Below are 57,671 nucleotides of genomic sequence, written 5' to 3'. Positions count from 1 at the left end.
GCCAAGAAGATGGGCTTTGACGGTTACGACTGGAAAGACTCCAACGATGTATTCGAGGAGGCTTGCAGGTTCAGCCGTGGTCACAGGTCTGACTTCAACGCAATTAAGGTTGCCGCAAGGAAGGCCGGTATGAAAGCTCATGACTTCCTGGCCAAGAGAGGTACGCAGGGTTATCAGGCGCCGCTTCTCTGGGTTGACGGCAAGATCATGGAAACACCGAGGCAGCACTGGTATGACCGTAATAAAAATAAGAAGTTCGCCATACCGGAAACCGGTCCCGAGGGTCCTACGGTTATCAAGAAGAACATTATGGCCTTTAAATCACAGACAGGTAAGCTGAACCTGATGAAAACGCCATGGAATTTCTATTGGAACCAGTACCATGACTATCTCAAGCCGAGGGACGGTGAACTCTGGGTAACTGCCGGTCGTATCAACGAGATATGGCAATCCGGATTCGATGATACGGAAAGACGTGCCTATATCCAACAGAGATGGCCCATGAACTTCATCGAGATTCACCCTGCTGATGCTAAGAAGAGGGGTATCGAGTCCGGTGATATGGTGACCGTAACCAACGACAGGGTTGCAATCCAGAAGGACTTCAACCTTGGTGTGAAAGGTGACGACATGTACTTCAACGGTCTCAAAAAGCGTGGACACCTCAAGTTTGAATCAGGTGAGTTCTCTGCCGTGGCAATCGTAACACCTGCCATTAAGAAGGGGGTAACCTTTACCAACTTCCTTGATAAAAAGCAGGCATTCAATTCGATTGCACCAAGAGTACCTGATCCTATGACAATGAACTACAACTATAAGATTGCCATGGGTAAGGTTAAGAAGATCGGTGAATCGCCTTTCAAGAAGAGCTTCTCCCAGATGAGCTTCATCCGGAGGGATATCGCCTAGAGTCTGTTTTCTTTCAGGGGCATCCTTATGTGGGGGTGCCCCTGATTTTTCTAACAAATGTGATGAAATGGTCTTAATTATGATAACTGAAATGACGGAACCTATGAACAGTATAAAAAAAGCAAACCGTGAAACAGTGATAGAAAATCTTCAGGAAGTATTGAGCAGAGATAATTCTCTTTCAAGGTGTTGTGCTGTAAGGGCTCTTGAAAAAATGAAGGCTATTGATAAAGAATCCATAAATAAGCTTATAGATGCCTTGCACGATAGTGATCCTGATGTGAGTATGGATGCGGCGCAAGCGCTCGGTAATTTGAATATGGAAGATGCCGTCGATCCTTTGATCGATACCTTAAAGAATGACCCCGATGGAGAGGTGCGTATCCAGGCCGTTATCGCGCTGGGTAAAATGAGGTCGAAAAAGGCCCTTAACGTCTTGATGGAATGTATCAAAGAGGATGGCTACCTCGATATCTATGACGGTGAAGGGGATGATATGGAATTTGCTCCTGCATGGGAAGTGCAGAGCCAGGCCCTCGATGCTCTCGGTGAATTGGGTGATGAAAATGCCGCCGATGGTGTAATAGAACTTCTTCTCAATGAGGAATATGAAGACCTCCAGGAAAAAGGATTCAGGGTGCTTGCCAAATTGAGCAGTACCAGGGCTACGAACTTCCTCCTTGAGCAACTTGAAAAGGGTGGAAGGTTAGCCAGAAGAAGGGCGGCCAAGGCCTTTATAGAACTTGACTTTATAACTAACGAAAACGGTGAAATAGATAACCGGCTTCTTGAATCATTGAGTAACGCGCTACTGGATGAAGATCCGGACGTGCGCATATATGCGGCGAGGGCACTGGGCGCCACAAAGAGTCCCCAGATCATTGTTCCTCTTACCATGCTTTTGTCTGATAACAACAGTAATGTCTGTGAGGAAGCAGCAGAAATTCTTGGAAAAATGCGTGGTAAGGCTGTTGCCGAAAAACTAATCAAGTTGATGAGTGACTCCCCAAGCCCTTATCTCATCACTAAAGTTCTGAAAATACTGGGTGAAATCGGCAGTCCTGAATATGTAGATCTAATCAGCATGTATCTTTCCGTCGATGATAGAGACCTTAATTATGCCGCTGTTTTAGCATTGGGAAAAATAGCTAAAGAGGGCCCTGAGGAAAAGATTGCCTCCATGCTCGATGACGAAAAGATGGATAATAATGTGAGAGTTCAGGCTGCAATAGCTCTAGGCAGGATGTTGAAGGGCAAGGGAATGGAGTCCCGGGAGGTGGATGAGACTGTTGGGGAAGAAGAGCTTTTAGATGCCTCAGACGAAGAGGGTGAGGCAGTGGAAAGTGTGGAAGAAGTCATTGATCCTGTAGAGGTGCTGAAGAGGACTGTTTTTGATAAGAAGGATAACGTTTCCATCGCTTCCATGACGGCACTTGCCGAGATAGACCCTGAGGGATCAGTGGAAACACTTGCAGATATCTTACTAGAAGGTTTTGTGACTGAAACAGTTGACCAATGTGAAGTGTCTCATATATCGGAAGATATGAACTCCATTGAGGAAGAGAGTGAAGAAGATAAACCCTCTGTAGAAGAATTGTTGGGCGATGGAGAGGTGGCTATCGGTAAGGAGGATGTTTCCACTCTTGCTTCCATCATGGCTTCGCAGGTTTCCCCTGAAGCTCAGGAGAATAGAGAGATAAAGCGCAAACTTGAAGAGGAAGCCAGGTCTTTTGAGATGGAACAGAGAGAGATAAGAGTGAAGCTTATTGCTGCAAGGCTCCTTGGAGAGAGGAAGTGCGAAAAGGCGCTTGAGACTTTAACTGAGGCTGTGGATATTGATAATCCTGATATCTGTAAGGAGGTTATTACTTCTCTTGGCAGGATAGGTGATGAAAAGTCACTTCCTTTAGTACTGGAAGGGCTTGAATCTGATAGCAGAGATGTAAGACTTGCTTCAATAGATGCCCTTAAGGGTTTCGGTGCTCAGAGTGTTATCGAAGAAAAGCTCCATATACTAATAGGTGACCCTGACTACTTTGTACGTGAGAGAGCCTTGAATGTGGCCGCTTCTATGGAGGGTTCGACAGCAGTGGATTTGTTATCCAGGGCTCTTGATGATGAAGAGATGGTGGTAAAGAGGGCGGCCCTCAATGTTGTAACAGAAGATGAAGAAGAAGGGGAGCTTAGCGGAAAAGTACTGAATGTCATATTTGATCATGGCGGGGAGTTGCGACGTGAGGCTGCAAGGACATTGAGACGGCTGGAAGATCCACATTGTACACAAATACTCCTGGACCGTCTTAACGATGCCGACTATGAGGAGTATCACTGGATGTGCATAGATGCACTGGCGGAATTTTATTCGGCTCTTTCCGGTACATTACACTAATGAGGAGAAAAGATGAATAGAGTAATTATCATTCTGGCATTGTTATTAGCAGCTGCTTTTACAGGTTCGGCCTTTGCCGCTGAAGATGCAAAGTGGGTAGAGAAACTTGAAATAATAAAAAAGGCTAGAGCCATCTATGAAGAAAACTGTGCAGCCTGTCATGGCTTTGACGGTAATTCAGTTCTTCCTGAAGCCCCTAACTTTGCAAAGGGTGAACGGCTCGATAAAAAGGAGGAGGAACTTTTAAAGACGATCAAGGAGGGAAAGGGAGAGCTAATGCCTCCCTGGAAGGACGTTATTAACGAGGATGAAATGAAGAGCATGATCCTCTATGCCAGGGCCGTTACAGGTGACAAGCTCTTTGAAGAAATTTGCCTGGAATGCCATAGTCAATCCATTCCTCCTTTGAATAGCAAGACTCCTTCTAACGATAAACTGAAGGATTTGACGGAACCCATCAATATCTGCAGTAAAACGAATATCGACGATGAAGAGATGGAGGTGGAAGAGATTGCCGGTGTGGTGAGGTTTGTAAGGGCGCTTAAAAGAGAGAAATAGCTATTTAATTTGTCCGTAGGGGCAGCCCCCCGTGCCTGCCCTTGTTTTAAAATAAATAAAAAAAGGCAATTTAGATCCCCGCCTTTGCCCTTTATTTAAAAAGGGTAAACACAGGGGTTTGCCCCTGCAAATTTCTTTCTATGTGAGATTTTTATGGAGGTGTTACAGATATGACTTTGTTATCTAATAAGATTGTTAAAGGGGGCGTTGCGGCCCTGTTGATGGCGCTTGTACTATCATCAACGGCATATGCCCTTGAAGAGAATGTATACCGGCAGGTGTTGGGCCTCGACTCCAGGAAGGTTGTCTGGTTTATAGCCCAGATGCACCTATTTTTCGGGGCTTTTGTTCTTGGTGTTCCGCTATTTGCGGTGATAATCGAGATCGTAGGCTGGAAGGGTGGAGATAAGAAGTTCGACAAGCTGTCATACGAGTTTACATCTCTTTTGAGTGTTGCCTATGCGACAACGGCTGCATTCGGCGGGCTTCTCGCCTTTGCCCTTTTTACACTTTATCCCACATTCATGGGGTATATGGCGGGCAACTTCAAGGACGTCATGTTCATTTATGCCCTCCTTTTCTTCGGCGAAACCTTCTGCCTCTATCTATACTATTACGGCTGGGGCTGGCTCAGTGGCGGAGAAGAGTACAGCAAACCTGTGCAGTGGTTCATGAAAGGTCTCGGTGCCGTTGTCATTTTGATCGGCATAGCTTTCTTCTTTGGAGCATTCGGTCCCCAAATGAGGACTGATACGAGAACCTTTATGGCTTTTCTCTACATTTTACCTGTTGGTATCGGTTTAATGATGGTGAAGGACAGGAAGAGTACCCACATACTGATAGGTATTTTGCTAAACGTCGTTGGTACGGCTATCATGCAGATGGCTAATTCCTGGGTCGGCTTTATGATGAGCCCCGGAGGTGTTGACCAGAAGGGAGTACTGACGGGTACGCTCTGGCAGGTATTCGAAAACACCCTTGCAACACCGGTGGCCATTCACAGAATGCTTGGGAACCTTGCTTTTGGAGGATTGGTTGCAGGTTCCTATGCGGCAGTCAAATTTCTCGGATCAAAAACTGATGAAGAGAAAGCTCATTATGACTGGATGGGCTATATTGCGAACTTCGTCGCTATAGCAGCCCTTATTCCTCTTCCCTTCGCTGGATACTATCTCGGACGTGAGGTCTATTCAACGAGTGCCGTTATGGGGAACAACATGATGGGCGGTGACTTCTCATGGACTTTTATCATCCAGGCTATGCTCGTAGGGTCGCTTTTCCTTATAAGTAACTACTATCTATGGAGCGGCATGACGAGGATACCCGGGGCGGAGAGGTATTATAAATATATAAAGTTCATTCTCGGTGCTATTATCATCTCCTTTGCCGTGTGGCTGACGCCTCACAATCTGCCCCTTACCGGTCAAGAGGTATCCCAGATGGGTGGTAGCCAGTATCACCCCACCTTGAAATATTTAGGACTGATGCCGGCAAAGAATGCGGTTGTTAACCTGATCATCCTGGCTACTTTTTTCAGCTTTCTCCTATACAGAAGAGGGAATAAAGGTGATACTCTGCCAATCAGCCGGCAAGGAAAAGCGCCTAAAATTGTGATCCCTATGGCAGGCCTGTTGGCCATATTGATTGTTGGTCAGTATGCCGTCTCCATGATCACCCTCGATCCAGGTAGCCTCGATCTACCGGCGGACCGGACCGAGTATTTTAAAACAACGGGCTACCTTCTTCTAGCTAACTGTGCAGTAGCTGTTGTTGCTGTTCTCCTTGCCTTAAAGGATAAAGGGGTTTTAGGTCAATATCTCTATCTCGGTTTTACGGCTTTAAGCGTCACAGGTTTCCTGGGTGTTTATGGCTTTGTTGTGATGGAAAAAGCATCGCCCTTCCTCAGGAATATTGCTGTTAGCCAGTTTCTACAGCTAATCAGCGCTTTGATCCTTGTCAGTGCCATTGATGCCTTCCTTTTCAGAAATGCCAAGGAGATCGGACCGCTGAAGTGGGGAAAGATGACAGTAAGAAGTCAGTACGCGCTCCTTCTTTTGACCATAGTTATTACCATGAATATGGGGCTTATGGGTTTCATCCGTTCAGGACTCAGGACTGACTGGCATATCTTTGGCGTAATGAGGGATACATCGGAGTGGGCCTATACGCCCAGTAACTACACTATGACGCAGATGGTAGGACTTTCCGTTCTGGTCTTCCTCGTTGGAGTGGCCTTTATGTTCTGGCTTGGCGGTATTGCTTCGCAGAAAAAGAAGGATTGATTAATAAAGTTATTTGAAAATCCCCTTAATCCCCCTTTTTCTAAGGGGGAAAGAGCAATGTTCCCCTCTTAGAAAAAGAGGGGTTAGGGGAGATTACAAGTCATTTTCAGAACTATTCTTTGGAGGTTATCAATGAAAGCTGTTCTTAATGTTTTTATATTTCTGCTGTTGGTTCTGGCCACCTTTCTTTATGTAGGAAAGGCCATAACCGACCTTACGGGTGGTGAAAAAAAGGGTGGAGGCGGTGCAGTAGAGGTCACTCCCGAAGGGGGTGAAGCCATCTTCTGGGGTAAAGGTCGTTGCTTTACCTGCCACAGCCTTGGGGACAGGGGAAGCGCCGTCAGGTGTCCCAATTTGGGTCAGTTCGGAGAAAAGTTTGCATTGCCCATCGGTGCGAGAGCGGTTGAGAGGGCCAAAGAGCGCAGTGAGCAGACGGGAAAAAATTATTCACCTACCGATTATCTTGTAGAGAGTCTGGCCGATCCGGGAGCTTTCGTGGTAGATGGCTATAAAAATGAGATGGCAATCGTCTTTGCTCCGCCAATATCGCTAAGCCTCGACGAGATCAAGGCCGTTGTTGTTTATCTTCAGAGTCAGGGTGGAGATCTCGACATGGATGCTCTCAATAATCCAAGTGAGGTAACAAAAAAATATTACGACAAAATCGCAGCAGCTTCAGCAGCCGGAGGCGGTGACCCCGGTAACGGGAAGATTGTTTTTGAGGACAACTGCAGTGAGTGTCATATGATAGGTGACGAGGGAGGAGAAATAGGCCCCCAACTTTCCGCAATAGGCAAGAAGGGTCTTAAGTATATTTCCGAATCTATCGTTCAGCCCGGTACTGTTATTGTTGAAGGTTTTGAGACCCACGTCGTTGTTAATAAAGAAGGGCGACAGTTCAAAGGGATTAAAACCCGTGATGAAGCGACGGAAATCGACATCACCAAGGCAGATGGAGACGTTGTCACTATCAGCAAGAGTGATATTAAAGAATCAAAGATAGATGAGAGTACAAGCGTAATGCCTGATGACCTTTCCGAATCTCTTACGGTAAAGGATTATCAGGATGTGCTTTCCTACCTGATTATGCAAAAAGCTCAAAAATAAAGAATTGATACGATAAGGGAGATATAAATGGGTAAATCAAAGTTAAATTTCTTCTGGACAATCGTTTTGACCCTGCTAGTCATATACGGTCTTATAAAGTGGCTCATCCCCTTCATCTCAAGGCAGGCAACGGGGATGCCTTTCCCCCTTCCTGTGCCGGGAACGTTGGTGCTCTTCTATATGGTACTCACGCTTGTTGCTCTTTTTCTCTACGTCACATTTTCCGATGAGGGAATGAATGAGTTCCTGAGGCCAATCCTTAGGCTGCTAAAAGGTGAATTTGGCAGTTTACAGCGCAGTGTGGTCTTAGCCGTCGTTCCTCTTGTTGTGGGATGGCAGGTTTACGATTTTACGGTTCCAAAAGTGAACCCTCCTGTGGCCCTCAGGATACAGCACCCCTCATCGAACTTTCCTAAAAAGTTTGAGTCCATGAAAAATCCCATGGAGAATCCGACAGATGCGGAAATTGATGCCTTTGTAGAACAGGCAAAGGCCGGTGAGGTAGATTTTATTCCCCAGGTAAGTGCCGATATTGAAAGTTGGCTTGAAATGAGGCCTGATCCCGATGGCCATCCTTTGTCTTTCATCCCTACTGGGCCATGGAAGAAATTTATAAAGGAAGTGGAATCAGGTAAGGTGGACAGGGAGACAGCCAGAGGTGCATTGCATGAAAAGAATCTCTTTGAGGGACGCGCTCTTTATGCAATGAACTGTCGACCCTGTCATGGTGACTCTGTTGCCGGTGACGGGCCTATGGCTGACGGCTTCAAGCTGAGGCCTATCAACTTTACTGATAACGGTACAATTGAGGTTATTGTCGAGGGATATACCTTCTGGAGGGTTGCAAACGGCGGCCCGGGTCTGCCCACAGAGGCGACTCCCTGGGACTCAGCAATGCCTGAGTGGAAAGTCAACCTCACTGACGATGAGAGATGGAAGATCATTATGGGTGAGTATGATCTGGCTGAGAAGACAGCCCGCATCCCCGAATCTCACGGTGAGGGCGAGGAACACTAGGATTGAAGATTGACGATTGATGGTTGAAAAATCATTCAACAATCGTCAATAAACAATTGAAAATTTTAAGAGAGGGTTGACATGCAGAGAAGAGCAATCATTCTGGCAATAACGATATTGATGACTATGTTTGGGACTAGTGCCCTGGCCGGCATAAAACCGACTAAGGCGAAGCCGCCTGTGACGCCTGAGAACGTTGAAAAAGGGAGAGAGATATACTACAAAAGGTGCAGCTTCTGCCACGGGCTTTTAGGGGACGGTAATGGCCCGGCTGCCGATTATATGGATCCCAGACCGAGAGATTTTACCCTTGGTGTATTCAAGTTCAGGACGACGGGAAGTGGTGAGTTGCCTACCGATGAAGATCTTTTCAGGACTGTCAGCCGTGGTCTGCAGGGAACTCCCATGCAGGCCTTTGATAATGACATTATTAAGAACGGTCTTACAGAAGAGGAACGGTGGCAGGTTATCTATTACATCAAAACCTTTGCCATGGAATTTGAAGATCCCGAGCTTGATCCAAGTAAAAAAGTAATAAGTCTTCCCGCGAATAAAGCACCCTACAATGCAGATACCATTGCAAAAGGCAAGGAACTCTTTATGAGGGCAAAATGCTTTGAATGTCATGGGAAAGGCGGTAAGGGTGATGGTCAGAAGGATATAAAAGAAGATGACTGGGGCTTTCCCATTCGTATCAGGAATATTACCCAGCCATGGAAAATTAAAGCAGGGTCAGAAGTTGAAGATATTTATATGCGCTTTTCAACGGGTATTATGGGTACTCCCATGCCTTCCTTTGCAAAATCTTTTAATGATGAGGAAAGGTGGTACCTGGCTAACTACATCAAGTCGCTCCAGTATACCCCTACAGAGCACTCGGTAATGAAGGCAAAGAAGATCGATGGAGAACTTCCTCAGGATCCCGAGGCACCGCAGTGGCAAAATGCCGAGCCTATGGATGTAAGGCTGGCAGGACAGGTTATTGCTGCGCCAAGATGGCAGAATCCAAGTATCGAACTTGCCAGTGTAAGGGCTCTCTATAACGATAAAGAGATAGCCATCCTTGTCGAGTGGGATGATCCTTTCCAGGATCTTACACACGATGAATCGCAGGAGTTTAATGCCAGGGAAATAAGTAAAATAGGGGCATATAATTCATATGTAGCGGCAAATGATATGATCCCGCGACACTTTGATAACTTCAGAGATTCCATCGCCTTACAGTTCCCCGTCAAAATGGCTGAAGGGACGAAGAAGCCTCACTTCTTCAGAGGTGATGCAGGAAACCCGGTGAACCTCTGGCTATGGAAGGCCGACAAGGATGCAGCCGGCGAACCGGCTGTAGAGGATTCTATTGCAAGGGGTTACAAACAGCCCATAAAGTCACAGCCGGCCGACCAGCAGCAGGTGACGTCAAAGGCGATTTGGAAGGGAGCTACATACAAAGTGGTTATGAAGCGCCCCCTTAAAACAGAGGACAAGAATGACGTCCAGTTCGAAGAGGGCAAATTTATCCCTCTCGCTTTAAATGCATGGGATGGATCAAATGGTGAGCATGGACTTATTATGAGTCTCTCCTCCTGGCACTATCTCTTTATGGAGGCCCCCACGCCGATGAACGTTTATATCTATGCACTGCTCGGTGTCGTTTTGACGGGCCTCGGTGAGTTCTGGCTAGTAAGAAGAGTCAGAAGGGAAGAGGAGTAATGGATGATTGATGATAGTTTCCTTTCAATCATTTTATATACATTTTTTATACATATTTCCTTCGGCCTCATTGGTGGAAGGTACGAGAGATACTCAAAACCCTGGGCAAGGTGCCTCTATATTCCCATTGTTATTACTATCATATTGAGGCGTGTTGTCGGACTGGGATATTGGAGTGTTCCTTATTTTATTGTAGTAGCCCTGGCGGGCCAGGTTTTAGGAAGGCGTATCTGTAAGGAAACCATGAACCATACAGGCAATCAATGATCACTACAAAATGAGGTGTGATGAGATGAAGCTTAATAAAGTTGCAGATTACGCCATCCGGTCTGTTGTTAACCTGGCAATGAAGAATAACAAGGAGCTTGTTACCATAAAGGAGATTGCGCAGGAGGAGGAAATTCCCCGTTATTTCCTGGCAAAGGTTATACCTCCTCTGGTTAATGCCGGAATTGTAAAGGGGTACAGGGGAAGGGACGGAGGGGTTTCTCTTTCAAAAGATGCCCGGCTTATTACCTTGAAGGATGTTATTGAGGCGGTGAATGGTCCCATTATTATGACACGTTGTACAGAAAGAGGCGATACCTGTCATAAGGGGGGCTATTGTGCTGTCCATCTGTCTCTGGAAGAAACACAACGAACGTTAATCTCCAAGCTGGAGAGCTACACTATAGGTGATCTGGCTCAAAAATATATTACAGGGGAAGAGGATCGTGGGGCCTTGTTATTGAGTGGAAAAGGTGAGGCCCTGAATGCAAAGGCGGCTTAAAAATATGCTGAAAAATTGCTCTGTTCTTGTTTCTATTGGCTCTATCTGGCCGGAAAATCATAAATAGTTTTCATCGGTCAAGGGTGCTTTTTCGCAATCTCTGCGTCAATCTTCGGTTTTGCTTGTGCGATGTACAGTAGTACAACTCGGCGAAACCCTTGATTTCCTTGACCTTGCAAAAAAATCCCTCCTTTCCGAATTGAAAACAAAGTTTCATTTATTATAGTTTCTGGATGGAAACTAAATAATTATTTTTTTATTTGTTTTGGGAATAAAAGGACTTTCTCTTGTCTCTTATTCTATATATATCTTATTAGAGAAAGGGGGGAGTGGGGTAAATAAGTAACTTTTTTGGAAGACGAAAATAATAATAAAAAAATAAAGGAGTCAATTGATGTTTAGAAAAGGAGCTATTGCGGTAACAGTATTATTGTTGACGGCTACGCTGGCCGTTGCTGGTGGTTGGGACAAAAAGAAAGGTTTAGACAAAATTACGCTTAAAGGTACTTTACTTTGCGTAGGCTGCAGCCTGAAAAAGCTTGACGGCGCAAATGCGCAATGCAGCCTCTATTCACAGCACGGTATCGGCTTTAAAACAGCTGACGGAACCATCTGGAATATTGTCGAAAATGCAAAAGGACACGAAGTGATCAGGACCCATAAACTGATCGGGAAAAAGGGGAAGGAAGCTACCATCACCGGCTACATTTATCCCGTGGCAAATATGATCGAAATTGATGATATCAAGGTCGAGGGTATTACATGGGCCCAGATTCAGAAAGCGGCCTACGAGGAAGACATGCTTATGGCCAAGAGACTTGCGAGCAGGAAGCTTGGTGAAGCACCTTCTATGGCACACGATCATTGATATAGAATTGTGACTGAACTTATAAACGGTATGGAGGCCTATCTGCAGGCCTCCATACTTATGTCTTTTATCGCAGCTTTTTTAGGTGGCCTTTTGACAAGCTTTACACCTTGTGTATATCCCATGATTCCTATTACGGCAGGATATGTAGGCTCAAGGAACCTGGGAGGTTCAAAGGTGAGGGGCTTTATTCTTTCCCTCTCTTATGTGCTCGGTGTGGCGCTCACATACTCCTTTCTCGGTGTCTTTGCTGCTGCAACGGGGCGTTTTTTCGGGCAGGTAAGTACCAATCCCTATGCTTACCTCATTGTGGCCAATATTATAATACTGCTGGGATTGAGCATGCTTGACGTTTTTACCATACCTTCATTTGTTCCCAAGTCCGCTTCATCGGAACGTGGAGGAATTGGAGGTGCTATAATTATAGGGATGGCTTCAGGTTTCGTGGCAGCGCCCTGTACGGCCCCCGTACTCGGGGTTATGCTGGCCTACGTTGCCTCCACAGGTAATATCCTCCTTGGATGGAGCCTGCTCTTTGTTTTTTCATTAGGCATGGGCGTGCTGCTGGTCCTGGTAGGGACCTTTTCAGGTCTTGTTGCTGCGCTTCCAAGGTCGGGAGAGTGGATGGTAAAAGTCAAAAAGGGGATAGGTTTTCTTATGATCGGCCTGGGAGAGTACTTCCTTATTAAAATGGGAGAGTTGCTGCTATGAAGAATGAATTTAAATTGAACTTAAATATCCGCTTTGAACTGATAGCTTTAATTACTATCGTCTTTCTCTTTCTTTTTTCCGTCAGGGTTTTTGCTGTCACAGTAGAAGATATGGCCCCGTCATTTGAAATAAAAACGATGAAGGGGAATCTCTTTAAGGTGGATGATAAAAAAGGAAAAGCACCCCTTTTCCTGATATTTTGGGCCACATGGTGTCCCGTATGTAAGGAGGAGATACCTAAACTTAAAGAGTTCTATTCCACCTTTAATCCAAAAGGAATGGAATTTCTGGCCATCAACGTGGGTATCAATGATTCCGAAAAAAAGATGAAGCGATACAGTAAAAAATACGGTATGGATTATCCTCTTGCTTTTGATGAGGGGAGCAAAATTACAAAGTCTTTCAACGTTATGGGGACACCGACCATCATTATCGTTGATCGGAGTGGAAAAGTACGTTACAGGGATGCCGCTCTCCCCAAAGATTTGGGTGCTCACTTCCAGAGCCTCATGGAGTAGGATTTGTTTTCATCAAAGAATAGAAAAAAGAGGCGTTTTCAGGAGGTGGCCTATCCTCATGCAGAGTTCATTTATAATATGGCGCTCTATTATACGGGAAACGGCAGCGATGCCGAGGATATTACACAGGAAACCTTTTACAGAGCATTTAAGAATTTTGATCAGCTAAAAGATGAAAAAAAGTGCAAGTACTGGCTCCTTTCCATTATGAGAAACCTCTTTTTCAGGGAAAGTGCAAGGAATACCAGGAAAGGGGAGTTTATTACCGAGCATGAGGAAAAATATGTGGAAATGCTGGCAAGGACAGGCGATGAATCCCGTAATCCGGAGGCGTTGATCTCAGAAAAAAATGAGAGATACAGGATGAGCGAGCGTGTTTCCAAAATACCGGAAAAGTATAGAACACCGCTTCTTCTCTTCTATGTGGAAGGGATGGCTTACCAGGAGATTTCCAATGCACTGGAAATACCGATAGGTACGGTCATGTCGCGTATATCAAGGGGGAAGAACCATCTCAAAAAGGAACTGCTAAGTGCATCATCCGGTTTTGATTATGGTAACAACATACTGAAAGTTGATTTTAACCGTCCTGACAGGAGGTTAAGACAATGATGAAATGTGATGATTTTAAAAAATATTTATCCGGCAAAGGAGCAGTGGAAGGGCCGCCTCAGGAAGTGGAAGACCATCTCTCGCAGTGTGAATACTGCTCAGCCATGATGAATGCGGACAGGAAGCTTGAGGAGATCATAGCGGATGGTCTTAAAAAATCGCCCCTTCCGGAAGGATTATTAAATCGTATTGATCAGGATATTAGTGCCCTGGAAGCAAAAGAGAAAGATGAAAAACCATTCTTTCCATGGAAAATTGCTATGCCTGCCCTGGCTATGGCTGTGCTACTTCTGGTGATGCTAAATCCTTTTATCGGTGATATTGGGAGTCCCGAAAAGCTGGTCCATTTTGCCATGGAAAACCACTATAAGAACTACGCTATGACTTTTGAGGCAGGACAGGTAAGTGATATCCCCGGCTGGTTTGTAGGAAAGCTAGCTTTTGAAGTTTCAGTACCCGGGCTCTTTGATGAAGGGCTGCAACTGCTTGGCGGAAGGAAGTGCAGCCTGGGGCGCGAGGACGTTGCATATCTCTTTTATGAAGAGGAGGGAAAGAGGGCATCACTTTTTATCCTCGATCCCCATAGTATTACTTTTGACATGAAGAAAAACACGGCATATAAAATGCCCGTTTATGGTGATGACGTTACATTCTGGAGTGATGATTCTCTCCTGTATGTACTGGTAAAAAGCGGCCATTAATTTTCAAATCATTACAGAGAGGAGGTCTATGATAATGTTGAAAAGACGGTGCATGACACTGGTAGTATCGATATTTCTCTTTATGCCTGCCATGATCCAGGCGGAAGATAATGTTCCCAGGGTGACCGTTGAAGCACTTAAGGCCAGGATAGACAAAGGTGGTTCCACTGTCATCCTCGATGTAAGAACGACGGGCTCGTGGATGGCGTCAAATGACAAGATCAAAGGAGCCCTAAGGATACCGATAGGTGCTTTAGAGTCGAGATGGGGCGAGCTTTCAAAAGAAAGTGAGATAGTTGCTTATTGCACCTGAGCTAATGAGTATACCAGCGCCCGTGCGGCGGTGATACTAAAAGAAAAGGGATTCAAGGATGTTAAGGTCCTTAAGGGAGGATTCGATGCCTGGGTTCAGGCAGGCTTCCCTGTAGAACCTAAACATCGATAAAAGTATAAAGGGTACCTCTAAAAATTCATGACCGGCATCTAAAGGTTCAAAAAAGCCACCTTCTGCGTTAAAAATTTGACCTATAGACTCACTATAGACTGCAATTTTTGCCTTGAATCTGACTTTTTTGATTCCTTTATATTCTCGCCCGGAATATTTAGAGATTCCCTAAATAAATAATCAGGAGGTTGAATGTGGTGACTTGGAAGAGAACAGTATCAGTAGTGTCGGTATTTGCTTTCATTCTGGCGGCAAACGGGATGAGCTGGGCCGATGCGGCGGCAGGAAAGAAGGTTTTTAAGGCAAAGAAATGCGGTGGAAGTTGTCATTATACGAAAGGCCCTGCCCGTGAGAAGACAATAGCCGATCAGAAAAAGAAAAAAGGGCCTGAACTCTGGTATGCGGGAAGCAAATTTCAGAAGGAGTGGATGGCCAAATGGCTTCAGGATCCCAAGCCCATCAGACCATTAGCCTTTAATTCCCTGACAAAGAAGAATCCAGGAAATCATCCTAAACTCTCAGGGGGGGATGCGGCAAATGTGACAGATTACCTTATGACACTCACTTCTAAGGATGTCAAAGCAGGGGTTATCAAGCCTAAGAAAAATCCAAAGGGTAAGCTTATATTTATGAAAAAAATGCCCTGTTCAGGTTGTCATCAATATCCCTTCAAGAAAAAAATATCCGGTGGTATGACCGGTCCGTCACTTGTCGGAGCCGGCAAACGACTCAATCCTGACTGGATCTATGCCTATATGGTAAATCCAAAGGTTTTCAAGCCTGTCAAGATTATGCCTGTATTTAAGGGTCTTCTGAAGGATAAAGACATGAAAAATGTATCGGCCTTTGTTGCCAGCTTCAAATAAGATAGTTGAATAAGGAGAGATTGATATGATGAGAATTACTGTATGTTTATTAGCGGTTTTTTCTTTCCTTCTGGCAGCAACGCCTCAGGCTGATGCAGCTGGTGGAAAGGAGCTTTATAGTTTTTACTGCGCCCAGTGTCATGGTGTGGGAGGTAAGGGTGACGGGCCCAATGTTACAAAGGATATGCCTGTTACACCGAGGAACTTTACTAATGCAGCGGAGATGAATAAACTCTCCAATGCTGATCTTAAGAATGTTATTATTGATGGCGGTCCTGCACTTAGCAAGTCACCCATGATGCCTCCCTGGTCGAAGACCCTGACTGATAAAGAGGTAGATGCCTTGATCAAGCATTTGCGGGTGCTTTGTAAGTGCAAAGGAAAGTAATTGTTTCAGAGTTAAGCGCTTTTGAGAGGCGGCAGGGTGTTCCTGCCGCCTTTTTTAATAAGAATTGAAAGGAATAACAAGATGGACAAGAAAATAGCGAAAGATGGTGATATGGTAAAGGTCCTCTACAAAGGGACCTTCGAAGACGGCTCTCTTTTTGACGCTTCAGATGAATCGAAGCCTTTTGAGTTTACCATCGGCAAAGAAATGGTACTCCCTGCTTTCGAAAAGGCTGTTGTTGGTCTCGAAGTGGGAAAGGAGAAAAACATAAGCATACCGCCGGAGGAGGCCTATGGAGAACCCAATGCGGAGATGTTCACTCTTATCGGCCGGGACCAACTGCCGGAAGGTTTAGAGCCTAAGATCGGAATGACACTCAGGGCCAATGCCGATGAAAATACCGTTATCAATGTGAGGATTACCGAAATAAAGGATGACACTATAACCGTTGATGCCAATCATCCGCTGGCAGGGAAAGAGCTTAACTTTGAGATTAAGCTGGTGGAGATAGTCTCTCAGGGGGCTTGATCTGATGATCTCAGCCTTGTGATTATTATCTTTTTAAGCAATACTGACTCAAAGTCAGCAATATACGGTTAGGAAATTGCACTGACCTGTCACTTCGAGTGCGCACGGACAAAGTGAAAAGTGCCCTTGGTATTAAGTGAGGATGCAGGTGAGGGGGGAGCTTAATCATTATATGGCAGAAATTTTTTCCATTAGAGAAAAAAATCCCTCCACTGATACTTAACTTCTTATGTTAAGGTATAATTAATAGATGACGGACTCTGATCGCATAGTTGTAGAACGTTTTAAAAATGGTGATGCTTCTGCATTTGATGAACTGCTGAGCCGATATGAGGACAGGATATATGGCTTTCTCTATCGTATGTGCCGATGTCCGGAAGGGGCCGCTGATGTAACCCAGGAAACCTTTCTCAATGCCTTCAGGTATCTTGCCGAATTCCGGGGAGATGCGAGCTTCAAGAACTGGCTTTACAAGGTTGCTGCCAATTCCTGTTATAAATATAAGAGAAAGGGAGTAAATGAACCGAATTTCGAGCTTTCCCTGGAGCAGTTTTTGCCGCAGGAAGGGGGCACCGCTCTGGAGATACCTGATGAAGCGCTAGTGCCCGAAGGTCAGGCGCTTAATGCCGAACTGGCAGGCCAAATAGAGGAAGCAATAGGCAAGCTTCCCAAGAAATACCGTCTCGTCATCGTCCTTCGTGATGCAGAAGGCCTGAGCGGAGAGGAGACGGCCCGCGTACTTGATATCTCCACGGCTGCTGTAAAGTCACGTCTTCACAGGGCGAGGCTCTTTGTTAGAGATGAGTTGAAGGACTATTTTGGAAGCGAAAAGGCAAAGAGGTAAAATATGGTAAAGTGTAAGGATCTCTTCGGTAAAATGTCGGAATATCTTGACGGTGAGATGGACCTGGCCATGATTGAAGAGGCGGAGCGCCATATCGGCCACTGTACGGAGTGCAAAGAGACACTGGATACCTTTCGAAAGAGTGTCGCTCTCATCAAGAGAACAAAAACAAAAAAATTACCACATGATGACAGGAAGCGACTTAAGGAACTCATACAGAGGGAGATGGAGAAAATGTAGCTTTCTTGTCCTGTCCTCCCTTCCTTTTTTCCTCTTAATTGAAGTTTGTGTACCCCTTTTTTAATTAATCTTTGAAATCCCCGTCCTTTGTGCGGGGTTAGAGTTAAAAGGGTATGCCATAATAATTTTACTTTTCTTTTGCGGACAAAGAAAAGTAACAAAAGAAAGGCCGCCCTAAAACTTGGTCCCGCCAAGGCGGGACTCCCCTCCTTTCACCGTTGCCTTCGGCGGGCACAAAAACTCGCTTCGCTCAGACAGTTTGTGCCCTTCATCCTCAGTCAACGGCTACACTCGGCTGCCTTTTAACGGGAAGGAAAAGCAAGCCCTTTTAGGGCTCAAGCAAGGCCACGTCCTCCGGGCGTGTATTCTTTACACATATTTTTTACAGATTTATTTTTGAATCCTTTTTAGCAAATCCGGTTCTTCATATTTAGAAGGACAAAACTAAAGGAGGAAGGAAAGATGAAAATCAATGAAAATAGTACTGAGAGAGTCATCCGTGTAGTTGCCGGGCTTGTTCTGCTATCCCTTGTCGTTGTTGGTCCAAAGACGCTCTGGGGACTGGTGGGACTAGTTCCGCTCTTGACGGGTCTTGTAGGGAATTGCCCACTTTATACGATTTTTGGGATTTCTACATGCAAGAAATGTGAAGTCTAATTAGTTTTCATCCGGAAAGGGTGCTTTTCGCAATCTCTGCGTCAATTTTCAGATTTGCTTGTGCGACGTACAGTAGTACGACTCGGCGAAACCCTTGATTTCCTTGACCTTGCAAAAAATCCCTCCTTTCCAAATTGAAAATAAAGTTAGAACTACTACAGGCTGTTGCCCAAATCGGATAAGTGCTTCGACAGGCTCAGCACGACAGGATTGTTGTTATATTTGTTTTAAAAAACGGTCACCCTGAGCTTGTCGAAGGGCTTCTTTTGATTTGGGCAACAGCCCGTACCATAGTTGACCCATGTATACTAACTTCTCACTTTGAAGTAGTACTGGTAGAGGCAGTTTTTTTTGATGAAAATTAAGGGAAAAAGGAGAGATTATGAAGGTATCAAGGATTAGTGTGTTCGTTTCGGTTCTCTTATTAATGGCCGGCAGTTTTGCATTTGCAGAGGAGGAAGCGAAGGGGGTTGATTCTAAAGAGGCCTACAAGATGGTTATGGATAGTCCCAGGGACACTTTTATTGTCGATGTGAGGACTAAAGCTGAATATGAGTTTGTCGGTCACCCTGATTTGCCAAATGGTGTGCCCAATATTCCCCTTCGTTTCTACCCCAAGTGGAACGAAAATTCTGAATTTGTCGAAATGGTTGAAAAGAGATATTCCAAAGATAAGACACTCATTATGATCTGCCGAAGTGGGGGCAGGGCGGAACAGGCGGCCACAAAGCTTATGGAAGCCGGTTTCAAAAAGGTCTATTATATGTCGGACAGCTTTGAGGGATCGAAGGATAAAAAAGGCCATCGTACAGTCAACGGCTGGAAGGTAAATGGGCTTCCCTACACTCATACTGTAGAGCCGGAGTTGGAGTTCAAGGGGTGCACCAGCAATTAGAGCTTAATCGTGTGAAACCAACAATATATGTTTTTGCGAGGAATGAAATGACGAAGCAATCTCTAGTGCAAGATTGCACACCAGGGGGATTTCCTCGCTAACGCTCAGGGCACCGAGCTTCGCTCGCAATGACAATCTATGATAATCAGTGTCAAATACAGTAGGTTTAAATAAAAAAAGACCTATTTAAAGTTTTTTTATTTTTTGGGAATAATTTTGGCGGCAGTTGCATCTTATATATTCAAATACATCTACTTTGAGAAAATAGGAAAAAGGAGTACAAAGAATGACCAGAGTTATAGCATCTATTGCCGTTGCAGCTATTGTATCAACCAGTGCAGGTACTGCTCTTGCAAAAAAGGTAGACGGTGAGCACATTTTTAAAAGAAAATGCATGTCTTGTCACAACAAGACTGAGAAAAAGAAGGTAGGTCCTGGCCTGAAAGGTGTTTACGGCCGAAGCGGAATTTATGTGGACAAGCTTGATGAAGAAGGTCTCTTCACCTGGATCAAAAATCCGAAAGCCGTAACGGCCAGGGCAAAAATGCCTAACAGGTTTCTAAACGACGATCAGGTTAAGGCGGTAGTTGAGTATCTGAAAACACTTTAAAATTTTTCACCCCCCCCTCCTACAGGGCCTGGCCGATTTGGCCGGGCCCCTATTTTTTTATTGACCAAGGTTTCTGTGCTTATTTTCAAAAGACTTTTAAGAAAGGCGCATTCCCAATGCAGGAAAAAAGTGGTGAATCCTCAAGATAAGCTTCCACCTGGAAAGCTTCTTTTTCGCACTAGATTTACCCTAAGTCCGACAGACTCATAGCCACCGAAGTCCAGCTGTATAATTTCCGTTAAGCTGCCTCAACCATACAATCTCCGCCGCTTTGCTGGAAATATTCAAGGTATCAATATATACGAAAAACCTATTACCGATTGAGAGTTTTTCACCATCGTAAATAATGCCCAGCCCGCCTTTAGAGTGATCTAATGTTTCGACAAAAATAGCCTCACTCCCCTCTGAATTGAGAGAGGCGACTCTCAAGATACATTTCTTTTTTTCCTTTATTCGAACATGCTGCCTTTTAGGGTTATACTCTCCTTCACTTGTAGCCATTGCAGAACCTATAAATCATACATTAGATAAACTGCATCATCTCTTCATCTTATTATCTTTTCTACGCGCTAAATAAAGTATTCTTTTAATATGAAATTTCAACAAATTATTCAAATATAGATTCAAAGTGATGTAAATTTTAAATCGACTTCCCATAGGCTCCTAGAGAGTGTATTTTTGATGACTTCAGGAAGAAATGTTGAAATAGCTAATAAAGAGACTATAGGAAAGCCTCCTTTATTGATCTTCCTCCTTAATACTTTTTGGCTTCCTTTTTTCTTTTGAAGTTGAACTCTTATAAGTTTTAGGTGCGCCTTTGGGCCAGGGTGAGAAAGGGTAAGGTTTTTCTTCGCTGTTAAACATGAAAAACAACATTGTCTGGTAAATGAATGTACTCAGACTCCCGCTGAAATTAAGAAGACGTTCATTTACTTTACCTGTAAACAGGGTCAGTACAAACTGGAAAACCGCAATAAATAGGACGACTATTTCAGCTATACTGTAGATCAATGCAAAGAGGAGCATATAAAGTCCCCTCATCCATGTGCTTTGACTTTTAATATTTTCCTTCAGCTTTTCATCCACTTTTTCCCCCTCTGAGGTTGGGAAGATTTTCAATGCTCTATTATGATAGTAGCATGGATTGAAGTATATGCAAGGGAAAGGCCCTTTGCTATTAAGGTAAGTTTATGGATCAGCACACATATTCCTGTTAGATTGCCTTCTTTAACCGATATCCCGGACTTAAATCCCGACCTAAAAAATATATGACTGTTAACTATTGTCCACCGCTGAATTGGTAGACCATAAGGGCAAGCTTTTTAATCTGAATTTCGCTCAGCTTTCTATTGAAGGCGGGCATTTTTGCCTTTCTTGTTGGAGGTCCTCCGTAATTGACTCCATGTACGATGGTATGTTTGATACCTGCTTCGCTGCCGTCAAAGCGCCAGATGGCATCGGTCAGGTCTGGTGCGCCTTTGCTCTGTTTTCCTTTACCGTCCCTGCCATGACATGTGTAGCACCTGGCCTCACGATTTTCCGACTTCCCCATGTAGACGGCCTTGCCCGCTTCGTGTACTTGTCCTGTAGAGAGGCCTGCTACGTATTTGACAACATCGTTGATTTCCTGCTCCGTCAGCATTTCACTGTGACCCGGCATATCACCTATTCTACCGTTAGTAATACTCTTCGTTATTGCTTCCAGTGAACCGCCGTAAAGCCAATCGTCATCGGCGAGGACAGGGTAGTTTTTCCCTCCTTGTCCGCCCGCTCCGTGGCAGGGGGCGCAAAAGTCTCCAAAGACGACCCTGGATGAAATTTGAGCAAAGTTGAGGAGTTCTGCATCTTTTAATACTTCTTCCGCCGTCATTGCCGCTATCTTATCATTATAAGGTTTTCTGATGGCCTCCACCTCAGCCACCTTTGATTTAAATTCTTTAATCTGCGTCCATCCAAGGATGCCTTTGGTTGAGTCGTTAATTAAGGGTATGCTTGGATAAAGGATGCAGTATACAAGTATGCTGATCCAGCTAAGGTGAATCCCCAATATCCACCATCTGGGTGGGGGGTTATCAAGCTCTCTTATGTCATCATCCCATACATGCCCCGTATCTTTTGCTTTGTAGGGGTCGTGTTTATCAGTCATCTGCACCATCCTTGTCTGAGGAATCTTCCTTCATTATGATATTTCTGCGGGCTTCCAGTTTTTCGCGGTTATTTGGTTTAAGTACATAGATGTAAGCAACTATCATGAAGATAAATATAACTGCCGTTACAGCAAGCCCGATCCAATCGTTTAGAGTCATAGCCTCCCACTTTGATTCAAAAATTTTATTCATGGAAATTCCCGCCTTCCATGAATTCGACTATCATGCCCGGTTGCCGGAGATAGGAGATGTGGCTGGAAAACGTTTAACTCAATAGGAGAAGGGCGCTAGTGACGTCTTTATATGGGGATATTAATAATAAGCTTACTGCTGCTTTTAGGATAAGGGTTGTGTTGATCAGTGCAGGAAAGAGCGCTTAGAGCTATAATAAGGCTGCTTTATATATTATACCTGTCATGAAGTTCTCGCCTTGTGGGACATGCACAAATAGGTCTTTCATACAAGGCAGTTCTATAATTGCAATTTTCGGTAGATGAACATTTGATATAGCAAATTACTTTAACATGGAAATGATCAACTTGGCAGATATCTTTTCCTAAACCTGACAGGCATGAAAAATCTTTCTTACACTTTGTCGTTTTTTGTCGTGTTTCTTCACTTATTTCAAATTTCATGGGTTACATGTTACTTCAACTTGATAGAATTATCAATTATTTTCTCAACAAGAAATCAGGCATAAGAATCCCTGGCGGGTGCATTCCTCTCTGCTTGCGGTGGGATTATTGATGTATTACATTGAAGGCGTACTTCTTAGCCCGCTATTGTCGTTTTCGTACCGGAATATTGATTGTAAGTGTACTGCTGTCGCTGAAGGTAAATGTCAGGGGAACAATGTCACCTTTGTAGAGGCTTTCTTTGAGCCCTGCCAGCATGATATGGAGGCTGCCGACTTTGAAGTTTAGTGACTCACCGCTATTTATTGCTACTTTGTCGAGTTTTTCCATCATCATGAGACCATTTTTGTGGATATGGTCATGAAATGAGGCTGAAGCCGATGCAGGGCTTGAAACTGCGATGAGAGATACATCCCTGTTGCCTTTGTTTAGCAACTCCATGTATGCAGCGCTGTTTTTTGAAACAGGCGGAAGCTCCAGGATGTATGGATTGGATACCTTGATTAGGGAGGCCTCTTCAGGCGCAGGGATTGCCATTTTGGATGTGCAGGCTGCAAGGGAAAGAAGGACCGTTATAATTATTATGCGTATCATAGAGATTACAATTTCCCTTTTTCGAGCAGACTCCGGATAGCTGCCGTCACTTCCGATGGTGGTGAGTTTTCATTGAATATATATTCCAGTTTGCCTTCCGGGCTTATGAGGTAGATGTTGGCTGAGTGAAGAAAGTGATAGTCTCCGGGCGATCCGCCTTTCTCAATTTTATAGTAAAGCGCACCATATTGCTCCGCTACCTTTTCAACTTCTTCTACTGAACCGCTGAGGCCTGCTATATTTGGGTGAAAGTATGCCGAATATTCCTTGAGTTTTTCAAGAGAGTCCCGCTGCGGATCGAAGCTGATAAAAAAGCCCCTTACCTTTTTAACGTCATCTTCGCTGAGCCCTGCAAAGGCCCTGGACATTACCGTCAGGAAGCCGGGACAAATCTCAGGGCACTCTGTGTAGCCGAAGAGGAGGGCGACTACCTTGCCTTTATATCTGTTTAAGGATATTGCTCCGTCGGCAGAGTTTAGTGTGAAATTGCCACCGGGGGGCATTTCAGGTGAAACATTTTCCTCTGCATGAGATTCACTCGCTCTTAAATGGGAAAAAGGTAAAAGCGTTAAACTGAAGCTTAGTGCCAAGATAATGAGACTTATATTTAAAAAGCACGTTTTTTTTTCAGGCATCCTCGATCATGTCCCTTTCATGTTGTTTATCACTTTGAATGAGTCCTAGAGGTAGAAGTAGAGGATTGCCACAATGACGATAACATTTACTACCAGGCCGGACATGATAACAATATTGGGCAGGTGTTCTTTTTTAATCATTCATATTCTCCTTTTAAATCTTTTATACCTTCATTTCGTGAGCAAAAAAAGTACCAACTTGTCTCTTTATGTGCCTGTCTTGCTGTAGACCTTAAAGATACTATATTCTTGCCGGATTTTAAAATACTTTACCACTCTAACTACACTTTTTACTGGTAAGAATGTTACCACTTTACTGTTCGCTTTTTATCCGAAAAAAAGATGCCCTATTAGCAAAACTCGCCTTGATTGTCGACTTTTAGCGGGTTTAGACGAATGGCATGGCAGTTGCAAATTTGTCCACACCTGAAAGGGTCGGAAGCATAAACAGGTCAAAAGCCGCAGAGTACGTGGGGATCACAGAGATGGCAGCAAAGGAATGGTAATTCCCCTGATAATGTGATCGTTTCATCAATTGAATTTAAATCTCAGCATCCTCTGCGTCCTCTGCGGTAAAAACATAATGATACGAGGTTCTTTATGAGTTCAGAAAAAGCAGGATTGGCAGGGCCGGCTCTGTTTATTGTCGTGCTTATTGCCATTACAGCATTTTTTATCTGGTTTTTATGATTATATATTGAGGAGGCATTATGAAGTCATTTATGGGCCCATTTATCGTTTCTCTGGCCGTATCAGCAGTTATTTACTTTGCCCTTGATTTTGGTTTGATGAAAGCGCAGGGGCTCTCTCTCTTTTTTCATCACTAAATAATACACTAAGGAGTTAAAATGAGCTTGCTTTCTTTTATTAAGAAGTGGAGAGCGTTACTGTTATTTCTTCTCATTGCATCTGCCCTGGTGCAGATAGTCGATTTAGGCGCTTTTGACAGATCACTTTCCGGTATTGCAGAGGCTCTTGCAAGTTCGCAGGAAGAGGCGGCTCCTCCTGCCGAACCCGCTGCCGGTGAAGAAGCGGTTGCTGCGAAAGTTTATCCCCCGGCGCCGGTACTGACAGCGGATGATTATCCGCAAATTCCCGGAATTAACGGCAGGGTCTTTGTCTGGCTTGCCGCCCAGCTTCACTTATGGTTTGCCGCCTTTGTTCTTGCCGTTCCCATCTTTGTCTTCATCATTGAATCTATCGGCATGGCGACAAAGGACAAAAAATTTGATGATATGGCCTATGAGTTCATTAAGGTTAGTCTCACGGCTTATTCCATAACAGCTATCCTGGGCGGGCTTACTGCTTTCGGACTTCTCGTTTTTTATCCTGATTTCTTTAAATATCTTTCATCCATATTTAGCAAGACCATGCTGGCCTATGCTTTCCTCTTCTTTGCCGAATCCGCCTGCCTTTACATCTATTATTATGGCTGGCAGTGGCTGCAGGGAGGTTTTAGAAAATGGGTTCATCTCACCATAGGGCTTATGCTTAATGCCGTCGGTACCACTTTGATGCTCCTGGCCAATGCCTGGGTCACCTTTATGATGAGTCCGGCAGGTGTCGATATTAAGGGGGCATTCCTCGGTTCCGAATGGGATGTGATTCATAATTTTTTATGGAATCCCATCAACCTGCACAGGGTGATTGCCAACGTTGCCTATGGCGGTTCCATTGTCGGCGCCTATGCGGCCTATAAATTCCTCTGTGCAACAAAGGCCGAGGAAAGAGCACATTATGACTGGATGGGCTATAATGCCAACTTCATCGCCATATCGGCACTGCTTCCATTGCCCTTTGCAGGCTATTATCTGACAGCCGAGATTTATGCCTATAGCCAACAGATGGGAATTACTCTCATGGGAGGTGTTTTTGCCTGGCTCTTTATTATTCAGGCCGTCCTCATTGGGGCTCTTTTTCTCTCTGCAAACTATTATCTCTGGTGCTGTATGGGGAGAAGTGAAGGCGCTGTCAGATATACCAGGTATATCAAGTATATTGCCATTGCAGTCATCGGTGCATTTTTGGTCTGGTTTACACCTCATACACTTATCCTGACAAATGCAGAACTTAAATCGCTGGGTGGTCCCTACAATAAATACCTCGGGCCTCTCGGTATTATGCCTGCCAAGAATACAGCTGTAAATATTATGATCTCCTTTACCTTCTTAAGCTTCATGCTTTACCGGCGGTGCAATAAAGTGGCTGTTGTAAGCTGGGAAAAGGCGGGTAATGCCGCTCAGTCGGCCATCTTTACAGCGGGTATCATCAATATTCTCATCCTTGGTGTTTATTACGGTTACTTTACCAATACCGTTTACAAAGTGGCAGCCTCCATTCCACAGGTCTGTACGACGCTGGTGATCATTGTCTTATGCACTGTTATCGACACCTTTATGTATAAGGGGGCAAAGGAAGTGGCGCCTCTTAACTGGGGAAAGGTGCCGGACCGGTCGCAGTATGCCCTTTTTCTTTTGGCCGTTTCCTTTACCTGGCTTATGGGCCTTATGGGATACATTCGCTCCGGAATCAGGCAGCATTGGCATGTGAAGGACATTATGAGAGATGCCTCTCCCGATGCATTTACGCCGACCCTCGGTTATGCGGCTAACGTGGTTTCGACGGGGGCGCTCATCTTTATGGCCCTCGTTATATTTATCTTCTGGCTTGCCCAGATAAGCACGAAGAAAACGGCCACGACCTGAGCCGTTCAAGTAAGGAGTATTTAGATGAAGACTTTTTTAAAGGTAGTGATCTTCAGTGTCTTGGCTATAGAAGCTTTTTCGCTCTATGCCAACTATGGAATTCCCAACGTCAAGCCTGCTCCGCCGCCGGTGGAGGAAAAACTCGATCTGGGTGCCATGACGATGGACACCTTCATTGCACTTGGTGAAAAGATATATAAAGGAAAGGGAACCTGTACGCTTTGTCATAATGAACTGGGGCGGGCGCCAATGATAAATAAGGTTGCCGCCATTGCTGAAGAGCGGATGAAGGATGCCCGCTACAAAGGGGAGGCAAAGAGTTCGGAAGCCTATGTTATGGAATCTCTCATTAAACCCTCCGCCTTTGTGGTAGCCGGATTCGGTAAGGCCGGGACGAATGATACGGTTAGTCCCATGCCCGATGTTTCATCAGGGAGCATCGGACTTTCAGATGCTGAGGTAAAAGCCGTTATTGCCTACTTACAGGATTCGGCCGGTGTCGATGTAACGGTAGAGATCCCCACTGATGCACCTGCAGAGGAAGAAGGGGAGGAAGAGACTGTACGTGTTGCCTTAAAAACACCGGAAGAGATTGTTGAAAAATTTGGCTGCGGCATGTGCCATAAAATTGCAGGTCACCTTGGGGACATCGCTCCGGACCTGACTAAAATAGGTGCCAGTGTTGATAGTAATTATCTGAGAAGGGCCATACTTGATCCCAATGCCGACATAGCAAAGGGCTTTGAGCCTGATATGATGCCGCCGGACCTCGGTGAGCAGATGGCTGCAAGTGAGTTGGAGATTCTCGTTAAGTATATGGCAAGTCAGAAATAAGGAGAGCTTAAGAAATGAAAATACCCAAGTTATTACAGGCCGTCTTAGTTGTTGTAGGAATATACGCCGCATTCAAGATTATATTTGGTGTCATTCTTGGCCAGCTCATACCATCAAGCCTGCTTACCATGTATATGTTCTTCGTTATCGTAGGCGTTCTAATGGTCTATACGGCGACGGAAGAGAGTACCAGGGAGCTTGCCGCACCGATCAAGGCGCTCGTTGAGGACCCTTCACAAAAGATGGTTCGAAATATTGTCTTTGCTCTTATTCCTTTATTGATAGGAGGCTATACCTTTCAAAAAATGCTTCCAAGTTTTGAAGCCCCCGTCGAACTAAGAACGATTCATCCTGCGCCACCATCGACTTTAAAAGCCTTTGGAAAGCGTTTTGATCTGTCGACCCTTGAAAATCCCTACAGGAAGTTTGAAAAAGAAGATCCCGAAAAGTTTAAAGAGTTTGTCAAGGAAGGTGGAGATGTTTATATCCAGAACTGTCAGTATTGTCATGGAGATAAGCTAGATGGCAGGGGACCTTATGCGGAGAGACTCAATCCACTTCCCATCAACTTTCAGGATGTAGGGACCATTGCCCAGTTACAGGAATCTTTTCTTTTTTGGAGAATAGCAACGGGAGGTCCGGGGCTGCCTAAAGAGGCTGCCCCCTGGATATCGTCCATGCCCATCTGGGAGGATTTTCTGACAGAAGACGAAATTTGGAAGGTTATTCTTTTTCTCTATGATTATACAGGCCAGGCGCCGAGGTCATGGGGAGAGGGTCATTAAATAATGATTAACTAAGCGCAGATTGTAATGGGATTAGTCTGAGAAAGATATGTGGACTCTCCCCCTTTGGTAAAGGGGAATTAAGGGGGATTTAAGTAAGGTATAGCTATTCAAATCTCCCCATCGCCCCCCTTTGCTAAAGAGGGGAAGTAAGGATTAAATGAGTAGTTTCAATTTTTCTTCAATAATGATTTAGGACGGTAACTATGAAAAAGCATGTTCTTATTGCGTTAATTATTTCAGCTTTGTTGGTCTGTAACGCCATAGCCAAACCGGGCAATGTAGAGAATGGGACAAAGGTCTATAACAAACGCTGTGTCTGGTGTCATGGTGAAGAGGGAGAGGGAGATGGTCCTGCCGCTGAACGGCTCAATCCTCCGCCCAGGGACTTTAGTTCGGGCATGTACAAGATCAAAACAACCGGCTTTGATGATCCCGTACCCAATGATGAAGATATTTATAGAATGATTGCCGAGGGTATGCCGGGAACGGCAATGCCCGGCTGGGACGATATTATCTCTGAACAGGACATGTGGGATCTTGTGGCCTATATCAAAACCTTTGCCGGTTATGAAGAGGAAAAACCGACGGACCAGGTTGATTATGGCAAGCAGATTCAATCATCTGAAGATAGTATAAAAAAAGGAAAAGAACTCTTTATTGACCGCTGCTCCGAATGCCATGGTGAAGAAGGGAAGGGGAACGCCATTAAGAAACTGAAAGATGATCTCGGTTTCAGGACCTGGCCCAGAAACCTGACAAAGCCATGGACTTTCAGGGGCAGCAATGACCCCAGGGATATTTATTCCCGTATTTCAGTGGGTATTCATGGCACGCAGATGCCTTCTTTTGCCGACCCGGCAAGTAAAAAGAAGCTTTCTATCGAAGAGCGGTGGCATGTGGCCAATTATGCCGCTTCTCTTGCCAAGACAGAGAAGGTCGTTAAAGGTGAAAATACAGTAGTTAAGGCGGAAAAACTCGAAGGGGATCTTCCCCATTCACCGACAGATGAAAAATGGGCAAGCAGTGAGCCGACAACCTTCTATCTGCTTCCTCAAATTATTGCCAAGGATCGTTTCTTTACACCATCCAATGACACGATTACACTCCGGGCATTCTACAATGATAAGGAAATTTCCATGCTTCTTGAGTGGGATGACAGGACCAAAAGTATTCCCGGTGATAGTGTAGCGGCCAATATTGCCGATGAAAACCTCTTTGAGGACGGAGTGGCGGTTCAGCTCCCCCTGGCCATATCCGATGATCCCAGTGATATGGAAAAACCCTATTTCGGGATGGGCGATGCTTCTAACCCCGTCAATGTATGGCACTGGAAGAGTGGCACTACGGAAAAGCCCGAGATGATCCAACTCCTTAATAGTAAAGGTTTTGGGGCCATAGAAAAAAGAGATGCCGCAACAGTCGGACTTGAGGCTAAGTCGCACTATGAAAAGGGGGCATGGCGTGTTGTTATGAAAAGACCCTTAACGACGGCTGATGGTTCGACTGATCTTCAGATTCCTACAGGCAGATTTGTTCCCATTGCCTTTGCCGCCTGGGATGGCAGCAATAGCGAGAAAGGCTCCAAACATACCATGTCAACCTGGTATTGGCTCTTCCTAAAACCAGCGGCCGGGGCCGATGTTTACTACATTCCCCTTTTGGTGATCGCTGTCATTATAGGGGGCGAGTTCTGGTGGTTTACCACTGCCAGGAGGAAGAACGGTAAAAGTGCCTAAAATGCCTAAAGTTTAAAGTGCCTAAATTTAAGAAGTAGAAATTACATTTCAGGCACTTTAGTTCACTTTAGTTCACTTTAGGCACTTCAAATGAGGCACTATCAAAAAAACTATGGCAGTTGATCTTAACAAAAAAAGAGTGATCATCATCGGTGGAGGTATTTCAGGCCTTTCGGCTGCCTTCTGGCTGAAGCAAAAGGGCTTTCATGCTGTTGTCCTTGAAAGAAATGCCAGAGCCGGGGGGCTCATCAAGAGTGAAAGAGTTGGTGGCGCTCTAATTGATCATGCGGCCAATTGTGTTTTTAATTTCCTCCCTGAAGTTAACTTTATGGTTAATACCCTCGGTTTAGGCCCTGAAAAAATTGCCCGGCAGGAAGCGGCAAAGCGACGATATCTCGTTAAAAATGGTAAGCCCAAAGTTGTTCCCATGAAGATAGGGGAACTTATCTTTAGTGACCTCTGGAGTTTAAAGGCAAAGCTGCGGCTCATGGTGGAGCCTCTAATTCCTAAAAGTGCACCTGAGCAGGAAGAGACGGTGGCCCAGTTTATTACCCGTCGGCTGGGGCGTGAGGTTTTTGATCGTTCCATTGAACCCTATGTAACAGGAACGCTTGCCGGTGATGCTGAAAAAGCTTGCCTGAAAAGCACTTTTAAACAATTTGCGGCCCTCGAACAAGATCACGGAAGTATTCTTAAGGGAGTTGTTGCAAGGAAGATGAAAGGAATCAGGACGGCCTGTGCCGCTGAAGTCTTTTCCTTTAAAGACGGTATGGAAAGTCTCATTAAAGGTCTTGGCAATTATCTTGGCGATAAGCTGGTTACCGATTGTCCCATTGAAAAAATCGAGCGTGTCGGTAAAGAATGGTATGTTCATACCGGTTCTGCCGGGAACTCAATTATAAAGGGGGATGCCGTCGTTATGGCCACTCCTGCCGGTATTGCTGCCGGGCTTGTTGATCAACTATCGGTCAACCTGTCCATGATGCTAAAAGGTATCGAGTATTCCTCAATGAATATAATCTATATCACTTTCAAAAGAGAAGATGTAGAACATAAACTGGATGGTATTGGTTGTTTGATTCCTGCAAGGGAAAAAGGATTTTCCAGCCTTGGCTCTCTCTGGTCTTCAACCCTTTTTCCGGGACGGACGAAGGGTGATGAGGTGCTCTTTACCTCCTATTTGGGGGGGATGAGAAATAAGGATTTGGTGGATCTTCCTGATGAGGAACTCATCGATCGATGCCTTAAAGATTTACGCCAGCTTGTGGGAGTAAAAGGTTTCCCCTCTTTGACTCGTGTTGTTCGCCATAAAAAGGCGCTCCCTCAATATAACCTGGGGCATCAAATGTTTCTGAAAAAACTGGATGAAGAACTGGCTCTTATTCCCGGACTCCATGTAACGGGTAATTATTTGCAGGGTGTTTCTGTAAGGGCCTGTATTTCACAGGGAAAGACGGTTGCTGAAACTATTGGGCGTCAATTTGATGCAGAGCATGTGAAGTTTAAAAAAAGTCAAAGGGAAAGCCCTGTACTACATGCAACGGAAAGGACATTATCATGACCAGAAGCGCAGTCCCCTTTTTAATCTCATGGAACCTGACCAAGCGTTGTAATTTGAAATGTGAGCACTGCTACCTCGATGCTGCCGAGCTGGAAGGAGGGGAGGGCGATTTAACGACCGCTGAGGCTCTTGGTATAGTCGATGAGATAGCTGAACTTTGTCCCGGCGCCATGCTGATTCTAACAGGGGGAGAACCTCTGGCCAGGCCTGATCTGATTGATATTGTACAGTATGCTTCAGATAAGGGTCTTAATGTCGTACTTGGAACCAATGGAACTCTGCTCAATGAGGCAGTTATTCTTCGTATGAAACTGGCCGGTCTTCAGGGTGTGGGCTTGAGCCTCGATTCTATTAATCCCGTAAGTCATGACGACTTTAGAGGAAGTCCCGGATGTTGGCAAAAGACGGTTGACGCTATCGACTTATTGAAAAAAAATGACCTTGAATTTCAGCTGCAATTTACCGTGACCCGAAACAATTATGATGAAATCCCCGAATTGATCGAATTTGCCTCTCAAAAAGGGGCCAAAGTTGCAAATGTCTTTTTTCTTGTTTGCACAGGTCGGGGGCAGGAAATGACGGACATTACGCCCCCGCAGTATGAAAAGATGCTTACCTGGCTCGCTAAAGCAGAAGAAGAATATGCCGGTAAAACTATGGTGAGGGCGCGCTGTGCACCGCATTTTTTGAGGGTAGTGCAGCAGAATTCACCGGACTCATCCATTATGAAAGGCGCTACCAGCGGCTGCATTGCCGGTAGTGGTTATTTCAGGATCTCTCCTGAGGCGGATGTGACACCATGTCCCTATATGACCACATCCGGTGGTAACCTTAAAAAAGAGTCACTAGTGGAAATCTGGGACAGGTCGCCCATATTCAAGCAGATGAGGGCCCCTCAATATAATGGAAAATGCGGTGATTGCCGCTACAATGATGTTTGCGGTGGCTGCCGTGCCAGGGCCCTTTCTGCCACAGGGGATGTAATGGGTGAAGATCCCTGGTGTGATTATGAACCGGACAAGGCCGAAAGTGGCATAGCACTCCCTCATAAGGGAGAACTTGGCTGGACGCCGGAAGCAAAGGAACGTCTCGAAAAAGTACCCATATTTTTACGCAAGATGGTAAAAAAGGGGCTGGAACGCTATGCGCGAACCAAAGGTTACCAGGTAATTACTCCTGATATTATGGAAGCCATGAGGAGCAAGGTCGGTGGAAGACGTTGAATTAAAAAAAGGCGTTAAAACACGCATCCTTGGCGCTGTTCTTACCTTCCTGGGAAGCTTGAATTTATTACTTTCCTGGCGTGGTGGTCTTCATCTCATTGAAACTTCAACACTTTTTCTATTTTCAGGCATCATTCTTTTTATTGTCGGATCCATCAGAAATAATCGTTAATACAGCTTGTTAAATAATGTTCCTATGGTAAATATTATTTCGTTAATTGGTAGCTTATTAACCGCCTGGCAGTCATTTATGCTGGTTATATTAATACCATTAATGAATAGTGTTCCTTTGATTTTAAAACTTTTTGCAGTAAGAAAGAAAAACATTTAATAAATCAATGACTTAGTGCCTTGGTTGTTTATTTCACAACTTTATTTCAGTTCGCACGTTATTTGGCACGGTAGTTGTTTTTATAAAATGAAACGAAGGTGATTCTTCTTACGAATCCTTTCTCCTATTTTAAATCCCCTCTTAACCCAGGAGGGGATCTTTTTTTCTCACAGAAGAAAACAGTTATCTTTGATGAAAGACAATTAATGCATCTTCTAATAGATTGTGAAAAGGTTGATATGGATGAAAAGAGAGATGGGTGCTGTTAGGGGGAAATCCGGGTTTAAAGGAGGTTAAATGGTGCCCCCGACACGACTCGAACGTGTGACCTACGGTTTAGGAAACCGGCGCTCTATCCACCTGAGCTACGGGGGCTAAAAGAGTAAGCAATTGTATAAAATTTACCCCATTTAGTCAATCCAAATATAGGGGACAGGATTAATTATCCCGTCTTCTTCTCACTCTTTTTGCAGATTCGAATTTATATTATAGAGACATATTTTTCCGGTTAATCTTTACTTTTTATCTTATCGTTATTATAATTCGTAAAGAGATATTAAGTCGTAAACGTAAAAAAATAATTAACCTTTATCGGAGGAATTAAAAGTGGAAGTACAAGAAACTAGTTACAGGGATACAAAAACAGTCAGTGATGTACAGTCGGAACAGGCCAGATTTCTTTTAAGGGTCTATAACTGGATGGCGGGAGGTTTGCTCCTTACAGGTGTTGTGGCCTATGCAGCGGCCAATGTTTCAGCGATTAACAGCCTTATTTTTTCAAACAGGATGGTATTTTTCGGACTTATCATTGTTGAACTTCTTATGGTTGGTGCTCTTGCCGGCTGGGTAATGAAGATGAAGGCCTCTACAGCAGCCGCTGTTTTCTGGGGTTATTCAATTTTGAATGGTCTTACTTTATCATTCATCTTTATGGTGTATACGCAGTCCTCTATTGCTACTGCCTTTATTGTTTCAGCAGGAACTTTCGGCGCCATGTCTCTCTATGGCGCTACAACGAAGAAAGACCTCACATCCTGGGGCAGTTTCTTTTTTATGGGTCTTATAGGGATAATTATTGCGTCGGTAGTCAATATTTTTCTGCAAAGCCCTGCCATTTACTGGGCCACTACTTACCTGGGAGTTCTCGTCTTTGTGGGTCTTACTGCATATGATACGCAGAAAATCCTCAAGATGAATATTCTTGGTAATGAAGGAACGGAAGAGGATACGAAGGAGGCTATACGCGGCGCGCTTACCTTGTATCTGGATTTTATAAATCTCTTCCTTATGCTTTTAAGAATTATAGGTGATAGACGATAATCGTACTATTAATCAAAAAAAGGGGCGCCCTTAACAGGCGCCCCTTTTTTTTGTCATAAAGTCTCCCTATAAATCAGGGTAGATCGGTCCAGACCTTCTTCTTCCTGTATTCCAGTTTATTAAGGGCATTTATGTAGGCCTTGGCGCTTGCAACAATAATGTCCGTATGAGCCCCCTGGCCAATAACAGTCTTGCCCCCTTCTTCCACTCTGACTGTCACCTCGCCTTGCGCATCCATTCCTCTCGTAACAGAACTGACTGAATACCTGATAAGTTTGCTTTTTGTCTTTGTAATTTTAGCGATGGTTTCATAAACAGCATCAACAGGTCCGACGCCAAAACCTGCTTCCTGTATTTTATCACCGTTCATCTCCATCTGCACCGTTGCTGTCGGTACGGTGACGGTGCCGCTGCTTACGTTAAGATAGGCAAGCTTGTACTTTTCATCAATCCTGATGACTTCATCAGCAATAATGGCATCAAGGTCTTCATCAAAAATCTCTTTTTTCTTGTCGGCAAGATTTTTAAACCTTGAGAAGGCCTTGTCGAGATTTTCATCGTCCAGTTCATAACCAAGGTCTTTAATTCTTTCCCTGAATGCATGCCTGCCTGAATGTTTGCCAAGTACAAGCAGGTTTTGAGAAACACCGACAGATTCGGGTGTCATAATTTCGTAAGTACTTTTTTCCTTAAGTACGCCATCCTGGTGGATACCAGCTTCGTGGGCAAAGGCATTAGCGCCTACTATGGCTTTGTTAGGCTGTACTACCATACCTGTAATATGGGTAATGAGCCTGCTGGCGGGATAGAGGTTGGAGGTATCGATACCCGTTTCAAAACCGAGAAGGTCACTCCTTGTACGAATAGCCATGACGATTTCTTCGAGGGATGCATTGCCGGCCCTTTCACCAATGCCGTTAATGGTACACTCTACCTGACCAGCGCCGTTTTCTATGGCTGCCAGAGAGTTGGCAACGGCAAGTCCTAAATCATTATGGCAGTGGACGCTGATAACGGCTTTGTCCACATTAGGAACTCGTTCATGGAGTGTTTTGATAAGTTTGCCGAACTCGGTAGGTATGGCATATCCTACGGTATCGGGAATGTTAACAGTCGTTGCCCCTGCATCGATTACAGCCTCAACGACTTTGCAAAGATAATCGACATCACTCCTTACAGCGTCTTCGGCTGAAAATTCCACGTTATCAGTATAACTTTTGGCATGCTTTACAGCAGCAACTGCCGCTTCAAGGACTTGGTCCCTGCTTTTTTTGAGTTTATATTTGAGGTGAATATCGGAAGTGGCAATGAAGGTATGGATTCTCGGATGCTTTGCACCTTTAAGTGCCTCCCAGGCCCTGTCTATGTCCTTATTATTTGCTCTCGCAAGCCCTGCAACGTGACAACTTTTTATTGTCTCTGCTACCTTTTTAACCGCCTCAAAATCACCTTCAGAAGCAATAGGGAAGCCTGCTTCGATAATATCAACATTCAACTTTTCAAGCTGGTGGGCGACACGAACTTTTTCGTCTATATTCATACTGGCGCCGGGAGATTGCTCGCCGTCTCTCAGTGTGGTGTCAAATATTTTAATTCTTTTTTTCATTGTGGATTTCCAAAAAATAGAGAATTATATTGTTGGAATTTTCTGAACAGACTGCGGTCAGATTCCGGTGTCTTTTTTCTTGGTTTCAGACAGCTTGGAATCTCTGGCTTTACGTTTTGCAAGGTTAAGCATGAGTTCTACTGGGCCGGATATGAGGTAGATTACACCGATGGTAAAAAGCATGACCTGCGGTTCGGCAATGATGAGTATCAAAAGAAGCACTGCAACGACGAGGAGACTGAAAGGCTGCCGTTTGGAAAACTCCAGTTCTTTAAAGCTCCTGTAAGTAACGTTAGATACCATCAAAAAGGCGAGGAAGTAAACCATAAGCAATATGGTGAAATGCTTTGTACTTCCTATACCTCCAAGGTGGTAGGAAAGCAGCACTGTAATGGCGATCATGCCTGCCGCGGCAGGTGAAGGAACACCTTTAAAACGTGTTTTCTCTACCGTTTCTACCTGAACGTTAAAACGTGCCAGTCTGAGCGCTGCACATGTCAGATAGAGGAAGGCCGCAAGCCATCCGTATCTTCCAAAGGGGATAAGAGCCCAGGTATAGGCAAGAAAGGCAGGCGCCATGCCGAAGGAGATAAGGTCAGCAAGTGAGTCGTATTCAACACCAAACTTGCTTGTTGTTCCCGTCAATCGGGCTACTTTCCCATCGAGTGTATCGAATATAGCTGATATGACGATGGAAATGGCTGCCCATTTATAATCACCATTATAGGAAGAGACGACGGAATAAAATCCGAAAAAAAGAGCTCCCGTCGTAAAGAGGTTGGGAAGGATATAAATTCCCTTCTTCATGTTGTCTCTTGAAAGCTTATGGCCCATGATTAATCAATATAGCCAAGTATCGTCTCCCCTGCAACAACTTTATCGCCCAGGTTGACTTCAATTTTAGAATCAGGAGGAAAATATACATCTACCCTGGAACCAAAACGGATGAGTCCGAAGCGTTCGCCCTTTTCCAGTTTATCCCCTTCTGAAACATAGCATACAATCCTTCTTGCAACAAGGCCGGCAATCTGAACAAAGAGAAGCTTCTTCCCATTGTCTGTCTCCATAAGCACACCGTTTCTTTCGTTATGCTCGGAGGCTTTGTCAAGGCTGGCATTAAGAAACTTGCCATGGTGATAGACGACTTTTTTTACTGTTCCCTTGTAAGGCGACCTGTTGACATGAACATTAAATACGTTCATGAAAACACTTACCTTAATTGCTTCGCCGCCAATAAATTCATCTTCCTGCACATGCCTTCTCTGGACTATTCTACCGTCTGCCGGTGCGATGACGGCGCCCTCGTCAGCAGGGATGGTCCTTTCAGGATTTCTGAAAAAGTACATGACAAAGGCCGTCAGTCCGCCCAGCAATAGTGTCCACCATGCGCACTGGCCAATGGCAACGATAACGGTAACAGCAATAAGCGTCCCGTAAAAGGGACGTCCTTCAACGGCGAAGATGGTAGATCGGTTCTTTTCCCTGCTATCCATAGAGTATTAGTTCTTATCTTTATCTACGATTTTTTGTATCCAGGGCATCATACTTCTCAGCTTTGCTCCCACTTCTTCGATGGGGTGAGCCGCGTTAAGCCTTCTCCTTGCCGTCATTTCAGGATAGTTCGTTTGTCCTTCGAGAATGAAACGCTTGGCATATTCGCCAGTCTGGATGTTGTGGAGCGCCTCTTCCATGGCATAGCGGCTTTCATCGTTGATGACTTTCGGGCCTGTAACATATTCGCCGTACTCGGCATTGTTGGAGATAGAGTAGTTCATATTAGCAATACCGCCCTCATACATGAGGTCAACGATAAGCTTGAGTTCATGGAGGCACTCAAAGTAGGCCATTTCAGGGGCATAACCTGCATCGACAAGCGTTTCAAAACCGGCCTTGACAAGCTCGACTGCGCCACCACAGAGAACGGCCTGCTCACCGAAGAGATCCGTTTCAGTTTCATCCTTAAAGGTAGTTTCAATAATGCCGGTACGTCCGCCGCCAATGGCTGAGGCATAGGAAAGGGCGATGTTTTTTGCTTTGCCTGAAGCATCCTGATGGATAGCGATGAGGTCGGGGATTCCGCCGCCCCTTACAAACTCGCTTCTTACGGTATGTCCGGGTGCTTTTGGAGCAACCATGATGACGTCAAGATCTTCCCTTGGTACAACCTGGTTGTAAAGGATGCTGAATCCATGAGCAAAGGCGAGTACGCTCCCTTTTTTAAGGTTTGGCTCGATCTGCTCACCATACATGGATGCATGAAATTCATCGGGCGTAAGGATCATAACAAGATCGGCCCATCCTGCGGCTTCAGTAGTGGTCATTACTTTAAGCCCCGAGTTCTCGGCCTTTTTCTTGGATGGGCTGCCTTCTTTAAGTCCAACGACTACATCGACGCCGCTATCTTTCAGGTTGTTTGCATGGGCATGACCCTGGCTTCCATAACCGATAATGGCAACCTTTTTCGATCTGATAATTTCAAGGTCGGCGTCCTTGTCGTAATAAATGTTCATTCTTTATAAATCCTCCTGATAGAAATTTGGTAAAAAGAAACGGCTAAAATAACAGTAATATTAAGAAATTGTCAAGAGAAATGAGAAGTTAGCTGGATGATTGGCGTATATAAATTCCCCTTCGACAAGCTCAGGGTGACATTTTATAAATGCTGTTTCAAACTTTGTCATGCTGAGCTTGTCGAAGCATGAGCCCGCTGACCCATCTCAAAAGATTTTCTTGTGTCTAATTTTGTTTGATTATGTTATAATTCCCTTTTTTAGTAGTGTTTTAAAGAAGGATTCAAGGCGGTATTTTCTTTCGAAGAGATTTATTCCTCCCCATCTGCAAAACCTTACAGTTCATTTTCTCAAATTAAAATACTTAAATTCAGGAATGTTTATGATACGCGAAGATCTTAGAAATATAGCGATTGTAGCCCATGTTGACCATGGTAAAACAACTCTTGTCGATGCCATGCTTAAGCAGGCCGGCACCTTCAGGGCCAACGAAAAAGTCGATGAAAGGGTGATGGATAATATTGATCTTGAAAAAGAACGTGGTATTACTATCGCTGCCAAGAGTACGGCCATTGATTATGAAGGTACTACTATCAACATCGTTGATACGCCGGGCCATGCTGACTTCGGTGGTGAGGTAGAGAGAACCCTCAAAATGGTCGATGGCGTGCTGCTCCTCGTCGATGCTTCAGAGGGCCCCTTGCCGCAGACACGTTTTGTACTCAAAAAGGCGCTCGAACTGAAATTGGTACCCATCCTCGTTGTTAACAAGATTGACAGGCCTGATTCGAGGATACAGGAAGTACTCAACGAAGTTTATGATATGTTTATCGACCTCGATGCAGATGAGGATCAGCTTGAGTTTCCCATCATTTATACCATTGCCAGGGATGGTATTGCCAAAAACGAACTTGAAGAAGAGTCTGCCGATTTAAGGCCCCTCTTTGATCTTATACTTAAAACTATTCCGGGACCTACGGGCGAGGTGGACGGAATAGCTCAACTTCTTATTACGAACATTGATTACGATGACTTTCTAGGGAGACTTGCTATTGGAAGGATATTCTCCGGTACTGTTTCCGTTGGAGATAATGTGGCTCTTATAGGGAGTGGTGGTGAACCGGAGAGAAAAAAGATCACCTCACTCTACAAATTCCATGGTCTTGGCCGTAAGGAAGTGAAGAAAGCGTCGGCCGGTGATATTGTTCTTCTTGCAGGTATCGAGGGAATTAATATCGGTGATACCGTTACGGATATTGAAAAGCCTTTACCTTTGCCTCGGATCCAGGTTGATGAGCCGACGATTTCCATGGTTTTTTCCATTAATACATCCCCCTTATCAGGCAGGGACGGAAAACTGGTCACGTCGAGAAACTTAAGGGACAGACTGGAGAAGGAACTTCTCTACAATGTTTCCATTAAAGTTGATTTCGACGGTACCGATTCTTTTAAAGTCATGGGGAGGGGAGAACTGCAACTTGCCATTCTCATCGAGATGATGAGGAGAGAGGGTTATGAACTCTCTGTTGCTATGCCTGAGACCATTACCAAAGAGATTAACGGTACTCTTCATGAGCCCATGGAATTGCTGGTTATTGATGTTCCCGAAGAGTACGTAGGCGCCGTAACACAGCTTGCCGGTGAGAGAAAGGGTAAGATGCGCAATATGCAAAACGGTGGTCATGGCAGGGTGAGCCTCGAATTCAGCATCCCTTCACGGGGGCTCATCGCTTTCAGATCCCAGTTTCTGACAGATACAAGAGGAACAGGACTCATGAATCATCTTTTTGACGGCTATAAACCGTGGCATGGACCTATGACAAAAAGAAATACCGGTACTCTCGTTGCAGACCGTCCCGGTAAAACGACCATGTATGCTCTTTTTCACCTCCAGCCGAGAGGTATCCTTTTCGTCAAAGAAGGGACCGAGGTTTATGAGGGAATGATTATTGGTGAAAATTCCAGGGATAATGATCTTGACGTTAATGTTATTAAGGAAAAGAAACTCACCAATATGCGAGCATCCGGTTCTGACGAGTCACTGCAACTCATTCCTCCAAAACTTCTTAGCCTTGAGGAGGCCATCGATTTTATTAAGGAAGATGAACTTCTGGAGATAACACCCAATTCGATGAGGCTAAGAAAGAAAGTCCTTCAGGCCAATAAGAGGCCTCGTAACAAGGAGTGATGTTCGAGTGATTTCCCTGCCTGCAATGCAGGCAGGGCGTAGTTTTATATAGAGACAAAGTGGTTTAAACTTTCCTTCATTTCTGCAATCAATTTCTGCTCAATCTGAAAGAAGTTTCTTCAGGCCTTTTCCGGGAAAAAATGCCACTTCGTCCATAAATCTGGAAACCATGTTCAACAGCTGTTTCCAGGTTAAAAGAAAAGTGGTTACCCATTCAATATGGGGTCGTTATATGGTTGGGATTTGTCCCTGTGGCAGATTCTTTTCCCTTGCGGCATTCTATAAAAATTAATTTAAATACAGAGGAATAATGACAACTGATAATAATGATGTACAGGTGAATTTTGATACATTCGGTTTTAAAAAGGATATAGCCAAAGGAGTGAGGGAGGCCGGTTTCAGGATGCCAAGCCCTATTCAGGAGCAGGCTATTCCTATTGTTATGAAGGGGAGTGATGTCATTGCCCGGGCCCAGACAGGAACGGGCAAAACAGCGGCCTTTGGTCTTCCTTCTATGAACAATATTAAGGGAGGGCGCGGTGTTGAGATTCTCATTATTGCACCTACAAGAGAGCTCGCTTCTCAGGTGAGTGAAGAGATGTTCAGGCTGGGCCGCTATGCAGGGGTGAAGACCGTTGCCGTATATGGTGGGCAATCCATATCGAGACAGGTGGAAATGATCCAGAGGGGGGCAAATGTCGTAACGGCTACACCGGGAAGATTGCTCGATCACTTAAGGTCAAAGAGATTCAGAAATTTTGCACCTTCCGTCGTCGTTCTCGATGAAGCCGATGAAATGCTCGATATGGGGTTTTTGGAAGATATCGAGGCAATATTCAAGTTTCTCCCCGAAGAGAGGCAGACCCTTCTTTTCTCGGCAACCATGCCGCCGGCCATTAGAAAGCTGGCCAATAAGATTCTCAAAACTCCTGTTTCTATCGATGTAACGCCTAAAGAGGTAACGACAAACGTCGATATTGCCCAGCATTATTACGTTATTGAAGAGCGTGAGCGTGAAGAGGCCATGGTTCGTCTTATTGATACGGAGTCACCGGGCAAGTCCATTGTATTTTGCCGGACCAAGAGGGAGGCTGACAATCTTTCCACCGTTCTCGTTTCCCGCGGCTATTCAGCCCGTGCCCTGCACGGTGATATGGAGCAGCGCCAGCGTAACGAAACGATAGCCAGTTTCAAGAAAGGTCAGTCCGATATGCTTGTTGCCACAGACGTTGCCGCCAGGGGACTTGACATTACTGACGTTACTCATGTCTTTAACTATCACATACCCTTTAATCCTGAGAGCTACATTCATCGCATAGGACGTACTGGGCGTGCAGGTAAAAAAGGGGTGGCCATAACGCTTGTGACGCCGCTGGAATTTAAGGAACTTAGTCGCATCATGAAGGTTTCCGGCGCCCCTATCAAGTACAGGGAGGTTCCCTCTATTCATGAAGTCAAACAGAATTATATGGATGATCTCTTTGCCAGGCTTAAAGACAGGGATTTTGATGATGAGATTCTGGATATGGTTCAAGGCCTCTCTGGAGAGATGGATGTAACCAGTCTCGCTTGCAAGGCCCTTTCCCTGCTTCTTGATGACCAGAAGGTGGCGGGGCCCAACAGGATAGGTTTCAGCAGTGGCGCCGTTGAGAAAATGATGCACAGGTTTAAATCACAGTATGGCGGCCGGAAGCAATACGGGGGTCAGAAGAGATATGGTGGAAACAAAAGGCCCGGAGGAGGTGGCTACGGCAAGGGAGGCTACCGGGGACGCGGCGGCAGTGGTGGGCGGAGGAAATAATTATTAATCTCTATCAATATAGACATTTTTCCCTTTAAATTGCTGTAAAAAATGATAATTTTCCTTGACAGAATCGCGGGTTGTGTTACAATCAGCCATTGCCTGAATCACTTTTGCCTTGCTTTGGTTTATGAAGGTGAAAGCGTTTGAGGCTTTTCGTTTATTTGACAAAGGTAAATAGAAGAAAATAAAGGATTTGAAGGCGCGTAGCTCAGGGGGAGAGCGCTACCCTGACACGGTAGAGGTCGGCGGTTCGAAACCGCCCGCGCCTACCATGAATCTGGTGTCGTATCAACCGTCAATTTAAGATTTATACGACACAAAGGGGCATCGTGCAAATGCCATGCGATGCCTCTTTTTTACATTCTCTTTTTGGAGTTTTTAGTTAAGTTTTGGAAGTAAAAGTTTTGGAATCAGTAAATCTTACATTACCCGATGGTTCATCGAGAGAAGCCGCAAAAGGCTCTACTGTTGGTGAATTTGCTTACTCAATAGGGAACAGGCTGGGTAAAGATGCTATAGCGGGAAAGCTTAACGGTGATCTCGTCGATCTTTCGACGGCCATCGAAGAAGATGCTTCCATTGAGATTATTACCGTCAAGAGTGAGGAAGGCCTTGAAATATACCGTCATTCTTCTTCTCACATTATGGCCCAGGCCGTTCAGGAGCTCTATGGCGATGCTCATGTGACTATAGGACCGGTTATCGATAACGGGTTTTATTACGATTTTGATTTTGACGGTCAGTTTACGCCGGAAGATTTTGAAAAGATCGAAGCGAAAATGGCTCAGATCGTTAAAAGAGATCTTCCCATAGAGAGGGAAATTGTCTCAAAGGATGAGGCGGTCAGGCTCTTTGAGAAAATGGGAGAATCCTATAAGGTTGAACTCATTAATTCCGTTGCCGATGATAAGGTTTCTCTCTACAGGCAGGGTGAGTGGGTTGATCTTTGCAGGGGGCCGCACCTTCCGTCGACAGGAAAGGCGGGCGTATTTAAACTTCTCAGCGTGGCAGGCGCCTACTGGAGGGGTGATGAAAGCAAACCCATGCTTCAGAGGATTTATGCCACGGCTTTCTCTACGGAAAAAGAGCTTAAAGCCTACCTGAACAGGCTGGAAGAGGCAAAAAAGAGAGACCACAGACGTGTCGGCAAAGACCTGGATCTCTTTGAAATAAACGAAGAAGCAGGCGCCGGAATGGTTATTTATCATCCCAAGGGGGCCATGCTTAAATATCTGCTTGAAGAGTTTGAGCGCAAAGAACATATCAAACGTGGCTATCATATTGTTCAGGGGCCGCAGTTACTAAGAACAGATCTCTGGAAGAAGTCGGGCCACTATGAAAACTATCGGGAAAATATGTATTTTACCGATGTTGAGGGTATAGGTTACGGCGTAAAGCCCATGAATTGCCTGGCTCATATGATTATTTATGCCTCCAGGGTGAGGAGTTACAGGGATCTTCCTCTCAGGTATTTTGAACTCGGTACCGTACATCGCCACGAAAAGTCAGGTGTGCTGCACGGTCTTTTGAGGGTTCGGGGTTTTACCCAGGATGACGCCCATCTTCTCTGTACACCCGAACAGCTCAATGATGAGATCAGAGGTGTTATCGAATTTATAAGCCATATCATGGATATTTTCGGCTTTCCATACAAGATGGAGGTAAGTACACGGCCTGAAAAATCGATCGGTTCAGATGAAGACTGGGAGAGGGCCACAGGGGCGCTCATGAAAACCCTCGACGATCTGGGCCTCGAATATGATCTTAATGAAGGTGACGGCGCTTTTTACGGCCCCAAGATAGATGTTAAGCTTCGGGATTGTCTTGAAAGAGAATGGCAATGTGCAACAATCCAGTGTGATTTTACCCTCCCCGAGAGATTTGATCTCTCCTATATCGGTAAGGATGGTGAGAAGCACAGGCCTGTTATGATCCACAGGGTCATTCTCGGATCTATTGAAAGATTTATCGGTATATTGACGGAGCACTTTGCCGGCGCTTTTCCAACCTGGCTTGCACCTGTTCAGGCAGTGATAATTAATATTACGGACAAGCAAATGGATTATGCCAAAGAGGTTGAGGAAAAACTGAGAAGCGAAGGCATGAGGGTGGAAGGTGATTACAGGAATGAAAAGCTCGGCTTCAAGATCAGGGAAGCCCAACTGCAGAAGATTCCATATATGATCGTTATCGGCGATAAAGAGGTTGAAGGGGGCACTATTTCGCCAAGATCGAGGTCAGGTGAGTCGCTAAGTGCTATGACTCCCCAATCTTTTGTTGATTTGCTGAAAAAAGAATGCAATATTAGTATTTAAAACATTAATTTAAAACAGGAGGCAGGCCATAATTAAACGAGGAAGAGCAGCAGACAATAAGGACAAGGTAAGAGTTAACGAAGACATCAGGGCCAGGGAGGTCAGAGCAATTGATGATGAAGGTAACCAGCTTGGCATAATTTCTGTTGATAAGGCGCTTGAACAAGCCAAAGACCGGGGACTTGATCTGGTTGAGATTGCGCCGGGGGCCGACCCGCCTGTCTGTAAGATAATGGACTACGGCAAGTACAAGTATGAAATGAGCAAAAAAGCTCATGAAGCGAAGAAAAAACAAGCCGTTGTTATATTGAAAGAAATAAAAATCAGACCAAAGATTGATGAACACGATTACAAATTTAAGTTAAAACATGCCAAGCAGTTTCTGGCTGAAGGTAATAAGGTCAAAATAAGTGTCATCTTCAGGGGGAGAGAGATGGCCTATATGGATAAGGGGAGACAGATACTGAGCAGGGTTTCCGAAGAGGTGAAAGAGGATGCCGTTGTGGAATTCCTTCCCAAGGTTGAAGGACGTAACATGTTCATGATCCTTGCGCCCAAAAAGACGAGTAATAACAAGTAATTTAACGCTGGAGGAAAGAAGCAATGCCGAAAATGAAGACGAACAGAGGAACAGCCAAGAGATTCAAAGTGACCGGTACAGGCAAGATCAAAAGACAAAAGGCCAATACCAATCACATTCTTACCAAAAAGGCACAAAAAAGGAAAAGACAGCTTGGACATGATGGACTTGTTGCAGAGAGCGATAAAAAATCCATTTCCAGGTTGATACCTTACGCGTAAGAAATTTTTACGATTTGTTTAATAAAAAAAGTCTAATCGCCGGAACAATATCAATTAGTAAAGAAGGAGCACGTTAAAAAATGGCAAGAACTAAAAGAGGTGTTAAGGCCAGAAGAAGAAGAAACAAGGTACTTAAACTCGCCAAGGGTTACAGGGGGGCAAGGAGCAAGCTTTTCAGGACAGCAACAGAAGCTGTTGACAAGGCGCTCTCCTATGCATATACAGGAAGAAAACTTAAGAAAAGGGACTTCAGAAAGCTCTGGATTGCCAGGATTAATGCGGCAGCCAGGATGAATGGTATTTCATACAGCAGGCTTATAAATGGACTGAAAAAAGCGGCCGTATCTCTCGATAGGAAAATTCTGGCAGAGATGGCTGTTTCAGATCCCAAAGGCTTTACGGCTGTTTCAGACGTAGCCAAAGGTGCTCTCAAAGCCTGATTCCCTATGCTTGGTGAGCTCCTAGACAGTCTTGATGCTTTTAAAGCAGAGGCGGAAGAAGCAATCGAAGGTTCCCGTTCGGAAGAGGGCCTGGAAAAAATCAGGGTTGGCTATCTCGGTAAAAAAGGGAAAATCAGCCATATCCTGAAAAAGGTAGGCTCACTGGACGCCAAAGAGCGTCCTCAACTCGGAAAACGGGCAAACGAGATAAAAGCAGAAATTGAAGAAGTTTTATCTCAAAAGTTTGCCCACATTTCCCGGGCTGCAACAGAGAAAAAGATTCAGTCGGAAGGTGTTGACCTGACACTTCCGGGCAGGAGAGTTTCCGTCGGTTCTCTTCATCCTGTAACGACCATACTGGAAGAGATCTGTGCCGCTCTTATTCCTCTGGGTTTTACTGTAGAGGAAGGTCCCGACATAGAGACGGATTACTACAATTTCGAAGCCCTTAATATTCCCAAAGACCACCCCGCAAGAGAAATGCAGGATACTTTTTATGTTTCGGAAGACCTGCTTTTAAGGACCCATACATCACCCGTACAGATAAGGACCATGGAGAAATATGAGCCTCCCATGAGGATTATTGCTCCCGGCACGGTCTACCGGTGTGACTCAGACGTTACTCATACGCCCATGTTTCACCAGGTTGAGGGTTTTGTTGTCGATAAAAACGTGTCCTTTGCTCAATTGAAGGGACTGCTAACGGCCTTCGTTCATAAAATGTTCGGCAGCCATGTCAACCTGAGATTTCGGCCCAGTTTCTTTCCTTTTACCGAACCCAGCGCTGAGGTCGACATTGAGTGTGTTATTTGTCGTGGCGACGGTTGCAGGGTTTGCAAGGAGACGGGCTGGCTCGAAATTCTGGGTGCTGGAATGATCGATCCGGAGGTGTTTAAAGCCGTTGGTTATGATCCTGATCTATATACAGGGTTTGCTTTTGGTATGGGTGTGGAACGTATTGCCATGCTTAAATACGGCATCAAGGATTTAAGAATGTTTTTTGAAAATGACGTTCGTTTCCTGAATCAATTCTAGTCAATAATAATTTCAATATAGAAATAATATGAAAATCAGTCTTGAATGGTTGAATGATTACATCGAAGTAGACCTCGACCCTGTGCAGGTAGCTGAATTGCTCACCGGGGCCGGACTTGAGGTCGAGGGTATCGATTATCAGTCTATCAATGTAAAGGGTGTTGTTGCTGCCAGGGTCGGTAAGATTAAGAAGCACCCTGACAGTGAAAAGCTGCTTACCTGTACGGCTGAAACAGGCAAGGAGGAGTACGCCATTGTTTGTGGTGATCCTTCTGTCAGGGAAGGAGACATGGTTCCTCTTGCACTGCCCGGATGTAAACTTCCTGATGGCAGGGTAATAAGGGAAGCAAAGGTGCGGGGGCTCAACTCTTCAGGCATGTTTTGTTCTGAAAAGGAGTTGGGACTTTCCGAGGACGGCTCTGCCGTTATGATTCTCCCCGATGATACCAAGCCAGGCAGAGATATGGAAGAGGTTATTTCTAAGCTTAATCCAAAGGTGAATATCAATGCCGGTGGAGGTCCAAAAGGAGAGGGTCATTCTCTTTGCAATAATTCCATCTTTGAAATCGGCCTTACACCGAACCGTTCAGATTGTCTCAGCCTCATTGGATTTGCCAGAGAGCTTTCAGCCCTGACAGGCAGGAAGGCTCACTTACCGGAAATTTCCTTTAGAGAATCAAAAGAAAAGTGCAGCTCTCATGTGTCGGTAAGGATTGAAGCGCCCGATCTTTGCAGCCGCTATTCAGCCAGGGTATTAAAAGGTGTGAAAATCGGCAAATCACCGTTATGGCTTAGAAAAAGGTTGGAAGAGGCCGGTGTGAGGCCTATTAACAACGCAGTCGATGTAACAAACTTTGTTATGCTGGAACTGGGCCAGCCGCTTCATGCCTTTGATCTTGCCAGGGTAGAGGAGGGGGAGATCATTGTAAGAAAGGCCAAAAAAGGGGAAAAACTGGTTACACTCGATGAAGTAGAGAGAATTCTTGATAATGAAGAACTTCTAATTTGTGACGGTAAAAAACCGCTTGCTCTGGCAGGCGTTATGGGAGGACTGGGATCTTCCGTCAGCGATAGCTCGACGACAATATTATTGGAAAGCGCCCATTTTCATACCTCGGCAGTAAGAAAAAGTGTTCGTAAAACAGGGTTGCACAGTGAGTCATCGCATCGCTTTGAAAGAGGGACTGATGTGGAGGGCGTTCTTAATGCCATTGACAGGGCAGCTATGCTCATGGCCGAACTCTCGGGAGGTGAAATTTTAAGTGGCGCTATCGACAATTATCCCCGTCCCTATGAAAAGAAAGAGATTCTCTTCAGGCCGGGCCGTTGCAGTAAGCTTCTCGGCATGGATATTTCTGCCGAAGAATCGCTCGCCTGCTTAAAGGCCCTTAATATGGATGTTTCCGGTAACGGTGACAGTTACAGGATTGTTCCTCCCTCGTACAGGGTAGATATTGAGAGAGAGATCGACCTTGTTGAGGAGGTGGCCAGGCTCAAGGGATATGCCGCCATTCCTGTGGAACCGCTCTCAGGTTCCATCCCGGAAAGATCAGCAGGCAGCTGGAGGTCAGGTATTTATCCTGTAAAGCGCTTCATGGCTGATTCCGGTTTTAATGAAGTTGTCAACTATTCATTTGAAGCGCCAATGGAGATGGATAAGCTGGCCCTGGCAGAAAAGGATCCCTTAAGAAAGCGAATTAAACTTCTCAATCCCATCTCTGAAGATTTATCACTTATGAAATCGACGCTTATTGCAGGATTGCTAAAGAGGCTCGCTTTCAATATAAAAAAGCAAAACAGGGATCTTCAGCTTTTTGAATCAGGCAAAGTGTTTCTGGATGAAGAAAAAGGGCCGGAGGAAGGTTACAGATTGACGGCCCTCATTACGGGTTCGAAAGAGCCTTTATTGTGGAAAGAGGAAAAAGATATCTTTTATCTTAAAGGTATTGTGGAAAATCTTCTTGATTTACTCAATATCAAGGAATATACTTTTAACAACTGTTCTCATATTAGCTACTTACATCCGGGAAAGGGCGCAGAGATTTCTTCCGGCGGCACAGAAATAGGATTTATTGGCGAGGTTCATCCGGATGTGAGAGAAGGCTATGAAATTACGCAGCCTGTCTATCTGTTTGATGTGGATCTTGAACAACTGTTAAGCCCCGGTATATCAAATAAAATAGCATTTGCTGATATTGCGACCTATCCTTTTGTCGAGAGGGATATGGCCCTCCTCGTAGGAAAAGGGATTACGCTTCATGAAATATTGGGGCATATTAATGCCCTCAAGACGCCCTTCGTTGAAAAGGTAGAGGCATTTGACCGGTATGAAGGCAAGGGTATAGAAGAGGGAAAGAAGAGTCTCGGTATCCGCATTAGATACCGCTCCCTTGAAGGGACGCTTACCGATGAAGAGGTAAACGGACTTCATCAATCAATCCTTTCTGCAGTGGTGGAAAAGGTTGGAGCGACGGTCAGGTAGTTTGATTTGAAACTTATTCAGGAGTTTAGATGTTTTGTCATAATCAATTAACCTTAGTTAAATGTAAAAGGAGGTATTTAAATGACAAAGGCTGACATCATTGAGAATACATATGAAAAAGTAGGTATCTCGAAAAAAGAGACGGCAAAGGTAGTTCAATCCATTTTTGATATCATAAAAGAAACACTGGAAGAGGGTGAAAACGTAAAGGTTTCCGGTTTCGGAAACTTTATGGTAAGGCAGAAAAAGACGCGCAGAGGCAGAAATCCTCAGACAGGTGAAGAGATTGAAATTTCTGCCAGGAAGGTTATTACTTTTAAGCCGAGCAACGTTCTCAAGGACCTCATTAATTCCTGACTTTTTTTAAGGAATTACTTTAACTCAGCCGCCGCAATAGGTGTTTTTCAGCGATTGAAGCCTGTTTTGTATAGCAAGGCGCTGTGTGATTAATTCTAAATTCGTTGGTACGGGAAAGCATTGCAGATTACTTTACCCATTCCGGAAAAGAAATACTTTAAAATTGGCGAGGTAAGCAAAATTACAGGCCTTGAGCCTCATGTGCTGCGGTTTTGGGAATCTGAGTTCAGGGCCCTTTCTCCCCGTAAAGACAGTGGAAATCAGAGACTTTATACGAGAAACGACATAGAGACTATCATATACATCAAAAAACTTCTTTACCAGGAAAACTACACCATTGCCGGGGCAAAGAAGAAGGTTGACAGCAGAGACAATGAAGAGACTGTAAAAAGTAAGCAAAATTTTGAGGAAGAACTTTTTGCAGTCAAAAAAGGGCTTCAGGAAATAAGGGAACTTCTCGACTGAGAAGTGTCCCTTTTTTTACATAAATTAATGAGAGGGCACAGTAATTTTTTATGAGCGACGACAGTATGAGAACTGGTTTGACTTTTGATGACGTTCTTCTCCAGCCGGCTAAATCGGACGTGCTGCCAAAGGATGCCGATACATCTACTTTTCTTACCAAAAAAATAAAACTTAACATTCCCATTATCAGCGCCGCAATGGATTCCGTTACTGAGGCATCGGCTGCTATTGCCGTTGCCCAGGAGGGGGGACTGGGTATCATTCATAAAAACCTGAGCATTGAAGAACATGCCCAGGAAGTGGATAAGGTAAAGAAATCGGAAAGCGGCATGATTGTCGATCCTATTACCATAGGGCCTTCGCAGCATATTTATGAAGCGCTCGATATTATGAAGAAGTACAAAATATCGGGGATTCCCGTTACTGATAAGGGAAAGCTCGTCGGTATTTTGACTAACAGGGATTTAAGGTTCGAGAAAAACCTCTACCAGAAAGTATCCGATGTAATGACCAAAGAGGGGCTCGTAACGGTTCCCGAGGGAACGACCCTTGAAGAATCCAAAGCCATTCTCCATAAGCACAGGATTGAAAAGCTGCTTGTTGTCGATGACGGCTACCGCTTAAGAGGTCTTATCACCATTAAAGACATAGAAAAAAGCATTAAGTATCCTAATGCCTGCAAGGATTCCTTTGGCAGGCTGAGAGTGGGGGCTGCCGTTGGTGTTGGTGACGACAGGGATGAAAGGGTAGAGGCGCTCCTAAAAGCGGGGGCTGACGTAATAGCCGTCGATACGGCCCATGGACATTCGAAGGGCGTCATTGAGTCTGTAAAGGAGATTAAGCTTAATTTCCCTGATTGCAACCTGATTGCAGGCAATATTGCGACTGCTGAAGCGGCTATGGACCTCATTAAGGCAGGCGCCGACGCTATCAAGGTTGGAATCGGGCCGGGCTCCATCTGTACAACAAGAATTGTGGCCGGTGTTGGCGTACCCCAGTTAACGGCCATTATGGATTGTGTCAGCGTTGCTGAAAAGGAAGGTATCCCTGTTATTGCCGATGGTGGTATCAAATTTTCAGGTGATATTGCCAAGGCCATTGCAGGTGGGGCCAATCTTGTTATGATAGGCAGTCTTTTTGCCGGAACGGATGAAAGTCCCGGTGAAACGGTGTTACTGCAGGGGAGAAGTTACAAAGTTTACCGGGGAATGGGGTCTGTAGGCGCCATGAAAGCGGGAAGCAAAGACCGTTATTTCCAGGATGAAGTCGATAGCGATATCAAGCTTGTTCCCGAAGGGATTGAAGGAAGAGTGCCCTACAGAGGGCCTATGTCTTCAACTATCCACCAGCTAATCGGTGGACTCAGAGCCGGAATGGGTTATACAGGATGCAAGGATATTGAAGCGTTGAGGAAAAAGGCTTCCTTTGTCCGAATTTCGCAGGCGGGATTGAAAGAGAGCCATGTTCATGACGTGACCATTACAAAAGAAGCGCCCAATTACAGGCTCGACTGAGTTGAGAAACACTTAATTCGATAAGATAGAGGCCACTGGAAAGTGGCCTTTTTATTTGGAAATCATAAAAGAGATATTGGACGCATAATAATGCCTCCCCCTTTGAAAAAGGGGGAATGAGGGGGATTTTAACGTTAAGAATTGAATATTATCAAATCCCCCTACAAATAATCACATCTCCCCTCCTTGATAAGGAGGGGATTAAGGGGTGGTTGTTTAACGTTTTTTTAAAATTCAGGGTTTTAAACCCTGGCAGCTCAATATTTATAAAAAGAACAAATAAAATGCCTATATTTATAGCATTAGGCCTTAGCCTGACAGCTATGCCCCTTGCCCCCCTTTTCTAAAGCGGGGGAAATAGGGTTGCTGAATAGTTACAATATTGCTTAATCATTTTAAATCATAATCAATCTGTGAAAATTTATCCCGTCCCTTGTGATACGGGATCAGTGTCTAATTAAAATATTGAAAATTTAGGAGCTTAATCTATGACGGAAGAATTCAAAGGCTTTGAGGGCCTTGTTAAAATTATGAAACGGTTAAGAGGTCCCGATGGTTGCCCCTGGGACAGGGAACAGAGTAAGGAAAGCCTTAAGCCATACGTTATTGAAGAGGCCTACGAAGTGGTTGAGGCAATCGATGAAGGTGATATTTCAGAGCTTAAGGAAGAGTTGGGTGACCTCTTATTACAGGTCGTTTTTCTGTCGGAGCTTTCTGACGAGGCGGGGGATTTCAAGATTGATGATGTAATTGCCGCCATTTCGGAAAAGCTGGTGAGACGTCATCCTCATGTTTTCGGAGAGGAGACGAGTAATACGTCGGAAGAGGTCGTTAAAAGCTGGGCCTCCATCAAGATCGATGAAAAGAAAGAGAAGGGCAAAAAATCTGTTTTAGAAGGCGTTCCCTGTCATATGCCTGCCTTGCTAAGGGCCCACAGGATTGCGGAAAAGGCGGCCAGGGTGGGTTTTGACTGGAGCCACATTGATGAGGTTTTCAAAAAACTGGAAGAGGAACTGGGAGAGTTTGAGGAAGCCCTTGCATCCAAAGATATTGCCAAAGTGGAAGACGAACTGGGTGATGTCATTTTTGCCCTCGTCAACATTTCCAGATTCCTTGAAGTTAATCCCGAGGAGGCCCTTAAAAAGACGGTGAGGAAGTTTGTGAGCCGCTTTAACTATATTGAAGAAGGACTCGAAAGAGGAGGCCTCGATATTCGTGATGCAAGCCTGGAGGAGATGGAGAGGCTCTGGGAAGAGGCGAAGGAAGCTGAAGGCAGGTAACTTTTTTTCGCGCAAAGATGCAAAGGTGTGCAAAGAAACAAGTAGAATCAAGGATAACATATTTACAGATCACCCCCCCCATTTCCCCCCCTTGGCAAGGGGGGGATTAAGGGGGGGTAGCCACGAAGCAAGCTGCGAAACTTGGGTATTTAAGAAATCATCACCTTTGCGCTCTCTGCACCCAAAGGGCATAAACGTCTTTGCGCGAAAAGAATGAATATAATGTAAAATGAGGTATTGACTATGAACCGTATCTGCGCCGTCGACGTAGAGACGACAGGCCTTTCAGTCAGGAAAGGGCACAGGGTAATCGAAGTGGGAGCCGTTATTATTGAAGAGGGCAGGCTCAGTCGAACCTTTCATAGCCTTGTCAGCGCCGGTAAGCCTGTCAGCGCTTCTGCCCTGGCTGTTCATGGAATTACTGAAGAGATGCTGGCAGGGGAGCCGTCTCCTGAAGAAGTCTATCCTGAACTGGCCCGATTTATGGAAGGCTGCAGGCTGGTGGCTCATAATGCGCGCTTTGATATGGATTTTCTAAGAAGTGAGTTTGACAGGCAGGATATTCCTTTCAATCCTTCCTGCGACTGCACTCTTATCCTGAGCAGAAAAGGACTTCCTCATCTTCCTGATCACAGGCTAATGACCGTCTATAAACACTTTTTCGGTAAAATACCGGATAATGTGCAACTTCACAGAGCGCTCGCTGATGCAAGGCTTGCGGCAGAGGTCTGGCTAAAGCTTCAAAAATAAACATTGAATGAAGCATAGAGCGGCAGTGACATTTTTTTATTATTCATCTGTGACAATGGCTATCAAAATGGCCGCAGTCCTTCCTCATAGTAACTTACCTGATACACTATTCACTCGAAAGTAGCCCCTTAATTGGCAAAAGGCAATTAAGGGTATCATTAAATAGTTGATATGTGCTACAATAATCAAATCAGTGTCTAAAATGCGTTCCTGAAGGAGCTATGATGATGGGAGAGAAAAGGGAAATAATAAAACAAGTCTTTATTTTTCTGTTTTTACTTATACTGTCTGCTTGTGGGTCAGGGTCCGATGACAGGTATTCCACGACGCCTGTAACTTTGTTCGATGAGGGAACCTACTCCGAGTCGGATACTATTTGGTTGAACTGGACTGAAGGCAGCGACCCTGTATATGGGATCACTGCTTATCGATTGGAAGTAAGGGATGAAAATGATGTAATTATATTCGATGAAGTCCTTGGAAAGGTTTTGAACTATAAAGTAAGCGGTACCCAGGGGCAAACTTTAACTGCAAGGGTGGCGGCTATTAATGGCGCCGGACAGCAGGGGCCCTGGTCGGACTTTTCCGACGGTATTCTTTTGTGTGGGAAATACCTGAGTTGCCTTGCCGGAACAATTTTTGTTTCTACTTTAGGCAGTGACGACAATGACGGTCTTAGTCCGGATTTGCCATTTTTAACGATAAAGAAGGCGGTAGAAGAAGCCGGGCCGGGCGATGTTATTGATGTGGCTGCCGGGACCTACAGGGAGCAGGTCAAGATTATGAAGTTTAATGGTCGTGGAGGTAATGAAAAAGCGCCTTTAGTGTTGCGAGGTAATGGGGAAGCCATTATAGATGGTTCTGAACCGCTTTCAAACTGGACGAGTTATGGGTTTCAGAAAAAAGGAACTGACAATGAATGCAGACTCTGGTTGACCTATTTTAATCCCGATTTCCACCCTGATCTTATATTCCGGGATGGGATCAAAAGAGCGCCCACACAACTCTTTATTGATGGAACGACAAGGCTGGATTTATTGCCCAGGCGTGCCAGATACTATAATGGAAATGCCTTTTCAGAAGAAGATACGCAGACTTTGGCCAACATTACCAGCAACCTGCGCCCCAATATATGGGCCTGGATTAATAATAGCGAGATAAAAAATACTGTTTATGTCTGCCTTGCTGCTGGTGAATTAATTGAAAACCGTATAGAAATGCCTGTGCGCAATGCCGCCATCGTATCGGATACGGGGTATCTGCATATTTCGGGCTTTGTGACAAAACGCCAGGCTTCTTACGGCATTATCGTCAAGGGTGATTCAACAATGAAGGAGGTCGTCATCGCCAATAATGACATCAGTTTGCTTAGTGGTTCGAGACAATATTTAGATTCAGACCTTGGGCCCCATATCAAGGAATGGGGGATTGGACTCGGAATTTCAGCAAGCGTTGATTCCCGGGCGACGATCATGTCTAACCGCGTGTCAGATGTTTCTTATACCGGTATTAGAGTTTCCAGGTCTCCCAATGGATTGTCGCCCTCCACCTATATACGGGTATCGGACAACGTAATAGAGCGGATTACTCCTCATCCCTACGGCTCCAGCCGGTCCCATGAGTTAGGTGAAGCGCTCAGTGGACTCAATGGTTCCCACCACGACCTCTTTGAAAATAACATTATTTCAGATTCAAAATTTGGAATCTGGTTTGATTCGCACATTAATAGCCTTGATGGAGGGACGTCATATGCAACAGTCACTGAAAACATCGTTTCTAATACAAGTAGAGCTATTTTTTTTGAAAGGGCCACTTACCGCAGTATTGCAAAGAGAAATCTTATTATAAATGCAGACATCGGTATCAAGCTCGGCACTTCAACGCAGTATGGGCAGGAAAAGGATAAAAGTAATCCCCGTTTCCACGCCAAAGAAAGCAGGATCATAAATAATACGATTATAAATGCCCAAACAGGTATTGCGCTGGAATATGCATCGCATTCGGAAGTTTTAAACAATATCATCTATAGCGATAAGGCAGATGCAATCGGGACTTCCATCAATACAGGCACCATTATCATCAATGATGCTATGGGAAATTCTTATGGAACGGTAAATAACAATCTTTATCATCTCATCGCATCAAGCAGTCTCGGCTGCTATACAAGCGCCTGCTTCCTTGATTTTCCATCATGGTATGCTCAAACCGGTTTTGATGCCGATTCCGTCCATACTGATCCCCTGTTCAGCAATTATACAGACTATTCTCTGACAATGGGCTCTCCCGCCATAGATAGCGGTATCAATGGCGGGCTTGCAGATTACTGTAACGGGCCTGATTTGGGGTATGTTGAACTTCTGACGGGAAGTTGTCTTTAATGAGTACCTTGGGCCGGAAAGCATGATCCCCCTGTTCTTTCCAGGTTAACAAAGGGAATTGCCGCGTCTTCTTTTCCACCCTCCTTTTCCTGCTTTTTTCTGAATGAACATAACCTTTCTTTAGCACTATGACTCTGAAAGGGGCAACTCTTAATGATTAAAATATCAATAAAAAGTGATAAAAAGCAGAATATGTTAAAAAAATAGTCAAATAGGACAAACAAATTGTCTATTGCTGTGATATAAATGTCATCTGAATAATATAGATGAATATATCAAGTATATGCGCATATATCTTTAACAGGGAGTAATAAACAAAAATGGTGGGGAAAGAAATTTTAAAACTTTATGGGGCAATTTTCTTAACATCAATGGATGGTGTTGTCTTTCTGTTGCCGGCTCCAGCTCTGATTACCTCTCTGCGAGGTAAATTATGAGCGAGAATCTTTCCAAAAATAAATATGCATTTGCAGACAGGGCCGAGTTAATTCTCATTGCTATTCTCGGCGAGAAAAAGGGGAAAGAAGCGTTTAGAAAGATTATTTATCCCTTTGGCGGTTCTCTTGTCTACATTCCATCGGAAACAAAGCTCTCCAAAGAAGAACGAAATAAAAGAATCAGATCAGCCTTCAATGGTGAAAATTATAATGAACTGGCCCGAAAACATGGTATTTCCGCAAGGTGGGTCAGAAAGATCATTCACAAGCGCTGATTACTGCATTATAAAAGCATCTTTTCCAATCTTTTGAAACATCCCCTTCAATTATCTAAAGGCCTTAGAAATTCAAAAAATTTGATTTGAAATCCTGAGGAATCAGTAAGCAAATTAAAATGCCTTTCATCATATTTTTTTTCGTAAATAAAAATTTTGAACTTTTCTATATGGTTTGTTCAAAATTTTACTGCTAATGTCATCCCACATCCAATCAAAGTGATCCTTATTCAACCTTTTTGGAAAGGAAAAGTAATATGTCCAAAGCAAGCGCAAATGATGTGAAGAAACTCGGTTTTTCACATTTAATGTTCAATGCCATTTCAGAAATAGTCGACTTCGATCTCTACCTTCAGGAAATTCTCGATGAGAATGCAGGTGAGGTGAAGGCAAAGCTTACAGTCGCTGTTTATGATAGTGCAGACCCTGATATACAGCTTGATGTAAAACGTACCGAGAAATATCTGGCTGCAGCCGAGCTTTGGGAAAGGCGGGCCAATATTGTTCAGTCTATGGCCTTGCCTGAAGACCCTGAAAGTACAATCCCTGCAGGGCAAAGCGAGCAGGCAAGGGCAGATGCCTATAAAACGAGAGCGCAGGAAGTCATTGATCGCCTTAATCCGCCTGCACCATAAAAAAAGGAATAACCCCCCTCACATAAGGAGGACAACAAGTGGCCTGGACCAGTTTTAATGACAACCTGAATGAGATTGCAGCGGCGCTTTCCGCAGATGCAGACCTGAAGAACTACTGTGTCCAGAGTTGGGGAAAGGAGTTAACAGGTTGTCCGAGAATAGTTTGCCGTAATCTTTTAACAGCAAGTGCACCTTTTTGCCAAGCCTCTGTTTTCATGGATAAAAAATAGATACTGCCAAAACGTACTGCCGTTCCCTCGGCAATAGCT

The 57,671-nt window shown here is 44.7% G+C and carries 58 protein-coding genes and 2 tRNA genes (1 of these 60 running past the window's edge); 49 read left to right on the top strand and 11 right to left on the bottom strand.

Annotated elements, in window-relative coordinates:
* From OEV42_05475 to OEV42_05365, 23 genes are all read left to right on the top strand, one after another.
* Positions 1–909 carry the 3' end of an arsenate reductase (azurin) large subunit gene (locus OEV42_05475; GenBank protein MDH3973711.1) on the top strand. The gene continues 1,809 nt to the left of window position 1, outside the view, so only the last 909 of its 2,718 coding nucleotides appear in the window; the start codon falls outside the window, past its left edge; it ends in the stop codon at positions 907–909.
* Positions 910–1,012: 103 nt separating this feature from the next.
* Complete coding sequence (locus tag OEV42_05470) at positions 1,013–3,298, top strand: HEAT repeat domain-containing protein (GenBank protein MDH3973710.1); 2,286 nt, start codon at positions 1,013–1,015, stop codon at positions 3,296–3,298.
* 12 nt (positions 3,299–3,310) lie between these two features.
* The gene (locus OEV42_05465) at positions 3,311–3,856 is read left to right on the top strand and encodes a cytochrome c (GenBank protein MDH3973709.1); all 546 of its coding nucleotides are present in this window, start codon (positions 3,311–3,313) and stop codon (positions 3,854–3,856) included.
* Positions 3,857–4,026: 170 nt separating this feature from the next.
* Entirely contained in the window at positions 4,027–6,138 is a 2,112-nt protein-coding gene (locus OEV42_05460; GenBank protein MDH3973708.1) for a cytochrome ubiquinol oxidase subunit I, read from the top strand.
* 132 nt (positions 6,139–6,270) lie between these two features.
* The gene (locus tag OEV42_05455; protein MDH3973707.1) at positions 6,271–7,245 is read left to right on the top strand and encodes a c-type cytochrome; all 975 of its coding nucleotides are present in this window, start codon (positions 6,271–6,273) and stop codon (positions 7,243–7,245) included.
* A gap of 27 nt (positions 7,246–7,272) precedes the next feature.
* On the top strand, positions 7,273–8,262 hold the full coding sequence (locus OEV42_05450; protein MDH3973706.1) for a c-type cytochrome: 990 nt from the start codon (positions 7,273–7,275) through the stop codon (positions 8,260–8,262).
* Between the two features lie 81 nt (positions 8,263–8,343).
* Positions 8,344–9,969: an ethylbenzene dehydrogenase-related protein gene (locus OEV42_05445; GenBank protein MDH3973705.1), complete on the top strand. Its 1,626-nt coding sequence runs from the start codon at positions 8,344–8,346 to the stop codon at positions 9,967–9,969.
* Positions 9,970–9,972: 3 nt separating this feature from the next.
* Positions 9,973–10,236 carry a hypothetical protein gene (locus OEV42_05440; protein ID MDH3973704.1) on the top strand — a complete coding sequence of 88 codons (264 nt, stop codon included), beginning with the start codon at positions 9,973–9,975 and terminating at the stop codon, positions 10,234–10,236.
* 25 nt (positions 10,237–10,261) lie between these two features.
* Positions 10,262–10,738, top strand: coding sequence for an Rrf2 family transcriptional regulator (locus tag OEV42_05435; protein MDH3973703.1), 477 nt, complete (start codon positions 10,262–10,264; stop codon positions 10,736–10,738).
* A 394-nt stretch (positions 10,739–11,132) separates the two neighbouring features.
* Positions 11,133–11,606 (top strand): hypothetical protein, encoded by a 474-nt coding sequence (locus tag OEV42_05430; protein ID MDH3973702.1) that lies wholly within the window; start codon positions 11,133–11,135, stop codon positions 11,604–11,606.
* A gap of 9 nt (positions 11,607–11,615) precedes the next feature.
* The gene (locus OEV42_05425) at positions 11,616–12,317 is read left to right on the top strand and encodes a sulfite exporter TauE/SafE family protein (GenBank protein ID MDH3973701.1); all 702 of its coding nucleotides are present in this window, start codon (positions 11,616–11,618) and stop codon (positions 12,315–12,317) included.
* On the top strand, positions 12,314–12,835 hold the full coding sequence (locus OEV42_05420; protein ID MDH3973700.1) for a TlpA family protein disulfide reductase: 522 nt from the start codon (positions 12,314–12,316) through the stop codon (positions 12,833–12,835). Before OEV42_05425 ends, OEV42_05420 begins: the two co-directional genes overlap by 4 nt.
* Before the next feature lie 3 nt (positions 12,836–12,838).
* Positions 12,839–13,447, top strand: coding sequence for a sigma-70 family RNA polymerase sigma factor (locus OEV42_05415; protein MDH3973699.1), 609 nt, complete (start codon positions 12,839–12,841; stop codon positions 13,445–13,447).
* A complete protein-coding gene (locus tag OEV42_05410; GenBank protein MDH3973698.1) occupies positions 13,444–14,148 on the top strand; it encodes a hypothetical protein in 705 nt (234 codons plus the stop codon). Before OEV42_05415 ends, OEV42_05410 begins: the two co-directional genes overlap by 4 nt.
* 34 nt (positions 14,149–14,182) lie before the next feature.
* Positions 14,183–14,461 (top strand): rhodanese-like domain-containing protein, encoded by a 279-nt coding sequence (locus OEV42_05405; protein MDH3973697.1) that lies wholly within the window; start codon positions 14,183–14,185, stop codon positions 14,459–14,461.
* 329 nt (positions 14,462–14,790) lie between these two features.
* Entirely contained in the window at positions 14,791–15,459 is a 669-nt protein-coding gene (locus tag OEV42_05400; protein ID MDH3973696.1) for a cytochrome c, read from the top strand.
* Positions 15,460–15,484: 25 nt separating this feature from the next.
* Positions 15,485–15,847 carry a cytochrome c gene (locus OEV42_05395; GenBank protein MDH3973695.1) on the top strand — a complete coding sequence of 121 codons (363 nt, stop codon included), beginning with the start codon at positions 15,485–15,487 and terminating at the stop codon, positions 15,845–15,847.
* An 81-nt stretch (positions 15,848–15,928) separates the two neighbouring features.
* Positions 15,929–16,375 carry a peptidylprolyl isomerase gene (locus tag OEV42_05390; protein ID MDH3973694.1) on the top strand — a complete coding sequence of 149 codons (447 nt, stop codon included), beginning with the start codon at positions 15,929–15,931 and terminating at the stop codon, positions 16,373–16,375.
* 250 nt (positions 16,376–16,625) lie between these two features.
* On the top strand, positions 16,626–17,219 hold the full coding sequence (locus OEV42_05385) for a sigma-70 family RNA polymerase sigma factor (GenBank protein ID MDH3973693.1): 594 nt from the start codon (positions 16,626–16,628) through the stop codon (positions 17,217–17,219).
* Between the two features lie 3 nt (positions 17,220–17,222).
* Entirely contained in the window at positions 17,223–17,459 is a 237-nt protein-coding gene (locus OEV42_05380; GenBank protein ID MDH3973692.1) for a zf-HC2 domain-containing protein, read from the top strand.
* Between the two features lie 462 nt (positions 17,460–17,921).
* A complete protein-coding gene (locus OEV42_05375; GenBank protein ID MDH3973691.1) occupies positions 17,922–18,116 on the top strand; it encodes a DUF2892 domain-containing protein in 195 nt (64 codons plus the stop codon).
* Between the two features lie 382 nt (positions 18,117–18,498).
* Entirely contained in the window at positions 18,499–19,011 is a 513-nt protein-coding gene (locus OEV42_05370; protein ID MDH3973690.1) for a rhodanese-like domain-containing protein, read from the top strand.
* Between the two features lie 286 nt (positions 19,012–19,297).
* Entirely contained in the window at positions 19,298–19,621 is a 324-nt protein-coding gene (locus tag OEV42_05365; protein MDH3973689.1) for a c-type cytochrome, read from the top strand.
* A gap of 204 nt (positions 19,622–19,825) precedes the next feature.
* Here OEV42_05365 and OEV42_05360 read toward each other — a convergent pair whose 3' ends face one another.
* The 6 genes from OEV42_05360 to OEV42_05335 all read right to left on the bottom strand — a co-directional run bounded on the left by OEV42_05360 (position 19,826) and on the right by OEV42_05335 (position 23,587).
* Complete coding sequence (locus OEV42_05360) at positions 19,826–20,122, bottom strand: PilZ domain-containing protein (protein MDH3973688.1); 297 nt, start codon at positions 20,120–20,122, stop codon at positions 19,826–19,828.
* Positions 20,123–20,359: 237 nt separating this feature from the next.
* Positions 20,360–20,707, bottom strand: a complete 348-nt coding sequence (locus OEV42_05355; protein ID MDH3973687.1) for a DUF4389 domain-containing protein — start codon at positions 20,705–20,707, stop codon at positions 20,360–20,362.
* 193 nt (positions 20,708–20,900) lie between these two features.
* Positions 20,901–21,767, bottom strand: coding sequence for a cytochrome-c oxidase, cbb3-type subunit III (ccoP, locus tag OEV42_05350; protein ID MDH3973686.1), 867 nt, complete (start codon positions 21,765–21,767; stop codon positions 20,901–20,903).
* Positions 21,760–21,927 (bottom strand): cbb3-type cytochrome c oxidase subunit 3, encoded by a 168-nt coding sequence (locus OEV42_05345; GenBank protein ID MDH3973685.1) that lies wholly within the window; start codon positions 21,925–21,927, stop codon positions 21,760–21,762. Before OEV42_05345 ends, ccoP begins: the two co-directional genes overlap by 8 nt.
* A 620-nt stretch (positions 21,928–22,547) precedes the next feature.
* Entirely contained in the window at positions 22,548–22,997 is a 450-nt protein-coding gene (locus tag OEV42_05340) for a copper chaperone PCu(A)C (GenBank protein ID MDH3973684.1), read from the bottom strand.
* Between the two features lie 5 nt (positions 22,998–23,002).
* On the bottom strand, positions 23,003–23,587 hold the full coding sequence (locus OEV42_05335; GenBank protein ID MDH3973683.1) for an SCO family protein: 585 nt from the start codon (positions 23,585–23,587) through the stop codon (positions 23,003–23,005).
* Positions 23,588–24,480: 893 nt separating this feature from the next.
* Between OEV42_05335 and OEV42_05330 the strand changes: the two genes are divergently transcribed.
* The 7 genes from OEV42_05330 (at position 24,481) to OEV42_05300 (ending at position 32,651) form a co-directional block, all read left to right on the top strand.
* Positions 24,481–26,337: a cytochrome ubiquinol oxidase subunit I gene (locus OEV42_05330; protein MDH3973682.1), complete on the top strand. Its 1,857-nt coding sequence runs from the start codon at positions 24,481–24,483 to the stop codon at positions 26,335–26,337.
* Positions 26,338–26,361: 24 nt separating this feature from the next.
* Entirely contained in the window at positions 26,362–27,171 is an 810-nt protein-coding gene (locus OEV42_05325; GenBank protein MDH3973681.1) for a c-type cytochrome, read from the top strand.
* A 14-nt stretch (positions 27,172–27,185) separates the two neighbouring features.
* On the top strand, positions 27,186–27,956 hold the full coding sequence (locus OEV42_05320; GenBank protein MDH3973680.1) for a cytochrome c: 771 nt from the start codon (positions 27,186–27,188) through the stop codon (positions 27,954–27,956).
* A gap of 206 nt (positions 27,957–28,162) precedes the next feature.
* Positions 28,163–29,695, top strand: coding sequence for an ethylbenzene dehydrogenase-related protein (locus OEV42_05315; GenBank protein MDH3973679.1), 1,533 nt, complete (start codon positions 28,163–28,165; stop codon positions 29,693–29,695).
* 112 nt (positions 29,696–29,807) lie between these two features.
* Positions 29,808–31,256 (top strand): protoporphyrinogen oxidase, encoded by a 1,449-nt coding sequence (gene hemG / locus OEV42_05310; GenBank protein MDH3973678.1) that lies wholly within the window; start codon positions 29,808–29,810, stop codon positions 31,254–31,256.
* Positions 31,253–32,479 carry a radical SAM protein gene (locus OEV42_05305; GenBank protein ID MDH3973677.1) on the top strand — a complete coding sequence of 409 codons (1,227 nt, stop codon included), beginning with the start codon at positions 31,253–31,255 and terminating at the stop codon, positions 32,477–32,479. The genes hemG and OEV42_05305 overlap by 4 nt, the downstream gene beginning before the upstream one ends.
* Positions 32,466–32,651, top strand: a complete 186-nt coding sequence (locus OEV42_05300; protein MDH3973676.1) for a hypothetical protein — start codon at positions 32,466–32,468, stop codon at positions 32,649–32,651. The genes OEV42_05305 and OEV42_05300 overlap by 14 nt, the downstream gene beginning before the upstream one ends.
* A 457-nt stretch (positions 32,652–33,108) precedes the next feature.
* Here OEV42_05300 and OEV42_05295 read toward each other — a convergent pair.
* A tRNA-Arg gene (locus tag OEV42_05295) sits at positions 33,109–33,185 on the bottom strand.
* A 231-nt stretch (positions 33,186–33,416) separates the two neighbouring features.
* Here OEV42_05295 and OEV42_05290 point away from each other — a divergent pair.
* The gene (locus OEV42_05290) at positions 33,417–34,130 is read left to right on the top strand and encodes a Bax inhibitor-1/YccA family protein (protein MDH3973675.1); all 714 of its coding nucleotides are present in this window, start codon (positions 33,417–33,419) and stop codon (positions 34,128–34,130) included.
* Between the two features lie 73 nt (positions 34,131–34,203).
* Here OEV42_05290 and OEV42_05285 read toward each other — a convergent pair whose 3' ends face one another.
* From OEV42_05285 to ilvC, 4 genes are read right to left on the bottom strand one after another with little or no spacing between them, the layout of a single operon-like run.
* Positions 34,204–35,736, bottom strand: a complete 1,533-nt coding sequence (locus OEV42_05285) for a 2-isopropylmalate synthase (GenBank protein MDH3973674.1) — start codon at positions 35,734–35,736, stop codon at positions 34,204–34,206.
* A 57-nt stretch (positions 35,737–35,793) separates the two neighbouring features.
* Entirely contained in the window at positions 35,794–36,543 is a 750-nt protein-coding gene (pssA, locus tag OEV42_05280; GenBank protein ID MDH3973673.1) for a CDP-diacylglycerol--serine O-phosphatidyltransferase, read from the bottom strand.
* Between the two features lie 29 nt (positions 36,544–36,572).
* Positions 36,573–37,229, bottom strand: a complete 657-nt coding sequence (locus OEV42_05275) for a phosphatidylserine decarboxylase family protein (protein MDH3973672.1) — start codon at positions 37,227–37,229, stop codon at positions 36,573–36,575.
* Positions 37,230–37,235: 6 nt separating this feature from the next.
* Positions 37,236–38,246 (bottom strand): ketol-acid reductoisomerase, encoded by a 1,011-nt coding sequence (gene ilvC, locus OEV42_05270; GenBank protein ID MDH3973671.1) that lies wholly within the window; start codon positions 38,244–38,246, stop codon positions 37,236–37,238.
* 382 nt (positions 38,247–38,628) lie between these two features.
* On the opposite strand from ilvC, the gene typA reads away from it, so the two are divergent.
* From typA to OEV42_05180, 18 genes are all read left to right on the top strand, one after another.
* A complete protein-coding gene (gene typA / locus OEV42_05265; GenBank protein ID MDH3973670.1) occupies positions 38,629–40,434 on the top strand; it encodes a translational GTPase TypA in 1,806 nt (601 codons plus the stop codon).
* A gap of 310 nt (positions 40,435–40,744) precedes the next feature.
* A complete protein-coding gene (locus tag OEV42_05260) occupies positions 40,745–42,235 on the top strand; it encodes a DEAD/DEAH box helicase (protein ID MDH3973669.1) in 1,491 nt (496 codons plus the stop codon).
* A gap of 200 nt (positions 42,236–42,435) precedes the next feature.
* Positions 42,436–42,510, top strand: a tRNA-Val gene (locus tag OEV42_05255).
* Positions 42,511–42,642: 132 nt separating this feature from the next.
* Positions 42,643–44,553, top strand: coding sequence for a threonine--tRNA ligase (gene thrS, locus OEV42_05250; GenBank protein MDH3973668.1), 1,911 nt, complete (start codon positions 42,643–42,645; stop codon positions 44,551–44,553).
* Positions 44,554–44,584: 31 nt separating this feature from the next.
* On the top strand, positions 44,585–45,133 hold the full coding sequence (infC, locus tag OEV42_05245) for a translation initiation factor IF-3 (protein MDH3973667.1): 549 nt from the start codon (positions 44,585–44,587) through the stop codon (positions 45,131–45,133).
* 23 nt (positions 45,134–45,156) lie between these two features.
* Positions 45,157–45,354 (top strand): 50S ribosomal protein L35, encoded by a 198-nt coding sequence (gene rpmI, locus OEV42_05240; GenBank protein ID MDH3973666.1) that lies wholly within the window; start codon positions 45,157–45,159, stop codon positions 45,352–45,354.
* 80 nt (positions 45,355–45,434) lie between these two features.
* Positions 45,435–45,794: a 50S ribosomal protein L20 gene (gene rplT / locus OEV42_05235; GenBank protein ID MDH3973665.1), complete on the top strand. Its 360-nt coding sequence runs from the start codon at positions 45,435–45,437 to the stop codon at positions 45,792–45,794.
* Between the two features lie 6 nt (positions 45,795–45,800).
* Complete coding sequence (gene pheS, locus OEV42_05230; protein MDH3973664.1) at positions 45,801–46,829, top strand: phenylalanine--tRNA ligase subunit alpha; 1,029 nt, start codon at positions 45,801–45,803, stop codon at positions 46,827–46,829.
* Positions 46,830–46,857: 28 nt separating this feature from the next.
* Entirely contained in the window at positions 46,858–49,311 is a 2,454-nt protein-coding gene (pheT, locus tag OEV42_05225) for a phenylalanine--tRNA ligase subunit beta (GenBank protein MDH3973663.1), read from the top strand.
* An 81-nt stretch (positions 49,312–49,392) separates the two neighbouring features.
* Complete coding sequence (locus OEV42_05220; GenBank protein MDH3973662.1) at positions 49,393–49,668, top strand: integration host factor subunit alpha; 276 nt, start codon at positions 49,393–49,395, stop codon at positions 49,666–49,668.
* A 120-nt stretch (positions 49,669–49,788) separates the two neighbouring features.
* On the top strand, positions 49,789–50,133 hold the full coding sequence (locus OEV42_05215) for a MerR family transcriptional regulator (GenBank protein ID MDH3973661.1): 345 nt from the start codon (positions 49,789–49,791) through the stop codon (positions 50,131–50,133).
* A 50-nt stretch (positions 50,134–50,183) separates the two neighbouring features.
* Positions 50,184–51,647, top strand: coding sequence for an IMP dehydrogenase (gene guaB, locus OEV42_05210; GenBank protein ID MDH3973660.1), 1,464 nt, complete (start codon positions 50,184–50,186; stop codon positions 51,645–51,647).
* Positions 51,648–51,763: 116 nt separating this feature from the next.
* Complete coding sequence (locus OEV42_05205; GenBank protein ID MDH3973659.1) at positions 51,764–51,994, top strand: hypothetical protein; 231 nt, start codon at positions 51,764–51,766, stop codon at positions 51,992–51,994.
* 141 nt (positions 51,995–52,135) lie between these two features.
* Complete coding sequence (mazG, locus tag OEV42_05200; protein MDH3973658.1) at positions 52,136–52,927, top strand: nucleoside triphosphate pyrophosphohydrolase; 792 nt, start codon at positions 52,136–52,138, stop codon at positions 52,925–52,927.
* A gap of 243 nt (positions 52,928–53,170) precedes the next feature.
* Positions 53,171–53,677: a 3'-5' exonuclease gene (locus OEV42_05195; GenBank protein MDH3973657.1), complete on the top strand. Its 507-nt coding sequence runs from the start codon at positions 53,171–53,173 to the stop codon at positions 53,675–53,677.
* A 221-nt stretch (positions 53,678–53,898) separates the two neighbouring features.
* Positions 53,899–56,055, top strand: a complete 2,157-nt coding sequence (locus tag OEV42_05190) for a right-handed parallel beta-helix repeat-containing protein (protein ID MDH3973656.1) — start codon at positions 53,899–53,901, stop codon at positions 56,053–56,055.
* 433 nt (positions 56,056–56,488) lie between these two features.
* Positions 56,489–56,767, top strand: coding sequence for a hypothetical protein (locus OEV42_05185; GenBank protein MDH3973655.1), 279 nt, complete (start codon positions 56,489–56,491; stop codon positions 56,765–56,767).
* Between the two features lie 257 nt (positions 56,768–57,024).
* Positions 57,025–57,402, top strand: coding sequence for a hypothetical protein (locus tag OEV42_05180; GenBank protein ID MDH3973654.1), 378 nt, complete (start codon positions 57,025–57,027; stop codon positions 57,400–57,402).
* Positions 57,403–57,671 lie beyond the last annotated feature (269 nt).

The sequence above is a fragment of the Deltaproteobacteria bacterium genome, assembly GCA_029860075.1.
In the GTDB taxonomy this organism is placed as follows: Bacteria; Desulfobacterota; JADFVX01; order JADFVX01; family JADFVX01; genus JAOUBX01.
Note: the sequence above shows the minus strand (reverse complement) of the source record. Positions and strands in the feature narration are given on the sequence as shown.

Coding starts and splice junctions, on each gene's coding strand:
- OEV42_05470 (MDH3973710.1), top strand. CDS start 1,013: ATGAACAGTATAAAAAAAGCAAACCGTGAAACAGTGATAGAAAATCTT.
- OEV42_05465 (MDH3973709.1), top strand. CDS start 3,311: ATGAATAGAGTAATTATCATTCTGGCATTGTTATTAGCAGCTGCTTTT.
- OEV42_05460 (MDH3973708.1), top strand. CDS start 4,027: ATGACTTTGTTATCTAATAAGATTGTTAAAGGGGGCGTTGCGGCCCTG.
- OEV42_05455 (MDH3973707.1), top strand. CDS start 6,271: ATGAAAGCTGTTCTTAATGTTTTTATATTTCTGCTGTTGGTTCTGGCC.
- OEV42_05450 (MDH3973706.1), top strand. CDS start 7,273: ATGGGTAAATCAAAGTTAAATTTCTTCTGGACAATCGTTTTGACCCTG.
- OEV42_05445 (MDH3973705.1), top strand. CDS start 8,344: ATGCAGAGAAGAGCAATCATTCTGGCAATAACGATATTGATGACTATG.
- OEV42_05440 (MDH3973704.1), top strand. CDS start 9,973: ATGATTGATGATAGTTTCCTTTCAATCATTTTATATACATTTTTTATA.
- OEV42_05435 (MDH3973703.1), top strand. CDS start 10,262: ATGAAGCTTAATAAAGTTGCAGATTACGCCATCCGGTCTGTTGTTAAC.
- OEV42_05430 (MDH3973702.1), top strand. CDS start 11,133: ATGTTTAGAAAAGGAGCTATTGCGGTAACAGTATTATTGTTGACGGCT.
- OEV42_05420 (MDH3973700.1), top strand. CDS start 12,314: ATGAAGAATGAATTTAAATTGAACTTAAATATCCGCTTTGAACTGATA.
- OEV42_05410 (MDH3973698.1), top strand. CDS start 13,444: ATGATGAAATGTGATGATTTTAAAAAATATTTATCCGGCAAAGGAGCA.
- OEV42_05405 (MDH3973697.1), top strand. CDS start 14,183: ATGTTGAAAAGACGGTGCATGACACTGGTAGTATCGATATTTCTCTTT.
- OEV42_05395 (MDH3973695.1), top strand. CDS start 15,485: ATGATGAGAATTACTGTATGTTTATTAGCGGTTTTTTCTTTCCTTCTG.
- OEV42_05390 (MDH3973694.1), top strand. CDS start 15,929: ATGGACAAGAAAATAGCGAAAGATGGTGATATGGTAAAGGTCCTCTAC.
- OEV42_05385 (MDH3973693.1), top strand. CDS start 16,626: ATGACGGACTCTGATCGCATAGTTGTAGAACGTTTTAAAAATGGTGAT.
- OEV42_05380 (MDH3973692.1), top strand. CDS start 17,223: ATGGTAAAGTGTAAGGATCTCTTCGGTAAAATGTCGGAATATCTTGAC.
- OEV42_05375 (MDH3973691.1), top strand. CDS start 17,922: ATGAAAATCAATGAAAATAGTACTGAGAGAGTCATCCGTGTAGTTGCC.
- OEV42_05370 (MDH3973690.1), top strand. CDS start 18,499: ATGAAGGTATCAAGGATTAGTGTGTTCGTTTCGGTTCTCTTATTAATG.
- OEV42_05365 (MDH3973689.1), top strand. CDS start 19,298: ATGACCAGAGTTATAGCATCTATTGCCGTTGCAGCTATTGTATCAACC.
- OEV42_05360 (MDH3973688.1), bottom strand. CDS start 20,122: ATGGCTACAAGTGAAGGAGAGTATAACCCTAAAAGGCAGCATGTTCGA.
- ccoP (MDH3973686.1), bottom strand. CDS start 21,767: ATGACTGATAAACACGACCCCTACAAAGCAAAAGATACGGGGCATGTA.
- OEV42_05345 (MDH3973685.1), bottom strand. CDS start 21,927: ATGACTCTAAACGATTGGATCGGGCTTGCTGTAACGGCAGTTATATTT.
- OEV42_05340 (MDH3973684.1), bottom strand. CDS start 22,997: ATGATACGCATAATAATTATAACGGTCCTTCTTTCCCTTGCAGCCTGC.
- OEV42_05330 (MDH3973682.1), top strand. CDS start 24,481: ATGAGCTTGCTTTCTTTTATTAAGAAGTGGAGAGCGTTACTGTTATTT.
- OEV42_05325 (MDH3973681.1), top strand. CDS start 26,362: ATGAAGACTTTTTTAAAGGTAGTGATCTTCAGTGTCTTGGCTATAGAA.
- OEV42_05320 (MDH3973680.1), top strand. CDS start 27,186: ATGAAAATACCCAAGTTATTACAGGCCGTCTTAGTTGTTGTAGGAATA.
- OEV42_05315 (MDH3973679.1), top strand. CDS start 28,163: ATGAAAAAGCATGTTCTTATTGCGTTAATTATTTCAGCTTTGTTGGTC.
- hemG (MDH3973678.1), top strand. CDS start 29,808: ATGGCAGTTGATCTTAACAAAAAAAGAGTGATCATCATCGGTGGAGGT.
- OEV42_05305 (MDH3973677.1), top strand. CDS start 31,253: ATGACCAGAAGCGCAGTCCCCTTTTTAATCTCATGGAACCTGACCAAG.
- OEV42_05285 (MDH3973674.1), bottom strand. CDS start 35,736: ATGAAAAAAAGAATTAAAATATTTGACACCACACTGAGAGACGGCGAG.
- pssA (MDH3973673.1), bottom strand. CDS start 36,543: ATGAAGAAGGGAATTTATATCCTTCCCAACCTCTTTACGACGGGAGCT.
- OEV42_05275 (MDH3973672.1), bottom strand. CDS start 37,229: ATGGATAGCAGGGAAAAGAACCGATCTACCATCTTCGCCGTTGAAGGA.
- ilvC (MDH3973671.1), bottom strand. CDS start 38,246: ATGAACATTTATTACGACAAGGACGCCGACCTTGAAATTATCAGATCG.
- typA (MDH3973670.1), top strand. CDS start 38,629: ATGATACGCGAAGATCTTAGAAATATAGCGATTGTAGCCCATGTTGAC.
- OEV42_05260 (MDH3973669.1), top strand. CDS start 40,745: ATGACAACTGATAATAATGATGTACAGGTGAATTTTGATACATTCGGT.
- rpmI (MDH3973666.1), top strand. CDS start 45,157: ATGCCGAAAATGAAGACGAACAGAGGAACAGCCAAGAGATTCAAAGTG.
- rplT (MDH3973665.1), top strand. CDS start 45,435: ATGGCAAGAACTAAAAGAGGTGTTAAGGCCAGAAGAAGAAGAAACAAG.
- pheS (MDH3973664.1), top strand. CDS start 45,801: ATGCTTGGTGAGCTCCTAGACAGTCTTGATGCTTTTAAAGCAGAGGCG.
- pheT (MDH3973663.1), top strand. CDS start 46,858: ATGAAAATCAGTCTTGAATGGTTGAATGATTACATCGAAGTAGACCTC.
- OEV42_05220 (MDH3973662.1), top strand. CDS start 49,393: ATGACAAAGGCTGACATCATTGAGAATACATATGAAAAAGTAGGTATC.
- guaB (MDH3973660.1), top strand. CDS start 50,184: ATGAGCGACGACAGTATGAGAACTGGTTTGACTTTTGATGACGTTCTT.
- OEV42_05205 (MDH3973659.1), top strand. CDS start 51,764: ATGAGGGGGATTTTAACGTTAAGAATTGAATATTATCAAATCCCCCTA.
- mazG (MDH3973658.1), top strand. CDS start 52,136: ATGACGGAAGAATTCAAAGGCTTTGAGGGCCTTGTTAAAATTATGAAA.
- OEV42_05195 (MDH3973657.1), top strand. CDS start 53,171: ATGAACCGTATCTGCGCCGTCGACGTAGAGACGACAGGCCTTTCAGTC.
- OEV42_05190 (MDH3973656.1), top strand. CDS start 53,899: ATGATGATGGGAGAGAAAAGGGAAATAATAAAACAAGTCTTTATTTTT.
- OEV42_05185 (MDH3973655.1), top strand. CDS start 56,489: ATGAGCGAGAATCTTTCCAAAAATAAATATGCATTTGCAGACAGGGCC.
- OEV42_05180 (MDH3973654.1), top strand. CDS start 57,025: ATGTCCAAAGCAAGCGCAAATGATGTGAAGAAACTCGGTTTTTCACAT.